The organism is Streptomyces sp. NPDC096046 (assembly GCF_040303285.1).
Classification (GTDB): Bacteria; Actinomycetota; Actinomycetes; order Streptomycetales; family Streptomycetaceae; genus Streptomyces.
In genome coordinates, this window is the sequence record NZ_JBEOSZ010000048.1 from 1 (window position 1) to 56,988 (window position 56,988).

Below are 56,988 nucleotides of genomic sequence, written 5' to 3' on the forward strand. Positions count from 1 at the left end.
CGTCCCTGGACGACGGGGCGGGCACGTCCTGGCGGACCGCCTCCACCGCCACCTCGTACGACACCGTGGCCGGACGGGTCACCCAGGTCGACGACTTCGGCGACAACACCGCCGCGGCGGACAACCGCTGCACCCGCACCACCTATGCCACCAACAGCACCGACAACATCCTGAACCTGCCCGCGCGGGTCGAGACCGTCGCGAAGTCCTGCGCCGACCCCGTCGACCGCTCCAAGGACGTCATCTCCGACGTCCGTTCCGCCTACGACGGCGGTGCCTACGGCGCGGCCCCGACCAAGGGCGACGCCACGGCCACGGCCCTGCTGAAGAAGAACGACGGCACCACGGCCACCTACCTGGAGTCCGGGGCGACCTTCGACTCCTACGGCCGGGTCCTCACCAGCACCGACCTGACCGCGAACGTCACGGTCACGGGCACGGCCGCACCAGTCCGCACCGCCCGCACGGACGGCCGTACCACCACCACCGCCCGCACGCCGACCACCGGCTTCGTCACGAAGACGACCACGACCACACCGCCGGCGAAAGCCGGGGACGCGACCACGGCACTGGTCAGCTCCGCCACCCACGACCTGAAGCGCGGGCTGCCACTGACCCAGACCGACGCCAACGGCAAGGTCACGACCTTCACCTACGACGCGCTCGGCCGCTCCTCGAAGGTGTGGCTCGCCGACCGGCAGACGACGCTGACGCCGACGTACGAGTTCGACTACCTGGTCACCGACGGCCAGCCGGTCGCCGTCGTCACCAAGGCGCTGGGCACCAACGGCAGCCAGGTCGCCGCGTACAGCCTGTACGACGGTTTCCTGCGCCAGCGCCAGACGCAGAAGCCGGGCCCGGACGGCGGGCGACTGCTTTCCGACGTCTTCTACAACGAACGCGGGCTGACCGCCAAGACCTTCGAGACCTACTACTCCACCGGCGCCCCCTCACGGACCCTGTTCAAGCCCGCGGACGCGCTCTCGGTCGAGACCCAGACCCGCACCACGTTCGACGGCATGGGCCGCCCGACCGTGAGCGAGCAGATCGCGGGCAACGGCGACGGCGGCACGGCGCTCGGCACGACCCGCACGATCTACGGCGGAGACCGCACGACGGTCGTGCCGCCGGAGGGCGGAAGCGCCACCACGACCGTCACCGACGCCCGGGGGCGGACCACGGAGCTGCGCCAGCACCACACCCGCTCCGAGCAGGCGGCGTTCGACACCACCCGCTACGGGTACACCCCGCGCGGCGAGCTGGAGACGCTGACCGACCCGGCCGGCAACGTCTGGCGATACACCTACGACCTGCTCGGCAACCTCAAGACGACCGTCGACCCGGACCGGGGCCCCAGCTCCAGCGAGTACGACGACCGCGGTCAGGTCCTGTCCATCTCCGACGACCGGTCCACCGACCTGTACTACGTCCGCGACGGGCTCGGTCGGCAGACCGAACTGCGTGAGAACAGCGCCACGGGCACGCTGCGCGCCAAGTGGGTCTACGACACCATCAGCGGCGCGAAGGGACACCTGGCCGAGTCCACCCGCTACGTCGGCTCCGAGGCGTACACCAACAAGGTCGTGGCCTACGACCGCCTGTACCGCGTGCTGCGTTCGACCGTGACGATCCCCGCGAGCGAAGGGGCGCTCGCCGGCACCTATCTGTCGGCCACTGCCTACAACGTGGACGGTTCGGTGCGCACGACCGGCTCCCCGGCCGCGGGCGCCCTGCCCGCCACCACGGTGGCGTTCACCTACGAGGACCAGACCCAGCGGCCGATCGCGCTCAGCGGCAGCCAGGGAATCGACGTCGCCACCAGCTACAGCCTCACCGGCAATCCGCTGCAGTTCGAGCTGTCCAACAACGGCGGCAAGAAGACCTGGGTCACCAACACCTACGAGTGGGGCACCGAGCGTCTGGCCACCTCCCGGGTGGACCGTCAGGACGTGGCGGGCGTCGACCGTCACAACACCTACGGCTACGACCAGATGGGCAACATCCTGTCTGTCTCGAACGTCTCCCGTTCCGGCACGGACACGCAGTGCTTCGACTACGACTACCTGCGCCGCATGACCACGGCCTGGACCCAGTCCACGACCACCTGTGCCACAGCACCGAGCGGACAGACGGTCGGCGGTCCCGCGCCGTACTGGCACTCCTACACCTACGACAAGGTGGGCAACCGGGAGACCGAGACCCTGCACGACGTCACCGGTGACACGGCGAAGAACACCGTACGCACCTACGACTACCCGGACCCGGGCAAGCCGCGTCCGCACGCCGTGAACACGGTGACCCAGACCGGGCCCGGCGGCACCGCGCAGGACTCCTACGGCTACGACGTCGTCGGCAACACCGACACCCGCACCCTCGCGGGCACCACCCAGGACCTGGACTGGGACGCCGAAGGCCACTTGGTCAAGGTGACCAAGCCGGTCGAGGGCAAACCCGACGACGTCACCGAGTACGTCTACGACGCGTCCGGCAACCGGCTCATCGCACGCACCTCGAAGGAGAACACGCTCTACCTCGGCGCCACCCGGATCACCGTGGCCAAGGGCGGCACCACCGCCGAGGCCACCCGAACCCTGGACCTCGGCAGCGGGCACCAGGCCGTGATCGACAACGACGGCTCGGTCTCGTTCACCATCGCCGACCACCTCGGCACGGGACAGCTGGCGGTCGACGCGGGAAGCCAGCAGCTGACGCAGCGTCGCATGCTGCCCTTCGGCGGAGTACGCGGCACCGAGCCGAGCACCTGGCCCGGTGTGCAGGGCTTCGTCGGCGGTGTCGACAACAGTGAGTCCACCGGGCTGACGCACCTGGGCGCACGGGAGTACGACCCAGCGACCGGCCGGTTCCTCTCGGTCGACCCGCTGCTCACCCCGGGCGATCCGCAGGCGCTGAACGCCTACGCCTACAGCAACAACAGCCCGCTCACGTTCAGCGACCCCGACGGCCTCCGCTGCATCCACGGTGCGCCCGGCGGCGGAGCGGACGGCATCTGCGCGGGCGTCGAAGGCGACACCGACGGCGTCATCAACGGCAGCTCCAACAACTGTCAGCGGACGCAGTCCTGCTACGACACCGCGGTCAAGATGTCGCAGGAGGCCAGGAGGAACGGCACCTACGGCAAGAAGCCGATCGTCATCGCGCCCAAGGGTGACTCGATCACCATCCAGGGCGTCTACATCCCGACCCAGGCGGAACTCGCCGAGCACTTCCCGTACTACCACGAGCGCCTGGACTACCAGCACAACCTCCAGAACTGGGCGCGAACCCGGTGCTCGAGTCTGAGCGTCGCGGGCTCGGAGTTCTGCTCCGCCGTCGGCAAGCTCGGCTGGTTCGGCGACCAGAACGGGCCGGGGATCCTGGAGGTCCTGGGCGTCGACGACTACGTCGGCTGCGCCCAGGGCTCCGGCAGCGCCTGCAAGGCCGCGGCGGTCGACTTCGGCATCGCGGTGGGCACCGGTCTGCTCGGCAAGGGCGCCAAGATCGTCTTCAAGGGCTTCAAGGCGGCCCTGAAGAAGACGGACAACGTTCCCATCCAGTGCCTCGTCGGAGGCGGTCGGCACAGCTTCACGCCCGGCACACACGTGCTGATGTCCGACGGTTCGAGCAAGCCCATCGAGGACGTCCGGCTCGGTGACAAGATCGTGGTCACCGACCCGGAGAGCGGTCTGACCACGACACGGACCGTCGTCGCCACCATCATCACCAAGGACGACAAGCACTTCGTCGACCTCACGGTTTCCCGCGAGGGCGCCCGGGACACGCAGTCACTGACGTCCACGACGACGCACCCGTTCTGGTCGCCCTCCGAGGGCACCTGGATCGACGCCGGCCACCTCACGCCGGGTATGACGCTGCGCACCGTCGACGGCGGCACGGTCCGGGTCGAGAAGACCCGCGAGTACCACAAGCTCCAGCGCACGCACGACCTCACCATCGACGACATCCACACGTACTACGTCGTCGCCGGTACGACCCCGCTCCTCGTGCACAACGACGATGGCGGGTTCGACTGGGAAAAGGGTCTGGAGGACATGCAGTGGGACTCGGGCGACCTGGACGACGACGGCTATCACGCGCCGCGCGGCAACCAGGCCGAGAACAAGGAGTTCAATGACGCTCTGAAGAAGATCGAAGGCGAAATGGGCCGCAAGGTCACCCCGGCGGAGCGCCGCATGCTGCACGACAGAGTCAGCGGCCAGGGGTACGGCTACCATCGCATCGTCGAGGAAGGCAGGGGATTGTTCGGTGGCTGCTGAGATACAGCTGGACGAGATCACCCGGATCCTGACGGGTACCGTCGTCCGCTCCGTCGGCAGAGCAGCGGACATGGGCGTCGTCGAGTTCGACGGCCTCCAGGGCGAGACGGTCATGATCCACATGCAGTGCCCGTTCCGGATCGTACGGAGCGGGAGGATCCTCGTGGGGTCCAAGGACATGCGGTACGCCCAGAAAGGGGCGGGCCCCCAGGCCTTCGACGAGTTCCGCATGATCTACGACGCCCAGGCCACCACGCTCAATCGAGTACTCGGACAGCTCCGCCCCCGCGTCGACGGTGTGACCGTCGGCGCGGCGGGTGAGCTCACCGTGAGCTGGGAGCAGGCGTTCCGGCTTGAGGTGTTCCCCGACTGCTCCGGAACGATAGAAGCCTGGCGGGCCTTCGTCCGTGGTGGTGCCCACCACGGATTCCCGCCGGAGACCGTCTGACACGGTCCGGCATCACCACTCGGCCCCCTGCTCCCCAGTACTCAGGAGCAGGGGGCCGCAGTGTATGCCTCACGCCCGAGCGGAAGCAGCGCCTGGCAATGAACTCGAATGAGCGGGAAGACCGGTGGATCCTGGGGCTGCGAGGCCTCCTGGTCACTGAGGTCCGGCAGACAGCGCATCCTCCGCGGCGCGTTCTGGCGTCGGCCGATGGCGCGGAGCTGAAATTCGACGCAATGGCGGAGCTGACGGACGGGCCGGCATCCGCTCCGGGTGCGTCGTATTCGATACCGGGCACCATCTGAACGTCCGCGGAGATGATCCCGAAGGGACCCGGGGCCGGAGAGCCGCGCGCCCGGAAGCCGGGGGCGGCACCCGACCGTACGCCCGCCCCGCATATGGTGATCCGGTGAACGGCCCCGAGGATGTCGAACGCCCGGACTCCCACCGGGTCTTCAACCGGAGCGGGCAGGCCCTGGTCGCGTCTCGGTGCGAGGGAGGGGTGACGAGGCGATCCGGGCCTCTCGGCAACCGCTCTTGCCCGACGGCGAGATGCCGCCACGAGGTCGGCTGACGGCCCCGGCACCGGCCCCGGCTCAGCCCAGCATCCGCCGCAGCGCGTCCCGCAGCGCCACCCGCTCACCCTCGGAAAGCCCGGCCAGGGGCTCCCGGGCGAACCGCAGTGACTCCCGCAGGCTCCGGGCCACCCGCCGTCCCTCCGGCGTGGCCGCCGCCACCTTCACCCGGCGGTCGGCGGGCGCCGGCTGCCGCTCGACCAGCCCCCGGGCCTCCAGCCGGTCGACGATGCCCGTCACATTGGACGGCTCGCACTTCAGCTGCTGGGCCAGCCTCCGCATGGGCAGCGGTTCGAGGCACAGCAGGCTGAGCAGCCGGGCCTGCGCGCCGGTCAGGGCGTGCTCGGCCGCCGCCGACTCGTAGTCCTCGTGGAACCGCGCCACGACCTCCCCGATCAGTTCGACGACCTCGACGGTCAGCGGATCCGGGCGGTTGGTCATGTTCTGGGGCGTCGGTGTGGTGGAGGCCATGCCGTCGAGGGTACCCGGTTATTTGACAACCTGAAATTTTCAGGAGCATGGTTGTTTCAGGTACTGAAACATTCATCGAGCCAGTGAGGTAAGGCGCATCATGACCGACACCCCCACCCTCCCCGCCGTCAGCCGCGAGTGGCACCTGGCGAGCCGTCCCGTCGGCTGGCCGAAGCCCGAGGACTTCGCCTTCGTCGAGGTGGAGGTCCCGCAGCCGGGCGAGGGGCAGGTCCTCGTCCGGAACAAGTACCTCTCCGTGGACCCGTACATGCGCGGCCGGATGAGCGACGCGAAGTCCTACGTGGCCCCGTTCGAGCTCGGCAAGGTCATGCAGGGCGGCGCGGTCGGCGAGGTCGTGGCCTCGAACGCCGAGGGGCTGTCCGTCGGGGATCACGTGCTGCACTTCTTCGGGTGGCGTGAGTACGCGGTGGTCAACGGGAAGAACGCCGTGAAGGTGGACCCGGAGGCCGCGCCGCTGTCGACGTACCTCGGTGTGCTGGGCATGACCGGCCTGACCGCCTACGCGGGCCTGCTGCGCACCGCCGCCTTCAAGGAGGGCGACACCGTCTTCGTGTCCGGTGCCGCCGGCGCCGTGGGCGGCCAGGTCGGGCAGATCGCCAAGCTGAAGGGCGCCTCGCGGGTCATCGGCTCCGCCGGGTCGGACGAGAAGGTCAAGCTCCTCATGGAGGAGTACGGCTTCGACGCCGCCTTCAACTACAAGGACGGGCCCGTCGGCAAGCAGCTGCGCGCCGCCGCCCCCGACGGGATCGACGTCTACTTCGACAACGTCGGCGGTGACCACCTGGAGGCGGCCATCGGCTCCCTCAACGAGGGCGGCCGGATCGCCGTCTGCGGCATGATCTCCGTCTACAACAACACCGAGCCCGCCCCGGGACCGAAGAACCTCGCCCGCCTGATCGCCACCCGCGGCCGTATCGAGGGCTTCCTGGTCGGGGACCACTACGACCTGCAGCCGCAGTTCGTGCAGGAGATCGCCCCCTGGGTCGCCTCCGGTGAGCTCAAGTACCGGGAGACCGTCGTCGAGGGCATCGAGAACAACCTGGAGGCGTTCCTGGGTGTTCTGCGCGGCGACAACACCGGGAAGATGATCGTCAAGCTCTGACGCCTCCCCTTGCGATTTCGGCATGCGGTAACTTGTTTCCGAATCCGGCCCGGGCCCGGGCGCGAGCCGCGGCGGACGAGCGAAGGAACACCACCGCATGCCGATCCAGCAGTCCGACGTCCTGTACACCGCCGTCGCCACCGCAGAGAACGGGCGCGACGGCCGGGTCGCCACCGACGACGGCACGCTCGACCTCGTCGTCAACCCGCCGAAGGAGATGGGCGGGAGCGGCGCCGGCACCAACCCGGAGCAGCTGTTCGCCGCCGGGTACAGCGCCTGCTTCCAGGGCGCTCTCGGAGTCGTCGCCCGCCAGGAGGGCGCCGACCTCACCGGTTCGACCTTCCCCAAGCTCTCGACTTCGTTCGAGCAGGGGAGACCCCTATCGCGAAGGTCGGCCTCGGCAGGAACGGGGACGGCTTCGGGATCATCGTCGAGATCTCGGCCGACATCCCCAGGGCCGACCGGGGCACCGCCCGGTCGCTGATCGAGAAGGCCCACGAGGTGTGCCCGTACTCGAAGGCGACGCGCGGCGACATCACCGTGACGCTGGTCTGACGACAGTCGTTGCACAGACGGAGGCCGCACCCTTGGACGTGGGGTGCGGCCTTCGCCCGTGCCGTGCCCTGCCCGGGTTCAGCGGGCGAGCGCCGCGGTGTGGACCGCCCGCACCAGGCGGTCGTTCTCCGGGGCTGCCCCGCCGGGGAAGGCGAACCGGCGGCGCGTGTAGCCGTAGGCGAGGCCGCTCCACGGGTCCGCGAACGCCTGGGAGCCGCCCGCGCCGCTGTGCCCTATCGTCCCGGCCCCGAGGAACGGGTGCCACGTGTCAGCCGTCATCTGGAAGCCCAGCCCGAACGACTTGTGCGCCCGGACCACCAGGTCGTAACCGGCCGAGTGGAACTGGCCGAACTCCGCCACGGTGTCCGGCTTCAGCAGCGCCGGCTGCTCGCCCACCTCGCTGATCGCCGCCGCGTACATCCCCGCCAGACCCCGCGCGGAGGCCACTCCGCCCACCGACGCCGGACCCTTCGCCCGGATCAGCGGCACGTTCGGAAGGGAGACCAGGTCGGTCGGCTCGGTCGCGTTGCGGTTGAACGCGATCGAGGCGAGCGCGTGCGGGCCCGTCGGCGTGGCATCGAGGAGGGCCTGCTGCCGCGGGGTCGGGTCCATCGGCTGGGTGCCGCGGAAGCGGGGCTCCTCGGACGCGGGCAGGCCCAGGTGGAAGTCCAGGCCGTACGGGCTCCTGATCCGCTCCTGGTAGACCTCCTGGAGCGTGCGGCCGGTCGCACGGCGCACGACCTCACCGGCCAGGGCCCCGGCGACCAGCGCGTGATAGCCGAACGCCGTGCCGGGGCGCCAGAACGGCCGCTGGTCGGCGAGACGCTCGGCCAGCTGGCGGTCGTCGGCCAGCTCCGCGAGGGTGAAGCCGCTGTCCGTGCCGACCACGCCCGCCCGGTGCGCCAGCAGATCCCGCAGGGTCAGGGCGCCCTTGCCCTCGGCCGCGAACTCCGGCCAGTAGTACGTCACCTTGCGGTCCAGTTCGAGCGTGCCGTCCTGGACGAGCAGAGCCACGACCAGACAGGCGGCGCCCTTGGTGGACGAGAACACACCGTAGAGGGCGTCCGCGCCGGTCCCCGCCCACAGATCGACGACCTTCCGGCCGTGGACGTAGGCGCACAGCTGCCCCTCGTAGTCGGCTCGCTCCCCGGCGACGAACGCGGCGAACTCCTCGCGCACCGCCTCGAAGCCGTCCGCCACGGTGCCGTGGATCTCCTGCGTCATCCGCTCTCCTCAACTGAACCGCTGTGTGCCACTGTGAACAATGCCCTCGCCACCTGCGGGAACTCCCCCTCGTAGTGGTTCGGTGGGGGTGACGATCGGCGCGGGTCCCGCAGGAACGGTTCTCAAGGTGCGCACGCGTACCTCCTCCGGGGGCTTCCTGAGATCGGTACGGCGAGGTGTACCGGTTCGACTCAACGGCAACAAGGGCGCCTTGGTGTCACCGGTGACCCGGACGCCTCCACCCGGCGCGCCCCCGCCCGGCCCGGCGACCCGTGACCGTGGTGTGACCGGAGCGCGTCGAGAGCACGACAGGGGCCCGGATAGGGTCGACCCATGCGCGATCTGGGGACGGGTTTCCGGTACTTGCTCAAAGGCCAGCGATGGGTGGCCCGGCACGGCAAGCAGTACGGCTTCGGGCTGCTCCCGGGCCTGATCACCCTCGTCCTGTACGCGGCGGCGCTGGTCGCGCTGGCCCAGTGGGGCGAGGACGCCGTCACCTGGGCGACGCCCTTCGCCGACGGCTGGTCCGGCCCTTGGCTCGGCCTCTTCCGCGGCTTCCTGACCGCCGTGCTGTTCGCCCTCGCCCTGCTCCTCGCCGTCGTGACGTTCACCGCGGTGACCCTGCTGATCGGGCAGCCCTTCTACGAGAACCTCTCCGAGAAGGTCGACCGTGACGTGTCGCCGGACGGGCACGCCCCCGAGTCGGGCCTGCCGCTCTGGCGCGAACTGTGGATCTCCGCCCGCGACAGCCTCCGGATCGTGGTGCGGGCCGCCCTGTGGGGTGTGCTGCTGTTCGCCTGCGGCTTCATCCCGGTGGCCGGGCAGACGGTCGTCCCGGTGCTCGGGCTCCTCGTCACCGGGTTCTTCCTCACCGAGGAACTGACCGCCGTCGCCCTCCAGCGCCGCGGCGTCGAACTGCGCACCCGCCTCGCCCTGCTGCGCTCCCGGAAGACCCTGGTCTGGGGCTTCGGCACACCGCTCGCGGTGTCCTTCCTGGTGCCGTTCGTCGCCGTGTTCCTGATGCCGGGCGCGGTCGCGGGCGCCACCCTCATGGCGCGTGACCTGCTGGGCGAGGAGATCGACGAGGGCGGCGCGGGCGGCCGGAAGGGCGACGGGGCCGTCACGCCCTTTCCGCAGCCACCCTCAGGATCGCCTTCACCTGGGCGATGATGTCCAGTCGGTTGCGCACGAACTCCGGGTCGGTGATCTGCGTGGTGTTCCCGGCGCCGAACTGCAGCACCGGTGTGTGCACATGCCCGCCCGGCAGGGTGTCGTGCAGCCCCAGCCGGTCCCGCAGCAGCGTCGCCCGGTAGGCGATCTCGTTGGAGAGGTAGTCCCCGCCACCGCCCGCGCGAGCGGTGGAGCCGGGCGTCGGCCCGTCGGGGCGTACGACGGGCTCGGTGCCGCCGGCCGGGATCTCGGTGACGCCGGTGTTGTCGTACACGGGGAAGCGGCCGGTGTGTGCGGCGACGATCTCCCGGTACGGCAGGGTGGTCGTCGTCCACTGCGGCTGCGAGGCCGGGTCGCTCACCGGAACGGTCTCGGTGCGGCCGATGCCGTCGTTGTCCCCGAAGCCGCCCCGCCAGGCCCCGTTGGTCCGCTCGATGTCGAACCTCCCGGCCCGGCCCTGGCTCACGGTCGTGAACAGGTCGGTCCCCGGCAGGTGGGGTCGCAGGGTCCGCTCCACGGTGCCGTCGGTGAAGTCCCGCCAGCGCACCGGGAAGACGGCCGTCTCGATCCGGGCCGGGCCGTCCGCCGTCTCGATCACCGTGCCGTCGAGGGCCAGCGCGGTGGCGCCGGACGGGTTGGAGATGCGGATGTCCCGGTCCAGCGTGAACGGGTCGAAGCCGGTGAGCAGGATCTGCTTCAGGCCCTTGCCGTGCGGACGGCCGATGGTTTCCTGGCCGCGCGAGGTGCGCTCCAGCCGGTCCAGCAGCGCGGCCCGCTGCCGGTCCGTCAGACCGAACTCGGGCTCCCAGGTGCGCACGTCACGCGTCATGCCGAGCCGCGCCCAGTACAGGGGCCGGTCGTCGTCGCGGCTGAGGTCCCCGGCGAGGGGGCCCCGACCCTGGGCCCGGTCGACCGCACGCTGCCACAGCCGCGTGCCCTCGCGCGTGACCGCCCGGCGGGCCTCCCCGTAGGAGCGGGCCGCGTCGAGGGCCCGGGCCAGTCGCGGTGCCACGGTGTCGAATCCGGAGCGGCGCAGGATCTCCCGGGGCACCGCTCGGTCGAGCCGCTGCTCCTCGACGGTGGGAGCGGGTGCCGCCCGGGCGGCGCTCGCGGCCGTCGGGGTGGTGAAGCCGGCCAGCAGGGCGAGGCCGAGGACGCCGAGACGAACGCGTATGGAATTCAAGGGTGTTCGGGCCTTCCGTCGCGGTGGGGGGGGGGGGTCGGTGCCGGACGGCCGCAGTATCGCGTGACGGGCGCGGTCCACGCCATGGGGCGGGTCGTGCGGGGCTCGTGTGGGTCACAGGCGGGGATCCTCGCCGTCGCCTCCCGCACCGCGTCCAGGAAGGCCGAGGCGGCGGGGGTCGCGGACCGGCCGCGCACGGTCGCCGCGTACATCGCCCGGTAGCTCAGTCGCCGCCCTCACCGAGCAGGGTCAGGAAGTCCCGGAACGCCGACGCCTTGTCGAGCGACTCCGTTTCCAGCAGCCACTGGTACGGCAGCCCGTCCGCCCCGCCCGCTGGCCGGCCGGTTTCGCGGCCGTCGGGGCCGCACCGGGCGACAGCGCCGAGGCCGTCGTCGAACTGCCGCGCCGCGCCTTCGAGATCTGGGACGATGCGACCGGATCGTGGTCGTTTGTGAAGGGTTCGTACGGGATCCAGGTCGGACGCTCGTTCGCCGACCGCAGGATCAGCGCGACGATTAACGTCTGATCCGGGACGAGTTCCCCGCCGAGCAGCCCCGGTCCGGGACCTGACCTCCGGACCGGGGCTCGCGGTCGGCCACCCGGCACCTCAGCGGGTGCCGAACCCGTACACCGTCTCCGAGCGGTACACCGCGCCCGGCCGCAGCACGGTCGTGGGGAAGTCCGGCCGGTTCGGCGAGTCGGGGAAGTGCTGAGTCTCCAGCGCGATGCCGTCGCCGGGCGCGAAGGGCGCGCCCAGGTGGTCGGCGGTGTACAGCTGGAGGCCGGGCTCGGTGGTCGCCACCGTCAGCACCCGCCCGGACACCGGGTCGTGCAGCTCGGCGACCGCCACCGGAGTGTCCGTCACGCCCTTGTCGAGCACGAAGTTGTGGTCGTAGCCGGAACCGGTCTTGCGGGCCTCGCGGAAGTCGAAACGCGTGCCGGTCACGTCGTCCGGCTCGCCGGCCGGGATCAGGTCCGCGTCGACGGGCGTGTACCGGGAGGCGGCCAGCCGCAGCTCGTGGCCGCCCGCGTCACCGGAACCCGACAGGTCGAAGTAGCTGTGGTTGGTCAGGTTCACCACGGTCGGCGCGTCCGTCACCGCCTCGTACGCGATCCGCAGCGCCCCGCCCTCGCCGAGGGTGTACGTCGCCGAGACCTCCAGCCGCCCCGGGAACCCCTCCTCGCCGTGCGGGCTGACCCGCGTCAGCCGCACGCCGTGCGCGACGGGCTCCGCCCGCCACCCCCGCTTGTCGAAGCCGTGCGCCCCACCGTGCAGCGAGTTCGGCCCGTTGTTCGGTACCAGTGCGTACGTCCGCCCGTCCAGGGTGAACCGGCCGCCGGCGATCCGGTTGGCGTAGCGCCCGACGAGGGCGCCGAGGTACGGCTCCGGGTGGGCGAGATACCCGTCGAGCTCCGGGAACCCCAGCACCACGTCCCCGGACCGGCCCTCCCGGTCCGGCACCTCCACGGACTGCACGATCCCGCCGTACGACAGGACCCGCACCCGCACGCCCGCCCGCTCCAGGGTCCAGCGGGTGCACCGGGGACCCGTCGGAAAGTGTTCCGAAGAGTTCCTTCATGTGCGGAACTCTAGGACAGAGTCCGGCTCAGGGGTTCTTCGCGGTGACCGTGCGGTACGCGATCTCCGCCAGCCGTGCCTGTCCGTTCACGCTGGGGTGGAAGTAGTCCCAGCGGCTCAACTGGGCCACGCCGAAGCGGTAGTCGTGCACCGCGCCCCCGTCGTAGCGGCACCGCTCGTCCTCGGCGCAGACCTCCTTGAGGACCTTGTTGTAGTCCTCCACCCGCTGGTGCACCGTGTTCCGCCGCAGGGTCGCCGCCGAGTCCAGGGCGTCCGGCTCGCCCAGCATCGACGGGCAGATGCCCAGCTTCCACACCTGCTTGCCCATCGGGCTGTCACGGCCCTCGGACCACAGCCGCTTCAGGTCGGGCACGCTCGCCACGAACACCTGCGCCTTGGGCAGCGCCTCGCGCAGACTGCGCAGGGAGTCCTCGAAGTCGGCGCGGAAGGCGGAGACCGGAGTCATCGCCGAGGGCGTGGCCCGGCAGGCGTCGTTCGCCCCGACCATCACCGTCACCAACTGTGGTTTCCGCCGCACCGCCTGCGCCATCTGCCCGGGCAGATCGGCCATCCGCGCCCCGGTCACGGCGTAGTTCCAGCTCCGCCGGGCGGCCCCGGTCCTCCCCAGCAGCCGCACCGCGAGCGAGTCGACCTCGGGGCTCGTCCCGGTCGCCCAGGACGCCTCCGGACAGTCCGACAGCACGTCACAGGCGTCGAACCCCCGCGTGATGGAGTCACCGACGGCGGCCAGGGAATCCGGACTTCGGTCCCACAGGGGCGTCGGCTTCGGCGACGGCTTCGCCGTCTCGGACGGGGCCGCGGCGTCACCGCCCACGGCATCACACCCGGCGGCGCCCAGCACGGCCGCCGCGACCACGGCCAGAACGCCCCGAGTGCGACGGCCTCGCTCCCGCATATCCGGTCCATCCCCTCGCCACGCCGTGCCTGTCCCTCCAACCCATCACAACGCATGAGGGTTCCCGGCCGAGCAGGTGCAACGGCTCACACCCGTACAAGCGTCCCCCTGGGTGAATGGCGGGCGTTTCCCGGCACCTGGACCGACCGTACGTCACACTCCTTGCGCCCCCGCACGGTAGCCTCGCCATCAACGTGACCCCCCGGTCACAGCCGTTCCGCCCGTTAGCACCATGTCCCGCTCTGCCCGGAGGTTCCGGTGACGACACGTGGAGTTCTGTACGTGCACTCCGCGCCGCGCGCGCTGTGCCCGCACGTCGAGTGGGCCGTCGCCGGGGTGCTCGGCACCCGCGTCAGCCTGGACTGGATCCGCCAGCCGGCCGCACCGGGCACCTGGCGCTCGGAGTTCTCCTGGCGGGGCCAGGCGGGTACGGCGTCCAAGCTGGCCTCGGCGCTCCGCGGCTGGCACCTGCTCCGCTTCGAGGTCACGGCGGAACCCTGCCCCGCGGCCGAGGGCGAGCGCTACAGCTGCACCCCCGACCTGGGCATCTACCACGCCGTCACCGGCATCCACGGCGACATCCTCATCCCCGAGGACCGGCTGCGCGCGGCGCTGCTGCGCAGCCAGCGCGGCGAGAGTGACCTGGAGGCCGAGCTGAGCAAACTCCTCGGCAAGCCCTGGGACGACGAACTGGAGCCGTTCCGCTACGCCGGGGAAGGCGCCCCGGTCCGCTGGTTGCACCAGGTGGTGTAAACGCCCTCAGGGGCGCGGGGCTGTTTCGACGTGAGGCTCCGCCGCGTGGGCGCGAACACCCCCACCGGCCCGCACCCGGCACACGACGTCACAGAAACGGCGATGGCCCGAACCCCCTCAGGGAGTTCGGGCCACTCCATGCTCGGGATCAAACCGTCCGGAACGCCAGCACCACGTTGTGCCCGCCGAAGCCGAACGAGTCGTTCAGCGCGGCGATGCGGCCCTCGACCGGCAGCTTGCGAGCCTCACCGCGGACGACGTCGGCGTTCGCCTCGGCCTCCGGGTCCAGGTTCTCGACGTTGATGGTCGGCGGGGCCACCCGGTGGTACAGCGCGAGCACGGTCGCCACCGTCTCGACACCACCGGCACCGCCCAGCAGATGACCGGTCATCGACTTCGTGGCGGACACCGCGAAGTGGTCGGCGTCGTCGCCGAACACCTTCCGCAGCGCCTTGAGCTCGGCGATGTCACCGGCCGGCGTGGACGTCGCGTGCGCGTTGACGTGCACGATCTCCGCCGGGTCCAGGTCGTTGCGCTCCAGCAGGTTCTGCAGGGCGTGCGAGATGCCCCGCCCCTCCGGCTCCGGCTGCACGATGTCGTGCGCGTCGGCGGAGATGCCCTGCCCGACCGCCTCGGCGTACACCCGGGCCCCGCGCTTGGCGGCGTGCTCGGCGGACTCCAGGACGACGACACCGGCGCCCTCACCGAGGACGAAGCCGTCACGGGCGGTGTCGTACGGACGCGACGCGCCCTGCGGGTCGTCGTTGTTCTTGGACATCGCCATCATGTTGCCGAACGCGGCGATGGGCAGCGGGTGGATCGCCGCCTCCGTGCCACCCGCGACGACGACGTCGGCGCGGCCGGTGCGGATCATCTCGATGGCGTAGCCGATGGCCTCGGCGCCCGAGGCGCAGGCGGAGACCGGGGTGTGCACGCCCGCCCGGGCGCCCACGGCCAGTCCCACGTTGGCCGACGGGCTGTTGGGCATCAGCATGGGCACGGTGTGCGGGGAGACGCGGCGGACGCCCTTCTCCTTCAGCACGTCGTACTGGTCGAGCAGGGTCGTCACGCCGCCGATGCCGGAGGCGATGACCGCGCCCAGCCGGTCGGGGTCGATGCCGGGGTCCTCGCCGGCCTTGGCTTCGAAGCCGGCGTCGGCCCAGGCCTCCTTGGCCGCCACCAGCGCGAACTGCGCCGAGCGGTCCAGTCGGCGGGCCTGTGGCCGCGGGATGACCTCGGTCGGCTCCACGGCGACCGGGGCCGCGATGCGGACCGCCTGGTCGGCGGCCCACTCCTGCTCCAGGGGCTTGACACCGGACTTGCCGGCGATCAGCCCTTCCCAGGTAGAGGCTGCGTCGCCACCCAGCGGTGTGGTTGCGCCGATACCGGTGACGACCACGGTGCGATTGGTCGAGCTCACGGGAATTCTTTCTCCAACGGATCCGAGGATTAAGCGGCGCCACCGCCGGGTGGCGGGGCAGTCAGCCAGTCGGTCTGATCGGCTGATCAGGCCTGGTGCTTGAGGATGTAATCGGTCGCGTCACCGACGGTCTTGAGGTTCTTGACGTCCTCGTCGGGGATCTTGACGTCGAAACGCTCTTCGGCGGCGACGACGACCTCGACCATGGACAGCGAGTCGACGTCCAGGTCGTCGGTGAAGGACTTGTCCAGCTGGACGTCCTCAACCGGGATGCCGGCGATCTCGTTCACGATCTCGGCGAGACCGGCGACGATCTCTTCCTGAGTGGCGGCCATGTCGGCGCTCCTTCGTAGATTTCCAGAGGGTGTGGCAGGTGTTTCCTCCCGTGCCGGATCGCAATGATCCGGCACGGAGTGCCTAGGGGAGGGTAACGACAGTCGCGGCGTACACGAGACCCGCCCCGAAGCCGATGACGAGCGCGGTGTCGCCGCTCTTCGCCTCTCCGGTCGCCAGGAGCCGCTCCATCGCGAGCGGGATCGAGGCGGCCGAGGTGTTGCCGGTGGTGCGGATGTCACGCGCGACCGTGACGTGCTCCGGCAGTTTCAGCGTCTTCACCATCGAGTCGATGATCCGCACGTTGGCCTGGTGAGGGATGAAGACGTCCAGGTCGTCCACGGTGAGCCCGGCCGCGTCCAGCGCCTGCTGGGCGACCTTCGCCATCTCGAACACGGCCCAGCGGAACACCGCCTGGCCTTCCTGGGTGATCGCGGGGAACTTCTCGACCGTCCCGTCGCGGTAGTCCGTCCACGGCACGGTCTGCTTGATGGTCTCGGACTTGTCGCCCTCGGAGCCCCATACGGTGGGGCCGATCGCGGGCTCCTGGGCCGGGCCGACCACGACCGCGCCGGCGCCGTCCCCGAACAGGAAGGCCGTCGCGCGGTCCTCCAGGTCCGTCAGGTCGCTCAGCCGCTCGACGCCGATCACCAGCACGTACTCCGCCGAACCCTCGACGACCATGCCCTTGGCGAGCGTGAGGCCGTAGCCGAAGCCCGCGCAGCCCGCCGAGATGTCGAACGCGGCGGCCTTGGCGGTGCCCAGCTTGTCGGCGATCTCGGTGGCGACCGCCGGGGTCTGCTTGAAGTGCGAGACGGTCGACACGATCACGCCGCCGATCTGGTCGGCGGAGATGCCCGCGTCCGCGATGGCCTTGCCGGACGCCTCCAGCGACATCGCGGCGACGGTCTCCTCGTCGGAGGCCCAGTGCCGCGTCTCGATACCGGAGCGCGAGCGGATCCACTCGTCGGACGACTCGATCGTCTCCAGGATCACCTCGTTCGGCACGACCCGGGTCGGGCGGTAGCCGCCGACACCGAGGATGCGCGCGTACGGGGCGCCCTTGCTGGGCTTGATCTTCGCCATGCTCTCGGGCTCCTTCTCAGGCACTCTGCTCGGCGATGAGCGCGCGGGCGGCGTCGAGGTCGGCGGGGGACTTCAGGGCCAGCGTCTTCACCCCGGGCAGGGCCCGCTTGGCGAGACCGGTGAGGGTGCCGCCGGGGCACACCTCGATCAGGGCGGTGACGCCGAGCTCCTTGAAGGTCTCCATGCACAGATCCCAGCGGACCGGGTTGGCGACCTGGCCGACCAGACGCTCCAGCACCTCGGCGCCGCCGGGGACGGCCTGCCCGTCCGCGTTGGAGAGGCAGGTGAGCTTCGGGTCACCGGGTGTCAGGGCTTCGGCGGCCTTGGCCAGCGTGTGGACCGCGGGGGCCATGTGGTGCGTGTGGAACGCGCCGGCGACCTTCAGCGCGACGACCTTGCGCACGCCCTCGGGCTTGTCCGCCTCCAGCGCGGCGAGCTGCTCCTTGGTGCCGGCCGCGACGATCTGGCCCGCGCCGTTCATGTTGGCGGGGGTCAGCCCCAGCTTCGTCAGATGCGGAACCGTCACATCCGGGTCGCCGCCGAGGAGAGCGGCCATGCCCGTCTCGGTCACGGCGGCGGCCTCCGCCATGGCGAGCCCGCGGGTGCGGACCAGGCGGAGCGCCTCCTCGTGGGACAGCACCCCGGCGAGCGAGGCGGCGGTGAACTCGCCGACGCTGTGCCCGGCGACGGCGCCGACCTTGCGCGGGAGGTCGGCCGGGTCCTCGAAAAGCAGGGACGCCGACACCAGTCCGGCCGCGACCAGCAGCGGCTGCGCCACCGCGGTGTCGCGGATCTCGTCCGCGTCTGCCTCGGTGCCGTAACGGATCAGGTCGAGTCCCGCGGCGTCCGACCAGGCCTCGAGGGCACCGCGAACACCGGGGAGGTCGAGCCATGCGGTCAGGAAGCCGGGCGTCTGAGCGCCCTGGCCGGGAGCGACGAGTACGAGCACTCTCACACTCTCTCTTGGGTACGGGCACGGCCGCCCGTGAGGACAAGGACGAAGAACACGAGGGGGTTTTGTCGAGCCTCGACAAAACCCTAGGGCTGGAGATCTCCATCGACCAGACGCCCCAGGATCAGCGCGATCCGCAGTGTGAACGCAGAGCGTACATCGGAGGGTGACCATCCGGTGACGTCAGTCACACGTCGAAGCCGGTAGCGGACGGTGTTGGGATGGACGAACAGCATCCGGGCGGCGCCCTCCAGACTGCTCGCCTGTTCGAGATAGACGCTGAGGGTCTCCAGGAGCGCGGCCCCGGCCTCCTCCAGCGGTCTGTAGATCTCCTCCACCAGTTGCTCACGGGCCGAGGGGTCACCGGCCATCGCCCGCTCGGGCAGCAGATCGTCCGCCAGGACCGGGCGCGGGGCGTCCTGCCAGGCCGAACAGGCTTTGAGGCCCGCCGCGGCGGCCTGCGCGGACCGGGTCGCGGCCAGCAGGTCCGGCACCACCGGGCCCGCCACGACCGGCCCGGCCGCGAAGGGGCCGATGAGCGACTTGGCGACGGCCAGCGGGTTGTCGCTGCCGCCCGCGATGACGACCAGCCGGTCGCCGAGCACCCCGGTGAGCACCTGGAGCTTGGCGTGGCGGGCCGCGCGCCGTATGGCCTCGACGGTCAGCTCGCTGTCCCCGTCGGGCGCCGTGCCGAGCACCACGCACACGTGCTCGGGGGAGTTCCACCCGAGGGCGGCGGCCCGCGACACGGCCCCCTCGTCGGCCTCGCCGCTGAGCACGGCGTTCACGACCAGGGACTCCAGCCGGGCGTCCCACGCACCGCGTGCCTCGGCGGCCTGCGCGTACACCTGGGCCGTGGCGAAGGCGATCTCGCGGGCGTACACGAGCAGTGCCTCGCGCAGCACCCGCTCGTCGCCGGGGGCCGCGACCTCGTCGATCGCGCTCTCCATGACCTCGATGGTGGTGCGCACCATCTCCACGGTCTGGCGCAGTGTGATCGCCCGGGTCAGCTCGCGCGGCGCGGTGCCGAACACGTCGGTGGAGATGGCCTGCGGGGCGTCCGGACGCCGGAACCACTCGGTGAACGCGGCGATGCCCGCCTGTGCGACCAGACCGATCCAGGAACGGTTCTCCGGGGGCATGGCCCGGTACCAGGGCAGCGTCTCGTCCATCCGCGCGATGGCCTGCGCGGCGAGCGATCCGGAGGACTTCTCCAGCCGCTTCAGCGTCGGGGCATGCGGATGGACGTCGTGGGCTGTGGCTTCGTTCTTGCCGGTTTCGGGTTCGGGCACGGGGACAAGACTGCCTTATCCGGACGGGAAGGTGGGCTGCCGGGTCTACCGTGGACTCCGTGATGGACATGCGGCGCGCGGGCGAGCGCTACCGGGGCGGCGACCGGGCGGCCGGAATCGAGTCGTGGCACGCCTTCTCCTTCGGCTCCCACTACGACCCGGACAACCTCCGCTTCGGCGCGGTGCTCGCGTGCAACGAGGAGCGGCTGGCGCCCGGCGCCGGGTTCGACGAACACCCCCACAGCCACACCGAGATCGTGACGTGGGTGGTGGAGGGCGAGCTGACCCATCGCGACTCCGCCGGGCACGAGTCGGTCGTACGGCACGGCGATGTGCAGCGGCTCAGCTCGGCGGGCGGGGTGCGTCATGTGGAGCGCAACGACGGCCCGGAGCCGCTGACCTTCCTTCAGATGTGGCTGGCCCCGCTCCGGCCCGGTGGCGACCCGTCCTACGAGGTGGTCCGCGGCATCGCGGACTCCACGCCCTACGCGCTCCCGGAGGCCGGCGCGATGCTGCACGTGCGGCGCCTCGGGCCCGGGGAGCGCACGGCGGTGCCCGACGGGCCGTACACGTACGTGCACGTCGTCCACGGTGACGTCCGCCTGGACGGCGAGGTACTGCACGCGGGCGACGCGGCCCGGATCACGGACGCCGAGGGCCTGGAGGCCGAGGGCGTGACCGCCGCGGAGCTGCTGATCTGGGAGATGGCCTGAGGGGGAGGCCCGCGCGTCTCCTAGAGTTCCGCGAGCACCGCGTCCGTGAAGGCGGGCCACGCCTCGATCGCCCACGGGCCGAACGCCCGGTCCGTCAGCGCCACACAGGCGGCGCCCGCGTCCGGGTCGACCCACAGGAACGTCCCCGACTGCCCGAAATGCCCGAACGTGTGCGGTGACGACGAGGACCCCGTCCAGTGCGGCGACTTGGAGTCGCGGATCTCGAACCCGAGCCCCCAGTCGTTGGGGTTCTGGTGGCCGTACCCCGGCAGGACGCCCTTCGTGCCCGGGAAGTGCACGGTCATCGCGTCGGCGACCGTACGCGGATCCAGCAGGCGCGGTGCCTGCACCTCGGCCGCGAACCGCAGCAGGTCCTCCACCGTCGACACCCCGTCCTTGGCCGGGGAGCCCTCCAGGGTCGTCGACGTCATGCCCAGCGGCTCCAGCACGGCCTGCCGCAGGTACTCGGCGAACGGGATGTCGGTGGCCTTCGTCACATGGTCGCCGAGCTGCTCGAAACCGGCGTTGGAGTACAGCCGGCGTTCCCCGGGCGGGGCCGTGACCTTGTGCTCGTCGAAGGCGAGGCCCGAGGTGTGCGCGAGCAGGTGCCTCACCGTCGACCCGGTGGGGCCCGCCGGGTCGTCGAACTCGACGGCCCCCTCCTCGTAGGCGACGAGCACCGCGTAGGCGGCGAGCGGCTTGGTCACCGACGCGAGCGGGAACCGCCGCCCGGCCGGGCCGTGCGTGCCGAGGACGGTGCCGTCCGCTCGTACGACACCCGCCGCAGCGGTGGGAACCGGCCAGTTCTCGATCAGCGCGAGGCTCTTCAGCGACATGCTTTCGAGCCTATGCGCTCAGAGCGTGGGTTCCCGCAAGGGGTCGGCCTTGGGCCGGAACCCGAGGCGGACGTACAGCGGTTCGGCCTCCGGCGGGGCGGTGAGCCGCACGCGCCGGGCACCGCGCCGGCGCACCACGCCGCGAAGTCCGGGTCCCTGCGCAGCCGCAGGACTTCCCCGGCATCCTCGGGCGGGGTGCGAGGCGCGACACTCCTGACTCCGTACGCCAACCAGCCGGGTCAAGAACCGTCCTGCCGATTTCTTACCGTCGGCGCTTGCTTGGAGTGCACTCCAAGGTTCTAGCGTTGGGGTCATGACGGTGATGGAGACCACGGGCACCAGGACCGACACCTGCGCCGGACCGCCGCAGCAGAACCGGCGCCCGGACGGCGAGGACCGCTACACGATCAGCGAGGTCGTCGCCCTGACCGGACTGACGGCACACACCCTGCGCTGGTACGAGCGCATCGGTCTGATGCCGCACATCGACCGCTCCCACACCGGCCAGCGCCGCTACACCAACCGCGACCTCGACTGGCTCGACCTCGTCGGGAAGCTCCGACTGACGGGCATGCCGGTGGCGGACATGGTCCGGTACGCGGAACTGGTGCGCGAGGGCGACCACACCTACGGCGAGCGCTTCGAGCTGCTGAAGACGACCCGCGAGGACGTCCTGGCCAGGATCGACGAACTCCGGGGCACGCTCGCCGTGCTCGACCGGAAGATCAGTTTCTACGCGGACGCCGGGCGTGCCCTGGCGTCGGAGAGGTCCCGATGACGGACGGCAAGATCACGACGACGAAGCTCGGCGACCACGGTCCCGAGGTGAGCGTCCAGGGCCTCGGCTGCATGGGCATGAGCTTCGGATACGGCCCCTCGGACGCGGACGCGTCCCGCGCCACCCTGGAGCGGGCACTCGAACTCGGCGTCACCCTCTACGACACGGCCGACGCGTACGGCGCCGGTGAGAACGAGCGGTTCCTGTCGCCGTTCTTCAGGGCCCACCGCGACGAGGTCGTCATCGCGACCAAGTTCGCCCTGTCCATACCGCCGGACGACCCGACGCGCCGCATCGTCCGCAACGACCCGCCCTACATCCGGCAGGCCGTCGAGGCGAGCCTGAAGCGCCTGGACGTCGAGGCCATCGACCTCTACTACATGCACCGGCGCGATGTGAACGTGCCGATCGAGGAGAGCGTCGGCACCATGGCCGACCTGGTCCGCGAGGGCAAGGTCAAGCACCTCGGCCTGAGCGAGGTCACGGCCGGCGAACTGCGTGCCGCCCACGCCGTCCACCCCATCGCCGCCGTGCAGTCGGAGTGGTCGCTGTTCAGCCGCGACATCGAGACGCACGTCGTCCCCGCAGCCCGCGAGCTGGGTGTGGCCCTCGTCGCGTACTCGCCCCTCGGCCGCGGCTTCCTCACCGGCTCCTTCACCGACGCCGACCAGGACCTGAGCGCCGATGACTTCCGCCGCCGCCAGCCCCGCTTCACGGGGGAGAACGCCACGGCGAACGCGACCCTGCTGGAGCTGATCCGCTCGGTGGCCAAGGCCCACGACGCGACCCTCGGTCAGATCGCCCTGGCCTGGACCCAGCAGCGGGCGACGATCCACGACCTCCCGGTCATCCCGATCCCGGGCACCCGCAAGCCCGGCAGGGTGGAGGAGAACACGGCGGCGACCGGGATCGTCCTGACCGACGAGCAACTGGAGCTGCTGGACGGCATAGCCGCCCAGGTGGCGGGCGACCGCTACGCGGACATGACGTTCACCTCGGCCGGCAGGGAGTAGGGGAACGCCCCCGGGGGCGCGCGCGGGGCCGTGTCGATGTGCGGCTCCGCCGCGTCGGCGCGATCCACCACGCACGCACCCGCGCCCGCCCACAGCGAGCTCCCGGCGGACGCTAGAGCTCCGCCAGCAACTCGGCCTTTTTGACCGAGAACTCCTCATCCGTCACCAGCCCGGCCTGATGCAACTCACCCAGGTGACGAATCCGCTCGGCGATGTCCGCGGGATCACGCCGCGGCGCGGCGGCGGACACCGCCGCCACCGGACTGGACGTCCGCACGGCGGCCAGCACCGCCGCGGCGAACGGCAGGGACTCGTGAACGGGCCCGTATCCCAGCCCGAACACCACCGCGGCCGGGTCCTGGTCGGCCTGTGCGGCGGACGCCGCCGCCTCGTCCCGCCGCAGCAGCCGCAGATGCCCCTCGAACACCTCCGGCGAGCGCCACTCCACCCCGTTCAGCTCGCCGACGGAGAAGCTCTGGTCGCCGGCCTTCCACTTCGCCGAGGACGCGCCTGTCCAGAACCACCGGAAGTTCACGGTCCGCCCGTCGAAGGACGCCTTGCCGTCGTACGCCTTGAACGACGAGGGCCCCTCGGGCGGCGGCACGAGGAACCGCTCGGACGGCCCGGACTCCGTGAGCAGGGTCCGCAGCTCGTCGGCGTAGTACTCCGCGAGGACCTCCCGGTCGGCGGGCAGCACCAGCCGGTAGGGATCGACGCTCTCCTTCAACTGCCCGGCGGCCGCCTCCATCAAGGGGTCCGCCCCGGGGCGCGGCTCGACGCGCAGCACGACCGTGCCGCGTCTCCCGCGCGTCAGCGTCACTCCGGCGATCGCCTCCAGGGGCACACGACGTTCCCCGAGGGATTGGAAGAGTTTGGGTGTTCGAATCCCCCGTTCGTAGCGGATGAGCACGGAGTCGGACTCGAACTCCCAGGCGGCATGAAATCCGGCCAGTACGTCACCCATGCGGCTCATCGTATGCGGCACGCGCTCCTCCGTCCCCCTCCCGAGCAGACCGCAATTCCTTCGCCTCTACGCGCGTCAGGCCGACGCCGTGCCGGACAAACCGGTACGGCAGACGCCGTCTTCGTGCGCGCAGTGCACCGAGCGGTATGCGCCGACGCCGATCTCTGCGAAATTGAACAGACTTGCCGTTCCGGGCTCGAAGTAGCCCGCGTGACCCTTCGCGCCCGCCGCCGACAGCACCCGCGCCCCGAACCCGGAGGACACCGGGTCGGCGCCGTGGCCCAGCCCGCCGACCTCCAGATAGGGCACGTCCTGGATCCAGTCGTCGGAGTCGCGCATCGCCCACACCCGGGCGGTGGTGTCCAGCTGCGCGGCCCTCTCGACGCGCATGCCGGGGCTGCCGGCCACCGCGATGTCGGACACCCGGCCAGGCAGCGCGGGGGCCGCGACCCCGCACACCACCGACCCGTAGCTGTGGCAGAACAGCGAGACCGGCGAACGGCCCGGCAGCGCCCGCACGAGGGCGTTCAGCCGCACGGCACCCTCCTTGGCGCGCATCGCCGTGGCCGAGTCGATGCCGAGTCCGCTGGGCGCCGTGTAGTCCGCCCAGGCGATGACGGCCGTGCGGGTCGAGGGGCCGGCCTTGCGTTCGGCCGCGTACAGGGACTTGGCCATGCCGACGGGCGCCGAGTACGGCCGGCCGGTGCGCTGGAAGGTGAGCAGGTCGGTGTCGACGCCGGGGACGACGACCGAGACCCGCTCCGCCCCGCGCAGGTTGCCGAAGACCTCCGCCACCCGGCCCGAACCCTCCGGGTCGAAGGCCAGGATGTGACGGCCCGGCTCCATGAGGTCCTCGAAGCGGTGCATCCTGCGCGCCGCCTCGTGCTGCCCGGCCGCGGTGAGGCGCTGGTCGTGCATGCGTTCGCGCTCGACCTCGCGTGCCTCGGCGAGCGCGAGGTGGTTGGCGCGGTAGCGCATCTCGACCGGCGCGCCGTTCATGTTGCCCACCGCGAGCGCGTACTCGCGGATCAGCGTCGAACGTTCCTGCTCGGTGAGCGAGGTGAAGAAGCGGGCCAGCTTCGCCGGCTCGGACCGCGGATCCGGCAGCCGGTGCCCGCCGATCCGGCCGTGCTCCCAGGCGGAGAGCGAGGCTTGGAGCGGCGTGGCGCCCCGCTGGTTGCGCAGGGCCGTCCAGCCGGTGGTCGTCAGCATCACGAACACGACGGCCAGAGCGAGCAGTGCGCGCCAGACGTTCAGTTGCGGGGAGGTGTCGAAGGAAGTCACTGAAAGGACACACTAGGAGAACGAGAGGGTCTCGCGTTGGCCAAGTGACTGGGATCACGTTTCGGTGGGTGTGTTAAGGGGACCGCTCCGCACGCCAGTTCCCGGCCAGTGCGGGACCCACCTGATCCAGGTAGGTCGTGGTGAGTTCGCGCATTCCGTCGAGGCTGAGGTCGTCCCCCGCGGACCACAGTCGCTCGGTGACACGAATCACGCCGCCGAAGAGGGCCACGACGATCCTAGGCCGGGGGTCCGCGTCCACGTCGAGCCCCTCGCGCTCGGCGATGATGCAGGCGAGCTGCTCCTCCAGCTCCGCCGACCGCCGCAGATGGGCGGCGAGCAGCGCGGGCGTCGACTCGATCACCCGGTAGACGCGCAGGTGGAGCTCGATCGGCACGAGCTCCTCGACGGCCTCGTTGATCGCGTCCCAGCTCTCCAGCACGGCCCGGCGCAGCGCCTCCAGCGGCACCTCGTCCGGCGGGCGCGTGCGCAGGGCCTCGACGACGAGCGTCTCGGCGAGACGCGGCACGAAGAACGCCGTCTCCTCCTTGCCGGCGAAGTAGCGGAAGAAGGTGCGCTGCGAGACGTCCACGGCGGCGGCGATGTCGTCGACGGTCGTCTCCTCGTACCCGCGCGTGGCGAACAGTTCCAGCGCGGCCCGCAGCAGTGCGTCCCGGGTGCGCCGCTTCTTTCGTTCGCGCAGGTTCAAGACAAGCCTCTCGTCTGAAGTGTTCGCCCAGTTCAGGCTATACGGGGATGTCGTGTCAGTGACCGACTAGTGAATCGGTTTGTCAATTGTCAGTGGCTGTCATTAGCCTCGCGGCATGACTAGTCAGACCACCATCGACACGACGGGGCCGGGGGGCGGGGAACCGGCGTCGCCGTCGGGCGCGGCGCCGGCCAAGGGGCTGCGAGGGCACCCCTGGCTCACCCTCATCACCGTCGCCGTGGGGGTCATGATGGTGGCCCTCGACGGCACCATCGTGGCCATAGCCAACCCGGCCATACAGAGGGACCTCGGCGCCACGTTCGCCGAGGTCCAGTGGATCACCAACGGGTACTTCCTCGCCCTCGCGGTCTCCCTGATCACCGCGGGCAAGCTCGGCGACCGCTTCGGGCACCGGCAGACCTTCCTCATCGGCGTCGTCGGCTTCGCCGCCGCCTCGGGCGCGATCGGCCTGTCCGACAGCATCGCCTTCGTCGTCGTCTTCCGCGTCCTTCAGGGCCTCTTCGGCGCGCTGCTGATGCCGGCCGCGCTCGGCCTGCTGCGCGCCACCTTCCCGGCCGAGAAGCTGAACATGGCCATCGGCATCTGGGGCATGGTCATCGGCGCGTCCACCGCGGGCGGCCCGATCCTCGGCGGTGTCCTCGTCGAGCACGTCAACTGGCAGTCGGTGTTCTTCATCAACGTGCCGGTCGGTGTCCTCGCCGTCGTCCTCGGTGTGCTCATCCTGCTCGACCACCGCGCCGAGAACGCCCCGCGCTCCTTCGACCTGCCGGGCATCGCCCTGCTGTCGACCGCCGTGTTCTGCCTGGTGTGGGCGCTCATCAAGGCCCCGCCGTCGGAGTGGGGCTGGGGTGACCCGAAGACGCTCGGCTTCCTCGGCGCCTCCGTGCTGTGCTTCGCGCTCTTCGCCTTCTGGGAGACGAAGGTGAAGGAGCCGCTGATCCCGCTCGCGCTGTTCCGCTCCGTGCCGCTGTCCGCCGGTGTCGTGCTGATGGTCCTGATGGCCATCGCCTTCATGGGCGGCCTGTTCTTCGTGACGTTCTACCTCCAGAACGTGCACGGCATGAGCCCGATCGACGCGGGCCTGCACCTGCTGCCGCTCACCGGCATGATGATCGTCGGCTCGCCGCTCGCGGGCGCGATGATCACCAAGTTCGGCCCCCGGGTCCCGCTCGCGGGCGGCATGGCGTTCACCGCGATCGCCATGTACGGGATGTCGACGCTGGGGACGGACACCGGCAGCGGCGTCATGTCGCTCTGGTTCGCCCTGCTGGGCCTCGGCCTCGCGCCGGTCATGGTCGGCGCGACCGAGGTCATCGTCGGCAACGCCCCGCTGGAGCTCTCGGGCGTCGCGGGCGGTCTGCAGCAGGCCGCCATGCAGATCGGCGGCAGCCTCGGCACGGCCGTGCTGGGTGCCGTCATGGCCTCCAAGGTCAACAGCGACCTCGCCGGCAACTGGGGGAAGGCGGGCCTTCCGCCGCTCACCCCGGAGCAGGAGCGCCAGGCCTCGGAGGCGGTCCAGGTCGGCGTTCCGCCGGTGGCCCCGGGCACACCGGACGCCATCGCCGCGAAGATCACGGGCGTCGCGCACGACACGTTCATCTCGGGCATGAGCGCGGCCTCGCTCGTCGCGGCCGGGGTCGCCGCGGTGGCGGTACTGGTCGCGTTCCTCACCAAGCGCGGTGCGAACGCGGAGGCCGGCGCGGGCGCGGCGCACATCTGACGCTCCCCGGCGATTCCGTTCGCCTATCAGGGTGAACGGAACCGCCGATCCCTCCCCTTCGGCAGGCGCGGCAGGTCACAGTGGGTCAAGTCCTCCGCAGGGCATGGAGGACGGACGCTGCGGCGCGCTGCTGGAGGGGGGCAGCGCGCAGGCAGCGGGATCGAAGCCCCCTGACGGGGTACGCGCGGGCCCTCCCGTCATTCCACCGGGGTGCCCTTGAGCGCCGCCACCTCCCCGCGCAGCGCCCGCACCTCCTCGGCCAGCTCCCGGATCGCCTCGGTCTGCCGCCGTTCCTCGGCGTCGTCCATCTCGAACCGCGCGATGAACCAGGCGGCGATGTTCGCCGTCACCACACCGAGCAGCGCGATCCCGGACAGCATCAGACCGACCGCCAGGATCCGCCCCAGCCCGGTGGTCGGTGCCATGTCCCCGTACCCCACGGTGGTCATCGTGGTGAACGCCCACCAGACCGCGTCCCCCAGGGTCTGGATGGAGGCACCGGGCTCGTCCCGTTCCACCTCCAGCACGGCCAGCGCACCGAACACGAGCAGTCCCAGGCACGACCCCGCGACGTACGTGGTGACCCGTACCTGCGACGCCAGCCGCGCCCGCTGCCCCGCGAGGAACAGCATCGACACCAGCTTCAGCAGCCGCAGCGGCTGCGCCAGCGGCAGCACCACGGCCAGCAACGCCAGCGGATTGCCGCGTACGAACCGCAGCCGGTCCTCGGCCAGCCACAGGCGGACCAGATAGTCCGCGGCGAAGGCGGCCCACACCACCCAGTTGGCGACATGGCACGCGGTGAGCACGTCCTGTGAAGCCGTCGGGGACACGATCGGGAAGGCGTAGGCGATCGCGAACAACACGGCCAGCACCAGCAGCGGGCCCTGAGTGCGCCGCTCCCAACGGGCCAGAGCGGTCGATGCGGTCATCGGGAGCGTCATGGAAGCATGGTAGGAAACGCGTGGGGCGGCACCGCTCAGGGTGCCGCCCCACGGGAACCGCCCGCGACCTCGACGTCCTACGCGTCGCCGCCCGCGGCCCCCGGGTCCGCCGCCGACACGTCGAGCAGCTGGTACCGGTCGATGGCCTGCTTGAGCACGGAGCGGTCGACCTTGCCCTCACGGGCCAGCTCCGTCAGCACCGCCACCACGATCGACTGCGCGTCGATGTGGAAGAACCGCCGGGCCGCGCCCCGCGTGTCCGCGAAGCCGAAGCCGTCCGCGCCGAGCGACTGGTACGTCTGGGGCACCCAGCGCGCGATCTGGTCCGGAACCGACCGCATCCAGTCGGAGACGGCCACGACCGGCCCCTGTGCCTCCGCCAGCTTGCGCGTGACGTACGGCACCCGCTGTTCCTCCTCGGGGTGCAGCAGGTTGTGCTGCTCGCAGTCCACGGCCTCGCGCCGCAGCTCGTTCCAGGAGGTCGCCGACCAGACGTCCGCCTTGACGTTCCAGTCCTCGGCCAGCAGCTTCTGCGCCTCGACGGCCCAGGGGAGCGCGACACCGGACGCCAGGATCTGCGCCGGGATCGAGCCGGCCGTGCCCTCGCTGAACCGGTAGAGGCCCTTGAGGATGCCGTCGACGTCGACGTTGTCCGGCTCGGCGGGGTGCTGGATCGGCTCGTTGTAGACGGTCAGGTAGTAGAAGACGTCCTCGCCGTGCGGGTGCTCCTCGGAGGAGCCGTACATCCGGCGCAGGCCGTCCTTCACGATGTGCGCGATCTCGAAGCCGAACGCGGGGTCGTAGGCCACGCAGCCCGGGTTCGTGGAGGCCAGCAGCTGTGAGTGGCCGTCCGCGTGCTGGAGCCCCTCACCGGTCAGGGTCGTACGGCCGGCGGTCGCGCCCAGGACGAAGCCGCGCGCCAGCTGGTCGGCCATCTGCCAGAACTGGTCGCCGGTGCGCTGGAAACCGAACATCGAGTAGAAGACGTACACCGGGATGAGCGGCTCGCCGTGCGTGGCGTACGCCGACCCGGCCGCGATCAGCGACGCCGTGCAGCCGGCCTCCGAGATGCCGTCGTGCAGCATCTGGCCGTTCGGCGCCTCCTTGTAGGCGAGCAGCAGATCGCGGTCCACCGACTCGTACTGCTGGCCGAGCGGGTTGTAGATCTTCGCACTCGGGAAGAACGAGTCCATGCCGAAGGTGCGGTACTCGTCCGGCGCGATCAGCACGAACCGCTTGCCGATCTCCTTGTCCCGCATGAGGTCCTTCAGGAGCCGGACGAAGGCCATCGTCGTCGCGATGGACTGCTGGCCCGAGCCCTTCTTCACGGTCGCGTACGTCTTCTCCTCGGGCAGCGCCAGTGGCTTGGAGCGGACCACACGCGTGGGCACGTAACCGCCGAGGCCCTTGCGGCGGTCGTGCATGTACTGGATCTCCTCCGAGTCCCGGCCCGGGTGGTAGTACGGCGGCACGCCGGACTCCAGCTCCTTGTCCGGGATCGGCAGGTGCAGGCGGTCGCGGAAGCGCTTGAGGTCGTCGACCGTCAGCTTCTTCATCTGGTGCGTGGCGTTGCGGCCCTCGAAGTTCGGGCCCAGCGTCCAGCCCTTGATCGTCTTGGCGAGGATCACCGTCGGCTGGCCCTTGTGCTCCACGGCCGCCTTGTACGCCGCGAAGATCTTGCGGTGGTCGTGGCCGCCGCGACCCAGGTGCAGGATCTGGTCGTCGGTCATGCCCTCGACCATCGCCCGCAGCCGGTGGTCGTCGCCGAAGAAGTGGTCGCGGATGTACGCGCCGGTCTCCGTGGCGTACGTCTGGAACTGTCCGTCCGGCGTGGTGTTCATCTTGTTGACCAGCACGCCGTCGCGGTCCTGGGCGAGCAGCGGGTCCCAGGTGCGGTCCCAGACCAGCTTGATCACGTTCCAGCCGGCACCGCGGAAGATCGACTCCAGCTCCTGGATGATCTTCCCGTTGCCACGCACCGGGCCGTCGAGGCGCTGGAGGTTGCAGTTGACGACGAACGTGAGGTTGTCCAGGCCCTCGCGGGCGGCGATGGAGAGCTGGCCCAGAGACTCCGGCTCGTCCATCTCGCCGTCGCCGAGGAACGCCCAGACATGTGACTTGGAGGTGTCGGCGATCCCGCGCGCCTCCATGTAGCGGTTCATGCGCGCCTGGTAGATCGCGCCGATCGGGCCCAGGCCCATCGACACCGTGGGGAACTCCCAGAAGTCCGGCATCGACCGCGGGTGAGGGTACGACGACAGCGCGTGCGGCGCCTTCGACTTCTCCTGGCGGAAGCCGTCCAGGTGCTGCTCGCCGAGCCGGTCCAGCAGGAAGGCGCGGGCGTAGATGCCCGGGGAGGCGTGACCCTGGAAGAAGACCTGGTCGCCGCCGTCGCCCTCGTCCTTGCCGCGGAAGAAGTGGTTGAAGCCGACGTCGTAGAGCGAGGCGGAGGACGCGAAGGTGGCGATGTGGCCGCCGACGCCGATGCCGGGACGCTGGGCCCGGGAGACCATCACCGCGGCGTTCCAGCGGGTGGCGTTGAGGACCTTGCGCTCGATCTCCTCGTTGCCCGGGAAGAACGGCTCGCTCTTGGTGGGAATGGTGTTGACGTAGTCCGTGCTGCGCATCTCCGGCACGGCCACGCGCTTCTCACGGGCCCGCTCGATCAGCCGCAGCATCAGGTAGCGGGCGCGCTCCCGGCCGCGCTCGTCGACGGCGGCGTCGAGGGAGTCGAGCCACTCCTGCGTCTCTTCGGGATCGAAGTCAGGAACCTGACTCGGAAGGCCGCCAATGATGATCGGGTTGCGATCGGATGCGGAAGCCACGCTGTTCCTTACCTGTCAGAGGGCCGTGCGAGGGCCGCTGTTTCGCTGTCGTCGCTGGGCGTCGTCGCTGGGGGGCCGCGCCGTTCCCCATCGTCCCCCTCGGGGCCGTGAATCGTCATCTCTACCGGACGGTAACCCGAGCGTGAGATCGACTCCGTCCCCGCTTCGTGACGTATGGGGCGAATACATTCGAGTCTCGTACCCACAGACGATTCCCAAACGCCCAAACAGGGCAGAAAGGTGTGGTGTACGTCACCTCGGACCATGATGGTGTGCCTGAAGTTGCGGCGACACGGCCAGGATCGTCACCGTTTCGGCGGTCTGAACGGCCGGGTACTTGCGCGATCGGTCCCGCCCGTGTGGACTACGGCCAATGCTTCGCGCACGCGCGTGGCTGAGATATTTCCAAAACATGATCAGGAGGCAACCCGTGAGCGCGACCGCGGACCACGCGGAGGAGCGGACGAACCCTGCCGCCAGGCTGGGGTTCCAGCCCGGGCAGGTGGTCCAGGAGATCGGCTACGACGACGACGTGGACCAGGAGCTCCGCAAGGCCATCGAGGGCATCATCGAGGCCGACCTGGTGGACGAGGACTATGACGACGTGGCCGATGCCGTTGTGCTGTGGTTCCGTGACGACGACGGCGACCTGACGGATGCGCTGGTGGATGCCACCACGTACATCGAAGAGGGCGGCGCGATCCTGCTCCTGACGCCGAAGACCGGCCGTTCGGGGTACGTGGAGCCGAGCGACATCTCGGAAGCCGCCACCACGGCGGGTCTGACGGCGTCCAAGAGCGTCAGCGTCGGCAAGGACTGGAGCGGCAGCCGGCTGGCGACGCCCAAGGCCGCCAAGTCCAAGCGTTAGTCGTACGGCGGGGCGGGCCGGCGCTGTCGGCCCGCCCTCCGGCCTGTGCCGGTGCCTGCGTAGGGTGGTCCCACCCGAGGAGACCAGGAAGGGACACCCGCAGCGATGGCGATCCAGGCCGGCGAGAAGGCCCCCGACTTCGAGCTCAAGGACAACCACGGCCGGTCCGTGCGGCTGTCCGACTTCCGGGGCCGCAAGAACGTCGTGCTGCTCTTCTACCCCTTCGCCTTCACCGGCGTGTGCACCGGCGAACTGCGCGAGCTGCGTGACAACCTGCCGCAGTTCTCCGACCGGGACACCGAGCTGCTCGCCGTCTCCAACGACTCCATCCACACCCTGCGCGTCTTCGGCGAGCAGGAGAGCCTGGAATACCCGCTGCTGTCGGATTTCTGGCCGCACGGCAACGTCTCGCGGGCCTACGGCGTCTTCGACGAGGGCAAGGGCTGCGCCGTGCGCGGCACCTTCGTCATCGACAAGGAGGGCGTCGTGCGGTGGACCGTCGTCAACGGCCTGCCGGACGCGCGCGAGCTGAACGACTACGTGAAGGCACTCGACTCCCTGTGACGCCGGTCGGGCGGCAAGCGCTCGACACCGCCGAATTGTCGGCCTCAGGGCCTGCGTGCGGCGGGAACCCGTCACTAGGATCGACTCGTTGATCCGACATCCGAGCACAACGGGGCATCCCGCCCCTGGACACCAATGGAGGACTCGTGGGAGTCAGCCTCAGCAAGGGCGGCAACGTATCGCTGAGCAAGGAGGCGCCGGGCCTGACCGCGGTCATCATCGGTCTGGGGTGGGACGTCCGCACCACGACCGGCACGGACTTCGACCTGGACGCCAGCGCGCTGCTGCTGAACAACTCCGGCAAGGTCGGCAACGACCAGCACTTCATCTTCTTCAACAACCTCAAGAGCCCGGACGGCTCCGTCGAGCACACCGGTGACAACATCACCGGTGAGGGCGAGGGCGACGACGAGCAGATCAAGATCGACCTCGCCGGCGTCCCGGCCGACATCGAGAAGATCGTCTTCCCGGTGTCCATCTATGACGCCGAGACCCGCCAGCAGTCCTTCGGCCAGGTGCGCAACGCGTTCATCCGCGTCGTGAACCAGGCCGGCGGCGCCGAGATCGCCCGGTACGACCTCAGCGAGGACGCCTCCACCGAGACCGCCATGGTCTTCGGCGAGCTCTACCGGCACGGCGCGGAGTGGAAGTTCCGCGCCATCGGCCAGGGCTACGCCTCGGGTCTGCGCGGCATCGCGCAGGACTTCGGTGTGAACGTCTGAAGCACCTGACGGGCCTTGACGACCGGGCCCCGAGGTCTTCTCGTCCGGCGCCGCACGGTTTACGTGCGGCGCCGGACGTGCAGGACCACCTCAGTAACACCACCGGGCCGGTGGCCCAAGGGGAGGGACAGCATCATGGGTGTCACGCTCGCCAAGGGGGGCAATGTCTCCCTGTCCAAGGCCGCACCCGACCTCACTCAGGTGATGGTCGGACTCGGCTGGGACGCGCGCTCCACCACCGGAGCGCCCTTCGACCTCGACGCAAGTGCCCTGATGTGCGACAGCGGGCGGGTGCTCGGGGACGAGTGGTTCGTCTTCTACAACCAGCTCAAGAGCCCGGACGGCTCGGTCGAGCACACCGGTGACAACCTCACCGGCGAGGGCGACGGCGACGACGAGTCGCTCCTGATCGACCTCTCCAAGGTCCCGCCGCAGTGCGACAAGATCGTGTTTCCGGTCTCCATCCACATGGCCGACGAGCGCGGACAGACCTTCGGCCAGGTCAGCAACGCCTTCATCCGCGTGGTGAACCAGGCCGACGGCCAGGAACTCGCCCGCTACGACCTCAGCGAGGACGCCTCCACGGAGACCGCGATGATCTTCGGCGAGCTCTACCGGTACCAGGGCGAGTGGAAGTTCAGGGCCGTGGGGCAGGGGTACGCGTCGGGCCTGCGGGGCATCGCGCTGGACTTCGGGGTCAACGTCTCATAACGCGCGTTATGAGCAAAACCCAGGGGCCAGTGGGGCGCGAAGGGGTCCCGACTAGACTTCGGCTTCAAAAGTTCGTAAAGCCGGGTACGGCGCGGGGGAGCCCCGTACACACACGATTGGGTAGCCAGTGGTTCTGAAAACCTTCGGGTGGTCGTTCGCGGTCACCGCGCTCGGCCTGGTCGCAGCGATCTTCTACGGAGGGTGGACCGCGTTCGGCGTCGTTGCGATCCTGTCCATCCTCGAGATCTCGCTGTCCTTCGACAACGCCGTGGTCAACGCCGGAATCCTGAAGAAGATGAGCGCCTTCTGGCAGAAGATCTTCCTCACGATCGGCATCCTGATCGCCGTCTTCGGTATGCGGCTCGTCTTCCCTGTCGTGATCGTCGCGGTCAGCGCCCAGCTCGGGCCGATCGAGGCCGTCGATCTCGCGCTCACCGACAAGGACCAGTACCAGCAGTACGTCACCGACGCCCACCCGGCGATCGCCGCGTTCGGTGGCATGTTCCTGTTGATGATCTTCCTCGACTTCATCTTCGAGGACCGGGACATCAAGTGGCTCGGCTGGCTGGAGCGCCCGCTGGCCAAGCTCGGCAAGGTCGACATGCTGTCGGTCTGCGTCGCGCTGATCGTCCTGCTGATCTCGGCCATGACCTTCGCGACCCAGGCCCACCAGCACGGCGGTACCCACGTCGACAAGGCGGAGACCGTTCTGCTCTCCGGCATCGGCGGTCTGATCACCTACATGATCGTGGGCGGCCTGTCCGGCTACTTCGAGGACAAGCTCGAAGAGGAGGAGGAGCGCGAGCACGAGGCCGAGGAGCAGGCCGCGCGCGAGGGCAAGCCCAAGTCCGCGATGGTCGTGGCGGGCAAGGCCGCGTTCTTCCTGTTCCTCTACCTCGAGGTCCTGGACGCGTCGTTCTCCTTCGACGGCGTGATCGGCGCCTTCGCCATCACCAACGACATCGTTCTGATGGCCCTCGGCCTCGGCATCGGCGCCATGTACGTCCGGTCGCTCACGGTCTACCTGGTCCGCCAGGGCACCCTCGACGACTACGTCTACCTGGAGCACGGCGCCCACTACGCCATCGGCGCGCTCGCCGCGATCCTGCTCATCACCATCCGCTACGAGATCAACGAGATCGTGACCGGCCTCATCGGCGTCGTCCTGATCGGCGCCTCCTTCTGGTCCTCCGTCCGCCGCAACCGCGCCATCGCGGCGGCCGAGGGAGACGCCGGCTCCGACTCGAAGACTGAGGTCTCGTCCGGGGTGTGACACCCCTCCGGGTGAGGAACGCTCTGTGCGGGGCGGCCACCGAGGCAAGTCCTCGGCGGCCGCCCCGTCGGTCGTCAAGGGCCGCGGGTACGGCGACGACCCGCGGTCTCCAAGTGAACATGGGGGCGGAATGGGCCTGTTCGACGGACTCCGGCGCGGTGACGCGCCGTTCGACTCGGGTGACGCGTCGACCAACGCGATCGAGCTGACCAAGCGGCGCGCGCAGATATCACTCAGCAAACAGGGCGCGGCCACCGGCCATCTGCGCGTCAACCTCAGCTGGCGGATGCGCACCTCCGACATCGGCGGCAACCAGCGCGAGAGCCTGCTGCGCCATCCCCTCCGGGCGCTCAAACCCCCCGAGGTCGTCGGCCACAGCCAGAGCATGGTCAACGTCGACCTCGACCTCGGCTGCCTCTACGAACTCCAGGACGGCAGCAAGGGCGTCGTCCAGCCCCTCGGCGGCTACTTCGGCGACGTCAACGCCGCGCCGTACGTCAAGCTCAGCGGCGACGACCGCTTCGGCTCCGCGTCCGGCGAGACGATGTACATCAACCTCGACCACCGCGACCAGATCAAGCGGCTGCTGGTGTTCGTCTACATCTACGACCAGACACCCGCCTTCGACCGCGCACAGGCCATCGTCACCCTCTACCCGAGCAACGGACCCCGCATCGAGATCCACCTCGACGAACGACAGCCGCAGGCCCGCTCCTGCGCCGTCGTCATGATCGAGAAGGTGAAGGACGAGATCGTCGTCCGCCGCGAGGCGAAGTTCGTCTACGGCTTCCAGGCCGAACTCGACCGGCTGTACGGGTGGGGGCTGCAGTGGGGCCGGGGCTACAAGACCAAGGTCGATCGCTGACCCCGAAGCCCCGGCCGACGCCGCAGGGCCCGCCCTCCGGGCGGACGACGCGACGTCGCGGACGGCGCCCCAGTGCCGCAGCAGGCAACGTTCGCCCCGTCGCGACGCCCGGCACGCACTCTCGCCGCACCGGGCGCGAGCCCAAGTACACCCAGTACGAGGGCTTGCACCCGGCACGCCGAGAGCACGCACCGGACGCCGCTCCTTGACGGGCAAACGTTGCCTGCCGCGGCACTAGCGTCCGGCGAACTGCGGGCCCTGCGGGGGCAGGGTGAAGTCCGGGTCGGGGGCCGCCGTGACCGGCGGCGGGTAGCCGTAGCCGGTCTGCGCCCCCGCCGCACCCGCCCCGGCAGGGGCCTGCGGGTAGCCGTACGCCGGCTGGGTCGCCGGTGGCTGCTGGGGATACCCGTAGGCGGGCTGCGCGGGCACTCCGGGGGACTGCTCCGGGGGCAGCGGCGGAGACGTCTCGGGGGGCTGCTGCGCGGGACCGGCGGTCGTCTGCTGCGCGGGCGTGTTCGTGGTGGGCGGCGCGGGGACCGTCGTGGTCGGCTCCGCGGCCGCCTCCGACTCGTCCACCGAGATGCCGAAGTCCGTCGCGAGCCCCTTCAGCCCGTTCGAATAGCCCTCGCCCAGCGCCCGGAACTTCCAGCCCTCGCCGCGCCGGTACAGCTCCCCGCAGATCAGCGCGGTCTCCTGGCCCGTCTCCGGCTTGACGTCGAAATACGCCAGCGCCTCGGCGTCGGAGCCCGCCGCGTCGTACAGCAGGATGCGCAGCGCCTCTACACGGTCGAACGTCACGCCGTCCGCCGATGCGACCAGCAGAATCCGGCTGACTTCCTGCTCGACACCGGTGAGTTCCGTCTGGATCGTGTCGGTCAGGCCCTCGGCGTCCCGCTTCTTGCCGAGCCGCCACACCTTCCCGGCCGGGTGCCGGGGCTGGTTGTAGAAGACGAAGTCCTCGTCGGAGCGCACACGACCGTCGGGGCCGAGGAGCAGCGCGGAGGCGTCGACGTCCGGAACCCCCTGCCCGGGTGTCCAGCGCAGCACGGCGCGCACCGTGGTGGCTTCCAGCGGGACGTTCGACCCCTTCAGCATCGCGTGCGTCATGCGGTCATCCTGCCCTCTCGGTCCTGCTCACGACAACGCGGGCGACGGTCGCGAGCGGCGCCGGCCGCCGTCGCGGACTACCGTGGTCATGGCCGGGTACTGGCTGTGATGGCCCGCGTTACCTGAAATTCATGCCTGACGGGAACCTCCGACATGGACTTCTACGTACTATTACCGGCCAGATGTCGTCGATTCGTAGGTCGCACCATCACCGCGGGGGAGTTCCATGCGTCACTTCGGGCACATCGCCCCTGAGGTGCGGAAGCGTCTCTTCTACCGCGAGCCGTGCCCGTTCACCGCGGACTCCCCGGCCCGGCTGCTCTCGGCCGCCCTGGGCGCCACGCTCTACAGCCCGGCCACCCGGCCGTGTCTGGCCGACGACATCCTCAAGCAGGCCGGTCGCGGTGTGGTCTCGATGGTGCTGTGCCTGGAGGACTCGATCGACGACGCGGACGTCGGCCCCGGCGAGGAGAACCTCGTCCGCCAGTTCGCGGCCCTCGGCGACCTCCCGGACGCCGACCTGCCGCTGCTGTTCATCCGGGTCCGCGCCCCCGGGCAGATACCCGACCTCGTACGGCGCTTCGGTCCCACCGCGCGGCTGCTGTCCGGGTTCGTCCTGCCCAAGTTCACCGAGGAACGCGGCACGCCTTTCCTCGAAGCCCTGGTCGCCGCCGAGGCCGAAAGCGGCCGTCGCCTTTTCGCCATGCCCGTGCTGGAGTCCCCGGAGCTGCTGTACCGGGAGTCCCGCGGGGAGACCCTGGAGGGCATCTCCCGGGCGATCGACAAGTACCGCGAGCGCGTGCTGGCCCTGCGCCTGGGAGTGACGGACTTCTGCTCCTCCTACGGACTGCGCAGAGGCCCCGACATGACGGCCTACGACGTGCAGATCGTCGCCTCCGTCATCGAGGACGTGGTGAACATGCTGGGCCGCGCCGACGGGACCGGCTTCACCGTGACCGGGCCGGTGTGGGAGTACTTCCGGGTCCAGGAGCGCATGTTCAAGCCGTTGCTGCGCCAGAGCCCCTTCCTGGAGGTGCAGGCCGCGGAACTGCGCGAGAAGCTGATCGAGCACGCCATGGACGGCCTGCTGAGGGAGATCTCCCTGGACCAGGCCAACGGCCTGCTGGGCAAGACCTGCATCCACCCCTCCCATGTCCTGCCGGTGCACGCCCTGTCGGTCGTCAGCCACGAGGAGTTCTCCGACGCCCAGGACATCCTGCGCCCCGAGCGCGGCGGCGGGGGTGTGATGAGGTCGGCCTACACGAACAAGATGAACGAGGTGAAGCCGCACCGGGCCTGGGCCGAGCGGACCCTGCTGCGGGCCGAGGTCTTCGGCGTGGCGAACCAGGACATCGGCTTCGTGGAACTGCTGGCGGCGGGACTGCCCGGCTGATCACGACGCAAGGGACGCACGGGGAAGAGAAGACCGAGAAGGCGGAGAAGGCGGGGAAGGCAGTGAACCAGGGGGAGCACCATGAGGTGCGCGACGAGGCCGACCGTGTCTGGTCCGGCAGCTGGGTCGCCGAGCGGCTCGGCGTCGAGCTCGTCGGCGACGACCGGCTGACCGGCCTGCTGGGGCTGGCGCTGCGCCGCAACCCCAAGCGGGCCCACCTGCTGGTGTCGAACGTGCTGGGCAAGCACGTGCCGCAGTCGCCGTCCGTCGTGTACGACCACGGGTTCGAGCTCGGCCGCCGGGTACGTGACCTGCTGGGCGCCGACGAGGCCCGCAGGGCCGTCGTCCTCGGCTACGCGGAGACCGCGACCGGCCTCGGCCACTCCGTGGCCGACGGGCTGGGCCCCGCACCCTACCTGCACTCCACCCGCCGCCCGGTCGACGGTCTCACCCCGGCCGGCGGCTTCGAGGAGTCCCACTCCCACGCGACCTCGCACCTGCTGCTGCCGGAGGACCCCACGCTGCTCACCGGCGACGGGCCGCTGGTCCTGGTCGACGACGAGTTCTCCACCGGCAACACGGTGCTGAACACCGTCCGGGATCTGCACGAGCGGTATCCGCGGCGGCGGTACGTCGTGGTGGCGCTGGTGGACATGCGGTCCGCGGCCGATGCCGGCCGGCTGGAGGAGTTCGCCCGCGAGATCGGCGCCCGCGTCGACCTGGTCACGGCGGCTTCGGGGACCGTACGGCTGCCCGAGGGGGTGCTGGAGAAGGGGCAGGAGCTGGTGGCCCGGTACGAGTCGCGGAGCGCGGCGCGGGACTCGTCGGCGGGTGCGGCACCGTCGTGTCCGGCCGCGCAGTCCCCGGCGCCCCTGGGGCAACACCCTCAAGGGGCGCGGGGGACCGCCCGGCCATCCCCCACCGGCCCGCCCCCGGGCGGCGACGGCACCGACCCCCACGTCGCCCGCGTGGACCTGCGCTGGCCCGCCGACCTGCCGGACGGCGGCCGGCACGGGTTCACCCCCGCGCATCGCGAGCGCCTTGAGGACGCCCTCCCCGCGATGGCCCGCCGCCTTGCGGACGCGCTGCCCGCCGACGCACGCCGCGTGCACGTCCTCGGCTTCGAGGAGCTGATGTACGCCCCCCTCCGGCTCGCCCGCGAACTGGAGCGGACCACCGACGTCGAGGTCCGCTACTCCACCACCACCCGCTCGCCCGTCCTCGCGGTCGACGACCCCGGCTACGCGATACGCACCCGCCTGGTCTTCCCCGCCCACGACAATCCCGCCGACGGCTCCGGCGAGCGATACGCGTACAACATCGCCGGCGCCGGCTTCGACGCCGTCGTCGCCGTCGTCGACTCGGCCGCCGACACCCCCCGGCTGCACGCGCCGGACGGCCTGCTGGCCCGGCTCGCCGCGCACACCCCGCAGGTCCTCCTCGCCGTCGTACCGTCGTACGCCCCCGAGGCCCCGCACGCCCCCGAAAGGCCCTCCATGCTGCCCGAGCCCCTCCGCGGCCCCGCCTTCTCCTCGTACGCCCCCGAGGAGGTCGGCTGGCTGCTCCAGGACCTCTCGGACGTGACGCTGGAGGCGCCGACCGAGGAGCGCGAGGAGGCGATCCAGAGCGGCGGTGCGCACTACGCGGAGTCACTGCCCGTGGAGTACCAGCCGAGCGAGCAGTACCAGGAGCTGTTCCACGCCGCCCTGGACACCTCGGCGGCCCGTATCGCCCAGGCGGTCGGCGTGGTCACGGAGACGGTCCTCGCCGAGCGGTCCCCGCGTCCGGTCCTGGTTTCCCTGGCCCGCGCGGGCACCCCCGTCGGCGTCCTCATGCGCCGCTGGGCCCAGCACCGGCACGGCCTCGACCTGCCGCACTACGCCGTGTCGATCGTCCGCGGCCGCGGCATCGACGCCAACGCGCTGCGCTGGCTCGCCGAGCACCACGACCCGCGGGACGTCGTCTTCGTCGACGGCTGGACCGGAAAGGGCGCCATCACCCGCGAACTCGCCCAGGCCCTGGAGGAGTTCGAGAAGACCGACGGCATCGGCGGCTTCAGCCCCGAGATCGCGGTCCTGGCCGACCCGGGCTCCTGCGTACGCACCTACGGCACCCGCGAGGACTTCCTCATCCCCTCGGCCTGCCTCAACTCCACCGTCTCCGGTCTGATCTCGCGGACCGTGCTGCGCGCGGACCTGGTGGGCCCGCACGACTTCCACGGCGCGAAGTTCTACCGCGAACTCGCCGGCACCGACGTCTCGGTGACCTTCCTGGACGCCGTGTCCGCCCGTTTCCCCGAGGTCACGGACGCGGCCTGCGCCCAGGCCAAGGACCTGCTCGCGACCGACCGCTCGCCCACCTGGGAGGGCTGGGCCGCGGTGGAGCGCATCAGCGAGGAGTACGGCATCCACGATGTGAACCTCGTCAAGCCCGGCGTCGGCGAGACCACCCGGGTCATGCTGCGCCGCGTGCCCTGGAAGGTCCTGGCGCGTGCCGGTGCGGGCAGCGACCTCGACCATGTGCGCCTGCTGGCCGAGCAGCGCGGCGTGCCCGTCGAGGAGGTCGACGCACTGCCCTACACCTGCGTCGGCCTGATCCACCCCAAGTACACCCGGGGCGCGACCGGCGCCGACGGCAAGGCGGTGACCCTCTGATGCCCGCACTCGTCGCGAGCGACCTCGACCGCACCCTGATCTACTCGTCCGCCGCTCTCGCGCTGACCATGCCGGACGCGCGGGCACCCCGGTTGCTCTGTGTGGAGGTGCACGAGAGCAAGCCGTTGTCGTACATGACGGAGACGGCGGCCCAGCTCCTCACCGACCTGGGCGACGCGGCCGTGTTCGTGCCGACGACGACCCGGACGCGCAAGCAGTACCAGCGCATCAACCTGCCGGGTCCCCAGCCCACGTACGCCATCTGCGCCAACGGCGGCCACCTCCTGGTGGACGGCGTCTCCGACCCCGACTGGCACGCCCGGGTCACCGCCCGGCTGGCCGACCAGTGCGCGCCCCTGGCGGAGGTGCAGGAACACCTGCTGCGGGCCGCCGACCCGGTGTGGGTGCGCAAGCACCGCGTCGCCGACGACCTGTTCGCCTACCTGGTCGTCGAGCGGGAGCTGCTCGACGAGGACTGGGTGAAGGAACTGGCGGTGTGGGCGGAGAACCGCGGCTGGACGGTGTCCCTCCAGGGCCGCAAGATCTACGCCGTTCCCAAGCCGCTCACCAAGAGCGCGGCGATGCGCGAGGTCGCCCGCCGGACCGGTGCCGAGCTCACCCTCGCCGCCGGCGACTCCCTGCTCGACGCCGACCTGCTCCTCGCGGCCGACCGGGGCTGGCGCCCCGGCCACGGTGAGCTGGCCGACACCGGCTGGACGGCTCCCGCGCTCAGAGCGCTTCCCGAGAGGGGCGTTCTGGCCGGGGAGCGGATCCTTCGGGAGCTTCTTGGGGCAGTGCGGGGCGCCTGAGCACCCGGGTGTCCTGGTCGTCGTAAGGGTGCGGCCTCGTCGTGGCCGATCGCGACCTGAGCACCCGGGTGTCCTGGTCGTCGTACGGGTGCGGCCTCGTCGTGGCCGATCGCGCGGTTGCCCGTGCCCCTTCGGGGCGCTTCGTCTCGGGGCGTCGCAGGAGCCGGACTCCGGCGAAGACCACCACCGCCAGCGCCGCCACGGCCAGGACCACCTTGGAGTAGGCCGAGACGATGCCGGACACCTGGTGCCAGTTGGCGCCGAGGAAGTAGCCCGCGAGCACGAACACCGTGTTCCAGATAGCGCTGCCCAAGGTGGTCAGTCCCAGGAACACCGGCAGACGCATGCGCTCCACGCCCGCCGGCACGGAGATCAGGCTGCGGAAGATCGGGATCATCCGGCCGAAGAACACGGCCTTGGTGCCGTGCTTCAGGAACCACGCTTCGGTCTTCTCGATGTCCGAGACCTTCACCAGCGGCAGCCGGGACGCGATCGCCACCGTCCGGTCACGGCCGAGCAGCGCACCGACCCCGTACAGGGCGAGCGCGCCGATCACCGAGCCCGCCGTCGTCCACAGCAGGACCGCGAGCAGGCTCATGCGGCCGCTGCTCGCGGCGAACCCGGCGAGGGGCAGGATCACCTCGCTGGGCAGCGGCGGGAACAGGTTCTCCAGGGCGATGGCGAGACCGGCACCCGGCGCGCCCAGCGCGTCCATCAGGTCGTTGACCCATTGCGGTCCGGCGTCCGCTGCGATGGCTGTCATACCACCACGCTAGGAAACCGAAGCTGAAGAACTGCTGAGGAAACCGGGGAGGGGCGTCAGCCGCAGCAGCCGCCACCGCAGCAGCCGCCACCGCCGCCGCCACCCGAGCCGGGTGCCGGGGCCGGGGCGGAGGCCGAGCCGCCGACCGCGACCGTGGAGAGAAGCTTCACCGTGTCGTCGTGACCGGAGGGGCAGGCCGCGGGGTCGGAGGACTCCGCCATGGGACGGCTGAGTTCGAAGGTGTCGCCGCAGGTCCGGCAGCGGTACTCGTAGCGAGGCATGGGGACAGGGTAATCCGCACCGACGGAAGTCACGCTCTTTGAGATCACTCTTGCCGTACCGGTGTGGAGGAACTGTAAAAGCCGCTGATAGCTTTTCGAATGCCGCGAGGAGCCGTACAAGCGGGGGATGGTGAGGACTCGCTGTCGTTGACCCAGGCAGCCGAGTCCTTCCGCGCGGAGCACCACCTGAGGGGGAGGGAGACGCAGTCGTGTCCAAGGCTGGGCAGGAACCGGACGAGACCATGCAGTTGAAGGTCCCGGGTTCGATGAACGCGGACCAGACCGTGCTGTTGCGCGTCGTCGAGGTGGCCGCGACCGACAAGGCGAACACATCGTCCGGTGCGGCCCCCGACGGGAGTGGTCCCGGCCGGTCGCGCCGTCGGCGCAGAGCCCCCCGGCCCCCCCTCCTGTCCCGTCTTCCCCCCGCACCGCCGGCGTTGGCGCGGCCGGCCACCCGCCTCGCCGCCGGCGCCCGCCGACTGAGGCCCCGTTACCCGCACGCCGACCGCACCGGCTGGCGCCGCTGGGCGCCCTCACTGCGGCAGTGGCTCGGTGCCGCGCTGACGTTCACCGGCCTGATGTTCGTCCTCCTGGGCTCCGCCTACGCCGCCACCGACATCCCCCAGAACCTCAACTCGTATGCCACACAGCAGGACAACGTCTACTTCTGGTCCGACGGGACGCCCATGGCCCGCACCGGCTGGGTGCGGCGGCAGGCGATGCCGCTGAAGGACATACCCGAGGACGTCCGCGACGCGGTGCTGGCGGCGGAGAACGCGAGCTTCTACAGCGACCCCGGCATATCCGTCACCGGCCTCACCCGCGCCCTGTGGCGCACGGTCGGCCGGGGAGACACCCAGGGCGGCTCCACCATCACCCAGCAGTACGTCAAGAACGTCTACCTCAGCCAGGACCGGTCCGTACGCCGCAAGTTCACCGAGGCCATGATCGCCCTCAAGCTCGACAACAGGATGAGCAAGGACGACATACTCGAGGGCTACCTCAACACGAGCTGGTTCGGCCGCGGCACCTACGGCATCCAGCGCGCCGCCCAGGCCTACTACGGCAAGGACGTCGGCGAACTCAACGTCAGCGAGGCCGCCTTCCTCTCCTCCCTCCTCAAGGGCGCGGGACTCTATGACCCGGCCCTGAGCCAGGCCAACCGCGCCCGTGCGGTGGAGCGCTGGACCTGGATCCTCGACCGCATGGTCGACATCGGCACCCTGTCGAAGGCCGAGCGGGCCCGGTACAAGGCGTTCCCCGAGCCGCTGGAGCGGGCGCCCGGGTTCGACACCGGCAAGCAGAGCGACTATCTCCTGGAACTGGCCGCCCAGTACGCCAAGAAGGCGGCGCACATCTCGGACAAGGAGTTCGACTTCGGCGGCTACCAGATCTACACGACCTTCGACCGCAAGCAGGAGAGCGCGCTCACCGACGCCGTGTCCAAGGCCCGCAAGCAGGCGCGGAAAGAGGACCCGGCCAAGGCGAAGTCCCTGCACTTCGGTGCCGCCTCGGTGGCCGCCGACGGCCGGATCCTCGCCATGCACGGCGGCCCCGATCACCGTACCCAGGGCTACAACGAGTCCAACGCGACCACCGTGCCCGCCGGTTCGGCCTTCCTGCCCTTCGTCTACGCCGCCGCCTTGGAGCACGGCGTGCACAAGACCCGGGAGGGCGCCGCGACCGAGGTCACCCCGCAGACGCTGTACGACGGGGACGACGGCATCGCCGTCAGGACCCCCGAGGGCCCCTACTGGGACCGCGGCGGCAAGCAGGTCACCTCCCACAACGACGGCAAGAAGTCCTACGGCCAGATCAGTCTGAGCCGGGCGCTCGCCCTGTCGGTGAACACGCCGTTCATGCAGCTCGGCATGGACACCGGCCTGGACAAGGTGCGGGAGACCGCCCAGCGGGCAGGCCTGCTCTCCTCCAGCTTCGGACCGCAGGTGCCCGCGATGTCGCTGGGCAGTGCCACACCCAGCGCCATCCGCATGGCCAGCGGATACGCCACGTTCGCCGCCGCCGGCACGCACGTCGAGCCGTACTCGGTGGCCCGGATCACCCGCAACGGCACCGAGGTCGCGCTGACGAAACCCGCGTCCCGCCGTGCGGTGAAGGCGAACGTGGCCGCGGCGGTCCAGTCCGCCCTCACGGACGCCTTCCGCACCGCCCGCCCGGGGGCGGCCACGACCACCGCGGTGGCCGGGAAGGCCGGCACCACGCAGAACGACACCGCCGCCTGGTACGTCGGCACGGCCAACTCCGTGTCGACGGCCGTGGTGGCCTACCGCATCGACCTCGCCAAGAGCCTCGAACCCCTGCCGTTGAAGGGGATCGCGGGTTCCCTCGACGACAGCGTCCCGTACCGCATCTGGTCCGGTGCCCGCGGCATCGGATGACCCCCGCGCCCGGCACCGACCCGTACCCCCACCCCCTCGGAGAATGAGTCGCGCATGAATCCGCCGTCCGGCCGCCGCCGCCGACCCCGCGCACCCCGCCGCACCGCGTCGCCGAGGGTGCTGACCCTGGCGGCCATCCTCGTCGTCGCGTCGCTGGTCGCGGGCTATCTGGCCCTGACCCCCTCGGACACCACCGCCCCGACCGCCTCCTCCCCGGGCCGCGCGAAGCCCTCGGCGAAGGCGGACCGGGAACCCGAGTGGGACGGCCGGACGAAGGTCCTGGGGGACGGCTCCACCTCCTACACCGGACCCCCGAAGGGGCAGTTGAAGCCGGTGCCGCTCAAACCGGGTGAGAAGCCCCCCCAGTTCGTCGTCTTCTCCTGGGACGGTGCGCTGCAGGGCGACGACGGGCTCTTCTCGCACTACCGGGAGCTGGCGAAGGAGTACGACGTCCACATGACCTTCTTCCTCACGGGCATCTACCTCCTGCCCAAGAGCAAGAAGGACCTCTACGCCCCGCCCCAGCACTCCAAGGGCTCGGCGGCGATCAGCTTCCCCACCGACGAGCACATCCGCACCACGCTGGAGCAGCTCGGCAAGGCGTGGCAGGACGGGAACGAGATCGGTACCCACTTCAACGGCCACTTCTGCGGCAAGAAGGGCGGCGGCGACTGGAGTGTCGCGGAGTGGAAGAGCGAGATCGACCAGTTCTACGACTTCGTCGAGAAGTGGAAGACCAACACCGGATTCAAGGACATCGACCCGCTGCCGTTCGACTTCAGGAAGGAGGTCACCGGCGGACGGGCGCCCTGCCTGGAGGGCCAGGAGAACCTGCTGAAGGCCGCCAAGAGCTACAAGTGGCGCTACGACGCCAGCTCCGCGGGCGACTTCCAGATATGGCCCCGCAAGAAGAACGGCATATGGGACTTCCCGCTGCAGATGCTCCCTTACGAGGGGGGCAAGTACCAGGGCCTGTCCATGGACTTCAACTTCCTCTACAACCAGTCCGAGGGTGAGACCGAAGGCGATCCGGCGAAGTACCCCGAGTGGGAGGAGCAGACCGTCGCCTCCTACATGTCCGGCTTCAACCGCGTGTACTACGGCAGCCGGGCCCCGCTGTTCATCGGCAACCACTTCGAGGACTGGAACGGCGGCATCTACATGCGGGCCGTCGACCGGGTCATCAAGGGCATGTGCACCAAGAAGGACGTCGAATGCGTGTCCTTCAGGGAACTGGCCGACTGGCTCGATGTGCAGGAGCCCGGGACCCTGCAACGACTGCGCGGCCTGGACCCGGCACAGTCGCCCGACTGGTCGACGGTCGTGAAGTGATCAGGTCCGAAAGTAACAGGCGCAACGCCCTTCACAGAGGCCGCACACTTCATGCAAAAATCTCCTACCCCGGTAACCCTTCGGCCGGGGCAAGAGGGGAAAAACGAGTGAAATCAAGGAAATTGAGCGGGACGCGCCGTCGCGTCACGATACTCGGGGCCGCGGCGACCTCGGTCGTCGCCGGAGTCGCCCTGCTGCCCAACTGGAGCGCGGGCGCGGCGGTCAGCGACGACCCGACGGTGGACGCGCGGACCAGGGCCACCTTCCAGCGGCTGGCGGACGCGGTCTTCACCGACCGCACCAACGCCCTGGTCGACGGCGGGCAGGCCGACGCGGACAAGCCGCTGACCGACGGCTTCTCCGACGACGTCGAGCTGTCCTCGGGCACGGCCCGTGCCGAGGACGCCACCCGGTCCGCGCTGGGGCAGCGCAAGCAGAAGCTGGCGAAGGCCGGCGAGAGGTACCGCGGCGCCCGCACCACCGTCACCCTGGACGCCACACGGGTGACCGGCCGCACGGCCAAGGCGGAGGTCACCGAGACCACGACCCTGACCTACGCCCGGGCCCGTGACGACGCGCCGAAGACCACCGGCTTCCAGGCCCGGCACGAGCTGACCTTCAAGGCCGACCGGCACGGCGACTGGCGACTGACGGGCATCCGCGACACCGACCAGGGCGGTCTCGCGGTGAACACGCTCTCCAAGCCCGCCCCCGTCAAGGCGGCCACCGCCGCCGACACCATGCCGAACGCCCCGCGCGCGGCGACCACCCGCAACCCGGCCGCCGCCCCGAAGACCGGCACGGCGTACGACTACAAGGCCATGGCGGCCTACGCCGAGAAGCACTGGAACGCCTACAACAAGGACTACCCGGACTTCGGCGGCCGCGGCGCAGGCGGCGACTGCACCAACTTCGTCAGCCAGTCCCTGAAGGCGGGCGGCTGGAAGCACGTCCCCGGCTATGTGTACGACTACACCAGGTGGTTCGGCAACGCCGACATCCAGTCGCACTCGTTCATCGGCGTCAACGAATGGTCCTGGTTCGCCCAGAACTCCAAGCGGACCAAGCCCCTCGCCAACGTCTTCCAGCTCGAGGTCGGTGACGTCCTCCAGCTGGACTTCGATCGGGACGGGTCCAAGGACCACACGATGATCGTCACGTACAAGAGCGGTGGTGTGCCGTACGTGACCTACCACTCCAACAACACCTTCCGCAGGTCGGTGGCGAGCCTCGTCGCGTCGTACCCGAACGCGTACTACTACGCCTACCGCACCTGAGACCGGACCGGGGCCGGGCTCAGTGCCCGGCCCCTCGCTCCTCGCGGATCCCGGAGACCACGCGGGCCACCGTCCGGCGGACCGCCTCCGTCTCCGTGAGGAAGTGCCAGTAGTCGGGGTGACGCTCCTCCAGGAGGGCGATGGCGCGGTCCAGGCGGGACACGGCGTCGTCCAGGGGGCGGGCGTGGCGCGGGTCGGGGGTGTTGCGGCCGGCCATGGCGAGACGCTGGGCGTCGCGGATGGCGAAGCGGGTGCGCTCGATCTCCTGCTGGGGGTCCTTCTGCACGGCGTTCAGCCGGTGCAGCCGGTCGCCGGCGGCCGAGACGGCCTCGTCGGTGCTGTTCAGCAGGGCCCGTACGGTCGACAGCAGGGCGGTGGCGTCGGCCCAGCGCTGCTCGCCGCGGGCGGTGTGCGCCTCGGCCAGCCTGGTCTCGGCCCGGCGGACGCTCTCCGCGGCGGAGTCGGGGACGTGCTGCAGGTCCTGCCAGCAGGCCGCGGTGAAGCGGCGGCGGAGTTCGCTCAGAGTCGGTTCGACCTGCTCGGAGCGGGTGGTGAGGGCCTGGGCGCGGGTGCGCAGGGAGACGAGCCGGCGGTCGATCTCGGCGGCACGGTCCGGCAGCCGCTCGGCCTCCACACGGACCGCCTCGGCCTCGCGGGTGACCCGCTCGGCCCGCTCCAGGGTCTGCGGCACGCCGTGCTGCCCGGCGCCCTGGTTCAGCTTGGTGAGCTCCGGGGAGAGGGCGGCGAGCCGGGCGGCGAGGTCGTCCGCCTTCAGGCCCGAGGCCCGGACGGCGTCGAGGGCGTTGGAGGCGGCGAGCAGGGCCTGCCGGGCGCGTTCGACCGCGGGGGCGAGGCGGGCCAATTGCGTCTCGGCCTTGCCGAGGAGGGTGCCGAGGCCGTCGGTGAAGCGGTCGAGCTCCTGCTTGACCCGGCCGAGTTCCTCCTTGGCGGCGGTCAGCTCGCCGCGGGCGCGGGAGGCGGCGGAGGCCTCCAGGTCGTCGCGGTCGAGATCGTGGGCGTCGACGGCGTCGATGTACCGGTGGCTGGCCTCGTCGATGCGCCGGCCGAGGGCGTCGAAGTCGGCGACGACGCGCCGGGCGGCGGGGGAGTCGTCGACGGCGGTGATCGTCTCGATCGAGATGCGCAGGTCGCGCTGGGCGGTGTCCAGCTCGTAGAAGGCCGCCGCGGCGGCGTCCTTCGCGGCCTGGGCCTCGGCCCGCTGGTTCTCGGCCCGGCCGCCGAACCAGCGCCGGGTGCCCCCGCCCGCGAAGGCGGCGGGCAGGGCCAGCGCGGCCAGCAGCGGCAGCATCGTCAGGGCGAGCGTGTCGCGGAGCGGGCCGGGAACGCGGCCGCGGCGGCGCGGACGATGCGCGCGCGACACCGACGGCGAGTACGGCTGCGCTGGTGTCGCCGTCACATCCCTCTCCCGTGCTGTGGTCCACCCTGCCCGGTGTCATTCTCCCACCGGTAGAGGACGAACACACGGCCCGGTCAGTTCGCCGTTCGCACCGTCACTTTCCCGTCGCCGGTGTGGGCGGAGACCACATGGGAGCTGCTCTCGTCGCGGGGCACGGACACATTGACGCCGCCGTCACCGGTCTCGGTGGTCACGCGGTACGCGGCCCGGGGCAGTGCGATGGTCACGGAGCCGTCGCCGCTGCGGGACTCCACCCGGTCCGGTACGACACCGAGTTCGAGGCGGACCGAGCCGTCGCCGGTGCGGGTGCGGACCTCGCGGGAGGAGACGTTCGCCCGGATGGACCCGTCACCGGTGCGCAGCTCCAGGGGGCCGGTGGTGTCGGTGACGCGGACGGAGCCGTCGCCGGTGCGGATGTCCAGGGGGTCGCGGAATCCCCGGGCGCGGACGCTGCCGTCGCCGTCCCGCACCTTCACGGTGATGCCGCGGGGCACCTCGATGCGGTGCTTGGCCGAGCAGTCGGCGACGACGCCGGAGCACTTCAGCCGCAGCACCAGGCGGTCGTCCCGCATGTCCCAGGTCACCTCGGGCTCCTCGCCGACGACGACCGACCCTTTGAACCAGCGGGTGACCTCGATCCTGCCCGCCGCGTTGTCGCCGTCGGCGACGATCTCCAGGGCCGAGTCGTCGGAGTCGACGGTGAGAGTGCGGCCCTGGAGGCCGAAGGACCGGTGGTCGGGGTCCGTGTCGTCCCCGGCGGACGCCCCGCAGGCGCTGAGACCGGCGACGAGCACGACGACGGCACCGGCGAGGGCGGTGGCGCGGGCGGTGGCGGTGAGTGCGGTCATGACGGTCTCCCCCTGGACGGACGGCGGGCGCTGCGGTGCGCTCTACGACCGTATGGATCCGGGGCCCGCCGGGGGATCCGGGCCACTCCCGGATCGGGGGTGGGGTTAACCTCAGGTGCGGGACCTCGGGGTGCGCCGCGATACGGGTTTGCGGGACCGTGCCCCCGGCGATGTAGGCTGTCGACTCGTCCTGGACGCGTGGTCCGGGAGCCGGGTGCGTAGCTCAGGGGTAGAGCGCCTGCCTTACAAGCAGGATGTCGGCGGTTCGAAACCGTCCGCGCCCACGGTACCGAGCAGCAGACGAGAGGCCCTCAGGACTTCCTGGGGGCCTTTCGCGTGATGGGGAAGAGGCTCGTAGGCGGCACCCCCCAGGACGCGTCGCAGTGGGCCACCGCTATCCCTGAGCTGCTCACCATCGAGCCCCCAAGGGCGGGCGGTGACGAGGCCCTGCGGTATGGCGGGGCTGGTGGGCAGACGGCCGGAGTGACCGAACATGCCTCTCCCTCGCGCCATGGTGGTGGTGCGTGTGAGACCCGCCCCGGCGCTGGACTACCCAGGGTTCGGGGCCGGGGCGGGAGCCCTCGGAGGCCCGTCAGGTTTCGCGGCGTATGTGACTACCGGCGGCGCAGCCGAAGGCTTCGTAGGTAGGTGCATGGCAGGCAGGCGTAAACCTCGACGTCGAGCCTGTAAGCGCGGACGCCGCCGCGGGATATGCCTGCGCTGATTCCGCCGTTCCTCAGCGAGGCGCCGCACCAACAGCAGGCCCATCCCTGGTACTGGTCGTACGTCAGCTCGGTCGGAGGCGGGAGGGATGCGGAGAGTGTCACGGCCCACCCACCGATGCGAGGCGCCGCAGGCCCGTCCGGTCCGCGCATTGCTGGTTTCGGAGGCACGCACCACACTTGGAGACGTGCAGTCTGTACACCTCGGCTGCCTTCTCGCGAACGCACTTGCCGCAACCGCGGGGGAAGATCAGTCCCCAGCCGGGGCTGGGACGCGGGCCGAGGTCGCGGGCGGTGCAGGGGACGAGCCCGGCGCCGCACCATACGCAGATTGTGCCTTCGGTCTGCCGCAGCGACAGGGAGGAAACGTTCGGCAGGGGCAGCATGGCGAGAGGTCCGCAGGTAGCGTCCACGGCCGGCCTCAGCTTGTCCGCCCGGCGTGCTGCGTGGGTGCCTTATGGCACCCGCAGGACACGATGTTCCACAGTCGGCCTACCCTCCGCTGGGCGCGGCCGACCGGTGACAGGGGGCGGCTGACGACACCCCAGTGCCAGGGCGCACGCTCCTCGAGACGGGCGATACTCACGGAGCCCTGCACCCTGACGGGTGGCTCGGTGCGGCTGCTCATTACGGCTCCCATCTTCTGTCCGGTGATTACCGACAGATGATGGGCCGCTACAGGGGACGGAAGGGATACAGCGTGTATCCCCTCAGACGGCACCGATCCAGTCGGCGAAGCTGGTCAGGGATTCGGCGTCTGCGCGCTTCAAGCGGCGCAGCGTCGCGGCTGCCTCGCGCGCCCAGGGGTGTTCGCGGGTGTGCTGGGGTGCGATGAAGCGGGCCACCTTCAGCGACTCGAAGGCATCGCCAGGGTGCCCGGCCCAGACCTGGGCGCGAGCCAGCTCGATCCAGAAACCGGACTGTCTCTCGGCCGGCATGTCGGTCGGGGGCGTCCACTCGTCCGCGACGTCCAAGGCTTGCTGGAGATGCTCTTGGCCCAGGCTGACTGCTACGGACACTTCGTGTGCACGCACGGTGTCCGGGCCGAACTGCGTGCCGTCGTAGGCGTCCTCCGGTACGGCCTCGGCGAGCCGGTGGGCTTCGGTCAGGTGGAGGGACGCGGCATCGGCGTCACGGGCCCGGGCGGCGATCACTGCGGCTCGCATGTGCAGTGCGCCGCGGGCAGCCGTCGTGTCCCGGCTCAGCGGGCTGGGGCCGGCGTCGATTGCCTGCTCCAAGGCGATGAGGCCCTGCGCATGGGCGCGAGCAGTGAAGAACGTCTCGGTGCGCACGTAGGCGGCGGTGGCCTGGGCGATGCGGTCGTCGGTCTGTTCGGCGGCCCAGCGCATCAGCTCGACCAGGCGGGCGGACAAGTCTTGGTGCCCGAACTTGTAGGCGACCGCGTCGGCCGAGCGTGCGGTGACGGCGAGGAGTTGGGCGGCGCGGATTCGGTCGGCGCCCGTGGTTTGATGCAGCACGGCGAGAGCATCGCCGAGGAGGTGCGGAGCTTGATCAGCGATCTGTGCGTACCGGGCGCCCAGGCGCCACTGCACCAGCTGGCCCACAGCAGCACCGAGTTCGGGCAGTGGACGGGGAGCGGTGCCGGTGGGGATGTCGTAGGCGCTGATGGCGGCGGAGATGGCGGGGATCGCGGCGTGGACGCGGCCGTCGGTGCGGGTACTGCCCGTGATGATGCGGCTCGGGTCGACGCTGAGGGCTGCCGCGATCGAGTCGAGTGTGTCGTCGCTGGGCGAGCGGGCGCCGCGTTCGATGGCCTTCACAGTGGCGAGGGAGACGAACGCTGCGCGGGCGAGTTCGACCTGTGTCATCCGCCGCACCCGTCGGATCGTGGCGATGCGCTGGCCTACCTCGCGTGTGCCGGGGCTGGGCATAGTGGCTCCGTTCGGTGCGTCCACTCCGAACGGTAGCCGCTGTGTCACGCCGCGAGTACTGGCTTCTCCGCCCGGCAACGGCGGAGGGGGACAAGCTACCGGTCCACGATCGCGGTCAGGTCCATGAGGCTGTCGATGCGCCAGTCTGCTGTGGCCATCACGTTCGGATCGTCGGCCCACAGGTGCCCCCACGGACCACGCCGCAGATGCGCCGTGCGCAGCCCGGCTGCCGCAGCGGGCATCACGTCGTTGGCGGGGTGGTCACCGACGTACACCGTCTCGGCGGGCGCCGCGTCGGCCACGTCCAGCACCCGACGGAAGAACTTCCTGGAGGGCTTGGCCACCCCCCACTCCCCAGAGGTCACCACCAGATCGGCAGGCAGGTCGAGGGCCCGCAGCAGTTCACCCGCGCGGGCGGTCTGATTTCCGGCGATGACGACCCGTGCCCCGAGCCGCCGCAACTCCGCCAGGGCAGGGCGGACGTCCTCGTACAGGTCGCTTTCGTCAAGGTGCTCACCGTGGCCGGCGGCGTCGCGGGTCCGGTACTCGGCAGCGACATCGATGCCGGGCCGGGCCAGGCGCAGGGCGTCGGCGTTGTCGCGGCCCTGGGCGACGACCGCGCCGACGAGCGCGGACAGGGTGTGCCGAGGGACGTCGAGCCAGTCGGCCCAGGATGCCCAGTACCGGTCATCGCGGGTGATGGTTTCGCCGACGTCGAAGATCACAGCGCGAATCATGTGAGCAGGGTAATCCGGGCACAACCACAGCGCCCCCTCCCGTCCGAAGACGAGATGGGGCGCGCGGAGCGGCTGAGTGACAGGGCTGGTGGTTCGGTCGGCCACGCGGGCGAGAACCAGGCCGGTCACCAGGTCAGATCAACAGCGCTCCTCGAAACAACCCCCAGGACATCGCCTTCGCGCAGGGCGTGATCGCGCACCACCGGCAGGCGCTGGAGATGGCGCGGGTGGGCTGTGGCCGGGCCTCCTCCGGGGCGGTCCGGGATCTCGCCGGGCGGATCGAGAAGGCGCGGATCCGCAGATCCGGACCATGACCGGCTGGCTGAGACCTGGGGCGCGGACGTTCCCGGGTCCACGGGCTGCGGCGGGGATCACTCCGGCTCGGGCCACTCCGGTAGGCCCGGCATGATCAGTGAGCAGGACAGGGCCGCGCTGGAGCGGCTGACGGGCAAGGCTTTCGAGGTCCAGTTCCTGACCCTGATGGTCGAGCACCACGAGGGGGCCGTGGAGATGGCCCGGACCGAGCAGGGCGAGGGCCGCTACGGCCCCGCCCGGGCCATGGCCGACGACATCGTCACCGCCAGGCAGGCCGAGATCCGTGAGATGAACGGCATGCGGGCGGCAAGGGCTGATCCCCTCGGGCGTCAGGAGGTTCCGCCGGTCTCCTCCGGCGGGGCCTCGTGCGCGTGCTTCAGCCCCGAGCGGGCCGCCACCCGCTCGGGGCCGGTGAGTTCGGACCAGTAGCGGTGGGTGCTGACGAACACCGCGAGTTCGTGCTCCCGTCGCCGGAGTTTCTCCACTTCGGCCTGTTCGTCGGCGGTCCAGCCGGGCGAGGCGGGGCGTTCCACCTTGCGCCAGCCGTTGTCGTCGCTGAAACCGTCCAGCGGCTCCACCGACCAGGGAAGCCGCTTCAGCAGGGCCGAGAGCTCGGCCCGGACCTGATGGAGTTCCTCCTGACCGGCCAGGAGGTCACTCGGAAAGTCATAGGTCGTAGCCACGACCCAATGATACGCCTGTTCGAATTTGGCAGGCGAGTTCCTTCCTGTGGTTCAGGCGGATGGGTATACCTCGTGTCCTGTGCCATCGAGGTCTCATCGGTACGGGGTGCGGGTGGTCAGGAGTAGCGTTGGGTCAGTTCGCGGAGGCGGATCCGGATCCGGACACGCGATCAGAGTCCGTCGCAGTCTGAGCGTCTCCGGCCTCCGGCACCGGCAAGACCATCGCCATCACTCAGCTCGGACGGGCCCGCGAACTCCTGGACGAGGCCCGGCATCGACGGTCATTCGGCCGGATCCGGGTCGTCCGGGGGGGTTTCACGCCAGCCGGAGCGGGATGCCGGAGTTGCCTCTTGTTACCCGGCACTTACCTGTGCCTATGGTATTGACCTCATGCAGCGGATCTTGACCAGTCCGTTGCTGTGTACGCCAGTCAAGAGGCGACCGGGGGACCGAGTTGCCACGGGGAGGGGTGCATTGTCATGCTGCGATGCTGGCCATCGGTGCCGTCTGTTCGCGCTTGTCTGCCTGCGCAGTCGTCGCTCTGTCGCGTCCTGCTTCCCTGACCGTCGGCGGTATCCAACCAGCGCTCTTCGCGGTGTTCTTGCTTCTCGGCAAGGGGCGAGAGCGTGGCGTCCGTGTTCCCTGCCTGTCCTGTCCCTCGCCGTAGCGCGCCCACTGAAGGAGAAGCCACCCCCTATGGCCGACGAGATGGTTCTGCGAGCGCAGACGTTCGTCAACAAGGTGTATGGCAGTCGTATCAGCGTGACCGTCGAGGAGGGGTAGAGCAGGCTGGCCGGTCATGTACGCCCTCACCCGAGCCGTCTAGTGGGAACTTGGGGATCAGCTCTTGTCGGACAACTTCGGCCCCACCACTCTGTCCACACTCCGGTCGAAGCAACTGAAGATCAACACGTCCACCGCGCCGTCCGCCGGCTTCATACGCATCGTCCAGTCCGCGCTGTACTGCTAGGGCTTTGACGGTGGCGGCATCGACGGCAAGTTCAGCGACCGCGTCGCCTCCTCCGTCACCCTGCTTCAAGCAGTACAGGGGCGTCGACCGGGTGTACCCCGGCAGCGACCTCACTCCGATTCAGGGTGGACCGCTGCTCCCAGCGAGGGTGCTGGGGCCGGTGTCGACTCGAAGCGTCGCCGGGCTGTCGATTGGCTTGCTCGCCAGCAGGTGTAGATGGTCGTGCTGCCACACTGGCGCGGTGAAACGAACGCTTCCCGCACTCCTGTTGGCCACAGTCGCTCTGATTTCGGGCTGCACAGAATCTTCGAGGAGCAGTGTCGACGGCCCCCCGACCATCAGCGCATCCCCAGCCGGCGCCGACAGCGACCTGGCAGCCCGCTACCGGAATGCCGGCGGACACCGGGATGTGTACGGCCTCAAGTACGCGAACCGCCAAGGCGTGCTGGAGCTGACGGTGTGGACCCGCAAGCGCTCCGGCTACGGGCCCGGTTTCGACGACTTCGACAAGACGTTGACGTCCTTCCTCACCGGGCAGGGCGTCAGCCTCGCTCAGGGATACGTGCTGAACGTGTACGGCCCTGAGGGGACCAGATTGCACCACTACGACACGACTATGGAGAAAACCTCTTGATACGCAGACCCCTTGTCTCCGCCCTCTTAGGGGTCCTTTCACTATGCCCGTCCGGGTCGCGCGGCCTGGCACCGCACCTCGCCGCGTTGCCGAAACGCCCAGGTAGCTCCGCTACATGGGCGCTCCGGCGCCTTGCGATGCACGGCACCAGACCACGCGACCTGATCGGACGCTCATAGTGAAAGGACCCCTTAGCCGCAGCCTCTGCTGGTGCTCTCCTGTTGGGCGCGGGCACGATGGTGCACGCAGCAGAGGAACCCACCGCGGAACCGACGGCCACGGCATCCCAGGATCCCACTGCGGATCCGACGCCGCCGGTGAACCCGGTGATCGCCGAGTACGACGGGCGGGAGATCAACCTCGCCGAGTCGTGGGAGGGCGCCAACATCTGCACCGAGCTTCCCAACGGGGAATTCCATTGCTACGACACGAACGAGGAATCCCTCGCGGACCCGCAGCTGCCGGAACTGGTCCGTGAGGAATCTGTGAAGGCCGCCAAGCTTCGAGCTTCTGACCCACGCGACAAGTGCGCCGCCGACTACTGGTGCCTGTACCAGGACGCCAACTACAACGGAAGGCGCCTTCAGTTCTCCAGCA

49 protein-coding genes, 1 tRNA gene and 4 pseudogenes (1 of these 54 only partly in view) are annotated in these 56,988 nt (G+C 70.4%); 29 read left to right on the top strand and 25 right to left on the bottom strand.

Annotated features, from left to right (window positions below; all coding sequences use genetic code 11):
• On the top strand, positions 1-4,274 hold a 4,274-nt coding region (locus ABTX62_RS30665; protein ID WP_352119227.1), incomplete at its 5' end, for a polymorphic toxin-type HINT domain-containing protein.
• Positions 4,264-4,722 carry a hypothetical protein gene (locus ABTX62_RS30670; RefSeq protein WP_352119228.1) on the top strand — a complete coding sequence of 153 codons (459 nt, stop codon included), beginning with the start codon at positions 4,264-4,266 and terminating at the stop codon, positions 4,720-4,722. The genes ABTX62_RS30665 and ABTX62_RS30670, both read left to right, overlap by 11 nt.
• A 593-nt stretch (positions 4,723-5,315) precedes the next feature.
• Here the strand turns inward: ABTX62_RS30670 and ABTX62_RS30675 are convergent.
• Positions 5,316-5,765 (bottom strand): MarR family winged helix-turn-helix transcriptional regulator, encoded by a 450-nt coding sequence (locus ABTX62_RS30675; protein ID WP_283970000.1) that lies wholly within the window; start codon positions 5,763-5,765, stop codon positions 5,316-5,318.
• 100 nt (positions 5,766-5,865) lie between these two features.
• Here ABTX62_RS30675 and ABTX62_RS30680 point away from each other — a divergent pair, with 100 nt between their 5' ends.
• Positions 5,866-6,888, top strand: a complete 1,023-nt coding sequence (locus tag ABTX62_RS30680; protein WP_352119229.1) for an NADP-dependent oxidoreductase — start codon at positions 5,866-5,868, stop codon at positions 6,886-6,888.
• A 97-nt stretch (positions 6,889-6,985) separates the two neighbouring features.
• Positions 6,986-7,443: pseudogene (locus ABTX62_RS30685) on the top strand (organic hydroperoxide resistance protein).
• 78 nt (positions 7,444-7,521) lie between these two features.
• On the opposite strand, the gene ABTX62_RS30690 reads toward ABTX62_RS30685, so the two are convergent.
• Positions 7,522-8,667 (bottom strand): serine hydrolase domain-containing protein, encoded by a 1,146-nt coding sequence (locus ABTX62_RS30690; protein WP_352119230.1) that lies wholly within the window; start codon positions 8,665-8,667, stop codon positions 7,522-7,524.
• Positions 8,668-9,000: 333 nt separating this feature from the next.
• On the opposite strand from ABTX62_RS30690, the gene ABTX62_RS30695 reads away from it, so the two are divergent.
• On the top strand, positions 9,001-9,837 hold the full coding sequence (locus ABTX62_RS30695) for an EI24 domain-containing protein (RefSeq protein WP_352119231.1): 837 nt from the start codon (positions 9,001-9,003) through the stop codon (positions 9,835-9,837).
• Here the strand turns inward: ABTX62_RS30695 and ABTX62_RS30700 are convergent.
• Positions 9,788-11,020 (bottom strand): pyroglutamyl-peptidase I, encoded by a 1,233-nt coding sequence (locus ABTX62_RS30700; protein ID WP_352119232.1) that lies wholly within the window; start codon positions 11,018-11,020, stop codon positions 9,788-9,790. The two genes, ABTX62_RS30695 and ABTX62_RS30700, sit on opposite strands and share 50 nt — an antisense overlap.
• A 223-nt stretch (positions 11,021-11,243) precedes the next feature.
• Positions 11,244-11,342 (bottom strand): annotated as a pseudogene (locus tag ABTX62_RS30705) (TetR family transcriptional regulator); the annotation flags it as partial.
• Between ABTX62_RS30705 and ABTX62_RS30710 the strand changes: the two are divergent.
• Positions 11,337-11,546: pseudogene (locus tag ABTX62_RS30710) on the top strand (fibronectin type III-like domain-contianing protein); the annotation flags it as partial. The pseudogenes ABTX62_RS30705 and ABTX62_RS30710 sit on opposite strands and share 6 nt — an antisense overlap.
• 81 nt (positions 11,547-11,627) lie before the next feature.
• On the opposite strand, the pseudogene ABTX62_RS30715 reads toward ABTX62_RS30710, so the two are convergent.
• A pseudogene (locus ABTX62_RS30715) lies at positions 11,628-12,600 on the bottom strand (aldose epimerase family protein).
• 27 nt (positions 12,601-12,627) lie between these two features.
• A complete protein-coding gene (locus ABTX62_RS30720; RefSeq protein WP_352119233.1) occupies positions 12,628-13,515 on the bottom strand; it encodes an SGNH/GDSL hydrolase family protein in 888 nt (295 codons plus the stop codon).
• Positions 13,516-13,773: 258 nt separating this feature from the next.
• Between ABTX62_RS30720 and ABTX62_RS30725 the strand changes: the two genes are divergently transcribed.
• Positions 13,774-14,268, top strand: a complete 495-nt coding sequence (locus tag ABTX62_RS30725) for a DUF3145 domain-containing protein (RefSeq protein WP_352119234.1) — start codon at positions 13,774-13,776, stop codon at positions 14,266-14,268.
• A gap of 148 nt (positions 14,269-14,416) precedes the next feature.
• On the opposite strand, the gene fabF is transcribed toward ABTX62_RS30725, so the two are convergent.
• The 5 genes from fabF to fasR all read right to left on the bottom strand — a co-directional run bounded on the left by fabF (position 14,417) and on the right by fasR (position 19,351).
• Positions 14,417-15,688 carry a beta-ketoacyl-ACP synthase II gene (gene fabF / locus ABTX62_RS30730; protein WP_283969989.1) on the bottom strand — a complete coding sequence of 424 codons (1,272 nt, stop codon included), beginning with the start codon at positions 15,686-15,688 and terminating at the stop codon, positions 14,417-14,419.
• Between the two features lie 86 nt (positions 15,689-15,774).
• Positions 15,775-16,023, bottom strand: coding sequence for an acyl carrier protein (locus ABTX62_RS30735; protein WP_030341284.1), 249 nt, complete (start codon positions 16,021-16,023; stop codon positions 15,775-15,777).
• Between the two features lie 82 nt (positions 16,024-16,105).
• A complete protein-coding gene (locus tag ABTX62_RS30740; RefSeq protein ID WP_352119235.1) occupies positions 16,106-17,107 on the bottom strand; it encodes a ketoacyl-ACP synthase III in 1,002 nt (333 codons plus the stop codon).
• 16 nt (positions 17,108-17,123) lie between these two features.
• Positions 17,124-18,056 carry an ACP S-malonyltransferase gene (locus ABTX62_RS30745; RefSeq protein ID WP_352119236.1) on the bottom strand — a complete coding sequence of 311 codons (933 nt, stop codon included), beginning with the start codon at positions 18,054-18,056 and terminating at the stop codon, positions 17,124-17,126.
• Between the two features lie 89 nt (positions 18,057-18,145).
• Positions 18,146-19,351 carry a fatty acid biosynthesis transcriptional regulator FasR gene (gene fasR / locus ABTX62_RS30750; RefSeq protein ID WP_352119237.1) on the bottom strand — a complete coding sequence of 402 codons (1,206 nt, stop codon included), beginning with the start codon at positions 19,349-19,351 and terminating at the stop codon, positions 18,146-18,148.
• 59 nt (positions 19,352-19,410) lie between these two features.
• Between fasR and ABTX62_RS30755 the strand changes: the two genes are divergently transcribed.
• A complete protein-coding gene (locus ABTX62_RS30755; RefSeq protein ID WP_352119238.1) occupies positions 19,411-20,064 on the top strand; it encodes a pirin family protein in 654 nt (217 codons plus the stop codon).
• Between the two features lie 20 nt (positions 20,065-20,084).
• Here the strand turns inward: ABTX62_RS30755 and ABTX62_RS30760 are convergent, their stop codons facing one another.
• On the bottom strand, positions 20,085-20,900 hold the full coding sequence (locus ABTX62_RS30760) for a serine hydrolase domain-containing protein (RefSeq protein ID WP_352119239.1): 816 nt from the start codon (positions 20,898-20,900) through the stop codon (positions 20,085-20,087).
• 313 nt (positions 20,901-21,213) lie between these two features.
• Here ABTX62_RS30760 and ABTX62_RS30770 point away from each other — a divergent pair, with 313 nt between their 5' ends.
• Together ABTX62_RS30770 and ABTX62_RS30775 are read left to right on the top strand one after the other, a co-directional pair.
• The gene (locus ABTX62_RS30770; RefSeq protein ID WP_020271715.1) at positions 21,214-21,678 is read left to right on the top strand and encodes a MerR family transcriptional regulator; all 465 of its coding nucleotides are present in this window, start codon (positions 21,214-21,216) and stop codon (positions 21,676-21,678) included.
• On the top strand, positions 21,675-22,691 hold the full coding sequence (locus ABTX62_RS30775) for an aldo/keto reductase (RefSeq protein WP_352119240.1): 1,017 nt from the start codon (positions 21,675-21,677) through the stop codon (positions 22,689-22,691). Before ABTX62_RS30770 ends, ABTX62_RS30775 begins: the two co-directional genes overlap by 4 nt.
• 112 nt (positions 22,692-22,803) lie before the next feature.
• On the opposite strand, the gene ABTX62_RS30780 is transcribed toward ABTX62_RS30775, so the two are convergent.
• From ABTX62_RS30780 to ABTX62_RS30790, 3 genes are all read right to left on the bottom strand, one after another.
• A complete protein-coding gene (locus ABTX62_RS30780; protein WP_352119268.1) occupies positions 22,804-23,664 on the bottom strand; it encodes a DUF4429 domain-containing protein in 861 nt (286 codons plus the stop codon).
• Between the two features lie 66 nt (positions 23,665-23,730).
• The gene (locus ABTX62_RS30785) at positions 23,731-24,939 is read right to left on the bottom strand and encodes an alpha/beta hydrolase (protein ID WP_352119241.1); all 1,209 of its coding nucleotides are present in this window, start codon (positions 24,937-24,939) and stop codon (positions 23,731-23,733) included.
• A 73-nt stretch (positions 24,940-25,012) separates the two neighbouring features.
• Positions 25,013-25,645 carry a TetR family transcriptional regulator gene (locus ABTX62_RS30790; protein ID WP_352119242.1) on the bottom strand — a complete coding sequence of 211 codons (633 nt, stop codon included), beginning with the start codon at positions 25,643-25,645 and terminating at the stop codon, positions 25,013-25,015.
• A 115-nt stretch (positions 25,646-25,760) separates the two neighbouring features.
• On the opposite strand from ABTX62_RS30790, the gene ABTX62_RS30795 reads away from it, so the two are divergent.
• Entirely contained in the window at positions 25,761-27,386 is a 1,626-nt protein-coding gene (locus tag ABTX62_RS30795; RefSeq protein WP_352119243.1) for an MFS transporter, read from the top strand.
• A 197-nt stretch (positions 27,387-27,583) separates the two neighbouring features.
• Here ABTX62_RS30795 and ABTX62_RS30800 read toward each other — a convergent pair whose 3' ends face one another.
• Both ABTX62_RS30800 and aceE read right to left on the bottom strand, forming a co-directional pair.
• A complete protein-coding gene (locus tag ABTX62_RS30800; protein ID WP_502998040.1) occupies positions 27,584-28,330 on the bottom strand; it encodes a potassium channel family protein in 747 nt (248 codons plus the stop codon).
• Positions 28,331-28,407: 77 nt separating this feature from the next.
• On the bottom strand, positions 28,408-31,155 hold the full coding sequence (gene aceE / locus ABTX62_RS30805; protein ID WP_352119244.1) for a pyruvate dehydrogenase (acetyl-transferring), homodimeric type: 2,748 nt from the start codon (positions 31,153-31,155) through the stop codon (positions 28,408-28,410).
• 430 nt (positions 31,156-31,585) lie between these two features.
• Between aceE and ABTX62_RS30810 the strand changes: the two genes are divergently transcribed.
• The 6 genes from ABTX62_RS30810 (at position 31,586) to ABTX62_RS30835 (ending at position 36,158) form a co-directional block, all read left to right on the top strand.
• Positions 31,586-32,023, top strand: a complete 438-nt coding sequence (locus ABTX62_RS30810; protein WP_062926619.1) for a DUF3052 domain-containing protein — start codon at positions 31,586-31,588, stop codon at positions 32,021-32,023.
• A 105-nt stretch (positions 32,024-32,128) separates the two neighbouring features.
• Entirely contained in the window at positions 32,129-32,587 is a 459-nt protein-coding gene (locus tag ABTX62_RS30815; RefSeq protein WP_352119245.1) for a peroxiredoxin, read from the top strand.
• Positions 32,588-32,733: 146 nt separating this feature from the next.
• Positions 32,734-33,309, top strand: a complete 576-nt coding sequence (locus ABTX62_RS30820) for a TerD family protein (protein ID WP_283969976.1) — start codon at positions 32,734-32,736, stop codon at positions 33,307-33,309.
• Between the two features lie 135 nt (positions 33,310-33,444).
• Positions 33,445-34,020, top strand: coding sequence for a TerD family protein (locus ABTX62_RS30825; protein ID WP_283969975.1), 576 nt, complete (start codon positions 33,445-33,447; stop codon positions 34,018-34,020).
• A 127-nt stretch (positions 34,021-34,147) separates the two neighbouring features.
• The gene (locus ABTX62_RS30830) at positions 34,148-35,293 is read left to right on the top strand and encodes a DUF475 domain-containing protein (RefSeq protein ID WP_352119246.1); all 1,146 of its coding nucleotides are present in this window, start codon (positions 34,148-34,150) and stop codon (positions 35,291-35,293) included.
• 130 nt (positions 35,294-35,423) lie between these two features.
• Entirely contained in the window at positions 35,424-36,158 is a 735-nt protein-coding gene (locus ABTX62_RS30835) for a TerD family protein (RefSeq protein ID WP_352119247.1), read from the top strand.
• A 234-nt stretch (positions 36,159-36,392) separates the two neighbouring features.
• On the opposite strand, the gene ABTX62_RS30840 is transcribed toward ABTX62_RS30835, so the two are convergent.
• Positions 36,393-37,265, bottom strand: coding sequence for a TerD family protein (locus ABTX62_RS30840; protein WP_352119248.1), 873 nt, complete (start codon positions 37,263-37,265; stop codon positions 36,393-36,395).
• 226 nt (positions 37,266-37,491) lie between these two features.
• Between ABTX62_RS30840 and ABTX62_RS30845 the strand changes: the two genes are divergently transcribed.
• The 3 genes from ABTX62_RS30845 to ABTX62_RS30855 all read left to right on the top strand — a co-directional run bounded on the left by ABTX62_RS30845 (position 37,492) and on the right by ABTX62_RS30855 (position 42,121).
• Positions 37,492-38,658, top strand: coding sequence for an HpcH/HpaI aldolase/citrate lyase family protein (locus tag ABTX62_RS30845; protein ID WP_352119249.1), 1,167 nt, complete (start codon positions 37,492-37,494; stop codon positions 38,656-38,658).
• Positions 38,659-38,744: 86 nt separating this feature from the next.
• Entirely contained in the window at positions 38,745-41,312 is a 2,568-nt protein-coding gene (locus ABTX62_RS30850) for a phosphoribosyltransferase (protein WP_352119250.1), read from the top strand.
• Positions 41,312-42,121: an HAD family hydrolase gene (locus ABTX62_RS30855; protein ID WP_352119251.1), complete on the top strand. Its 810-nt coding sequence runs from the start codon at positions 41,312-41,314 to the stop codon at positions 42,119-42,121. Before ABTX62_RS30850 ends, ABTX62_RS30855 begins: the two co-directional genes overlap by 1 nt.
• Here ABTX62_RS30855 and ABTX62_RS30860 read toward each other — a convergent pair.
• The gene (locus ABTX62_RS30860; protein WP_352119252.1) at positions 42,042-42,884 is read right to left on the bottom strand and encodes a DedA family protein; all 843 of its coding nucleotides are present in this window, start codon (positions 42,882-42,884) and stop codon (positions 42,042-42,044) included. The genes ABTX62_RS30855 and ABTX62_RS30860 overlap by 80 nt on opposite strands.
• Before the next feature lie 56 nt (positions 42,885-42,940).
• Positions 42,941-43,165, bottom strand: coding sequence for an FmdB family zinc ribbon protein (locus ABTX62_RS30865; protein WP_352119253.1), 225 nt, complete (start codon positions 43,163-43,165; stop codon positions 42,941-42,943).
• 242 nt (positions 43,166-43,407) lie between these two features.
• Here ABTX62_RS30865 and ABTX62_RS30870 point away from each other — a divergent pair, with 242 nt between their 5' ends.
• From ABTX62_RS30870 to ABTX62_RS30880, 3 genes are all read left to right on the top strand, one after another.
• Entirely contained in the window at positions 43,408-45,564 is a 2,157-nt protein-coding gene (locus ABTX62_RS30870) for a transglycosylase domain-containing protein (protein ID WP_502998041.1), read from the top strand.
• A gap of 54 nt (positions 45,565-45,618) precedes the next feature.
• Positions 45,619-46,896, top strand: coding sequence for a polysaccharide deacetylase family protein (locus ABTX62_RS30875; protein WP_352119255.1), 1,278 nt, complete (start codon positions 45,619-45,621; stop codon positions 46,894-46,896).
• A 122-nt stretch (positions 46,897-47,018) separates the two neighbouring features.
• Positions 47,019-48,173 (top strand): amidase domain-containing protein, encoded by a 1,155-nt coding sequence (locus ABTX62_RS30880; RefSeq protein WP_352119256.1) that lies wholly within the window; start codon positions 47,019-47,021, stop codon positions 48,171-48,173.
• A gap of 19 nt (positions 48,174-48,192) precedes the next feature.
• Here ABTX62_RS30880 and ABTX62_RS30885 read toward each other — a convergent pair whose 3' ends face one another.
• Together ABTX62_RS30885 and ABTX62_RS30890 are read right to left on the bottom strand one after the other, a co-directional pair.
• Positions 48,193-49,590 carry a hypothetical protein gene (locus tag ABTX62_RS30885; protein ID WP_352119257.1) on the bottom strand — a complete coding sequence of 466 codons (1,398 nt, stop codon included), beginning with the start codon at positions 49,588-49,590 and terminating at the stop codon, positions 48,193-48,195.
• A gap of 74 nt (positions 49,591-49,664) precedes the next feature.
• On the bottom strand, positions 49,665-50,438 hold the full coding sequence (locus ABTX62_RS30890; RefSeq protein ID WP_352119258.1) for a DUF4097 family beta strand repeat-containing protein: 774 nt from the start codon (positions 50,436-50,438) through the stop codon (positions 49,665-49,667).
• 212 nt (positions 50,439-50,650) lie between these two features.
• On the opposite strand from ABTX62_RS30890, the gene ABTX62_RS30895 reads away from it, so the two are divergent.
• Positions 50,651-50,722, top strand: a tRNA-Val gene (locus tag ABTX62_RS30895).
• Positions 50,723-51,870: 1,148 nt separating this feature from the next.
• On the opposite strand, the gene ABTX62_RS30900 is transcribed toward ABTX62_RS30895, so the two are convergent.
• Positions 51,871-53,052: a helix-turn-helix domain-containing protein gene (locus ABTX62_RS30900; RefSeq protein ID WP_352119259.1), complete on the bottom strand. Its 1,182-nt coding sequence runs from the start codon at positions 53,050-53,052 to the stop codon at positions 51,871-51,873.
• Positions 53,053-53,147: 95 nt separating this feature from the next.
• Positions 53,148-53,789: an HAD family hydrolase gene (locus tag ABTX62_RS30905; RefSeq protein WP_352119260.1), complete on the bottom strand. Its 642-nt coding sequence runs from the start codon at positions 53,787-53,789 to the stop codon at positions 53,148-53,150.
• Positions 53,790-54,007: 218 nt separating this feature from the next.
• On the opposite strand from ABTX62_RS30905, the gene ABTX62_RS30910 reads away from it, so the two are divergent.
• Together ABTX62_RS30910 and ABTX62_RS30915 are read left to right on the top strand one after the other, a co-directional pair.
• A complete protein-coding gene (locus tag ABTX62_RS30910) occupies positions 54,008-54,103 on the top strand; it encodes a hypothetical protein (protein WP_352119270.1) in 96 nt (31 codons plus the stop codon).
• Positions 54,104-54,107: 4 nt separating this feature from the next.
• Complete coding sequence (locus ABTX62_RS30915) at positions 54,108-54,533, top strand: DUF305 domain-containing protein (protein WP_352119271.1); 426 nt, start codon at positions 54,108-54,110, stop codon at positions 54,531-54,533.
• Here the strand turns inward: ABTX62_RS30915 and ABTX62_RS30920 are convergent.
• Complete coding sequence (locus ABTX62_RS30920; protein WP_352119261.1) at positions 54,434-54,787, bottom strand: DUF8825 domain-containing protein; 354 nt, start codon at positions 54,785-54,787, stop codon at positions 54,434-54,436. The two genes, ABTX62_RS30915 and ABTX62_RS30920, sit on opposite strands and share 100 nt — an antisense overlap.
• Before the next feature lie 847 nt (positions 54,788-55,634).
• Here ABTX62_RS30920 and ABTX62_RS30925 point away from each other — a divergent pair.
• From ABTX62_RS30925 to ABTX62_RS30935, 3 genes are all read left to right on the top strand, one after another.
• Positions 55,635-55,757 carry a hypothetical protein gene (locus ABTX62_RS30925; RefSeq protein WP_352119262.1) on the top strand — a complete coding sequence of 41 codons (123 nt, stop codon included), beginning with the start codon at positions 55,635-55,637 and terminating at the stop codon, positions 55,755-55,757.
• 241 nt (positions 55,758-55,998) lie between these two features.
• Positions 55,999-56,391 carry a hypothetical protein gene (locus ABTX62_RS30930; protein ID WP_352119263.1) on the top strand — a complete coding sequence of 131 codons (393 nt, stop codon included), beginning with the start codon at positions 55,999-56,001 and terminating at the stop codon, positions 56,389-56,391.
• Between the two features lie 236 nt (positions 56,392-56,627).
• Positions 56,628-56,988, top strand: the 5' portion of a protein-coding gene (locus ABTX62_RS30935) for a peptidase inhibitor family I36 protein (protein ID WP_352119264.1). Its footprint extends 86 nt past the window's final position; the window shows 361 of its 447 coding nt (coding positions 1-361); its start codon is at positions 56,628-56,630; its stop codon lies beyond the right edge, outside the window.

Excerpts from the sequence above, each read along its gene's own strand:
- ABTX62_RS30675 (WP_283970000.1), bottom strand. The coding sequence starts at position 5,765 with ATGGCCTCCACCACACCGACGCCCCAGAACATGACCAACCGCCCGGAT.
- ABTX62_RS30680 (WP_352119229.1), top strand. The coding sequence starts at position 5,866 with ATGACCGACACCCCCACCCTCCCCGCCGTCAGCCGCGAGTGGCACCTG.
- ABTX62_RS30690 (WP_352119230.1), bottom strand. The coding sequence starts at position 8,667 with ATGACGCAGGAGATCCACGGCACCGTGGCGGACGGCTTCGAGGCGGTG.
- ABTX62_RS30695 (WP_352119231.1), top strand. The coding sequence starts at position 9,001 with ATGCGCGATCTGGGGACGGGTTTCCGGTACTTGCTCAAAGGCCAGCGA.
- ABTX62_RS30720 (WP_352119233.1), bottom strand. The coding sequence starts at position 13,515 with ATGCGGGAGCGAGGCCGTCGCACTCGGGGCGTTCTGGCCGTGGTCGCG.
- ABTX62_RS30735 (WP_030341284.1), bottom strand. The coding sequence starts at position 16,023 with ATGGCCGCCACTCAGGAAGAGATCGTCGCCGGTCTCGCCGAGATCGTG.
- ABTX62_RS30740 (WP_352119235.1), bottom strand. The coding sequence starts at position 17,107 with ATGGCGAAGATCAAGCCCAGCAAGGGCGCCCCGTACGCGCGCATCCTC.
- ABTX62_RS30760 (WP_352119239.1), bottom strand. The coding sequence starts at position 20,900 with ATGTCGCTGAAGAGCCTCGCGCTGATCGAGAACTGGCCGGTTCCCACC.
- ABTX62_RS30770 (WP_020271715.1), top strand. The coding sequence starts at position 21,214 with ATGACGGTGATGGAGACCACGGGCACCAGGACCGACACCTGCGCCGGA.
- ABTX62_RS30775 (WP_352119240.1), top strand. The coding sequence starts at position 21,675 with ATGACGGACGGCAAGATCACGACGACGAAGCTCGGCGACCACGGTCCC.
- ABTX62_RS30780 (WP_352119268.1), bottom strand. The coding sequence starts at position 23,664 with ATGAGCCGCATGGGTGACGTACTGGCCGGATTTCATGCCGCCTGGGAG.
- ABTX62_RS30795 (WP_352119243.1), top strand. The coding sequence starts at position 25,761 with ATGACTAGTCAGACCACCATCGACACGACGGGGCCGGGGGGCGGGGAA.
- ABTX62_RS30800 (WP_502998040.1), bottom strand. The coding sequence starts at position 28,330 with ATGACGCTCCCGATGACCGCATCGACCGCTCTGGCCCGTTGGGAGCGG.
- ABTX62_RS30815 (WP_352119245.1), top strand. The coding sequence starts at position 32,129 with ATGGCGATCCAGGCCGGCGAGAAGGCCCCCGACTTCGAGCTCAAGGAC.
- ABTX62_RS30825 (WP_283969975.1), top strand. The coding sequence starts at position 33,445 with ATGGGTGTCACGCTCGCCAAGGGGGGCAATGTCTCCCTGTCCAAGGCC.
- ABTX62_RS30835 (WP_352119247.1), top strand. The coding sequence starts at position 35,424 with ATGGGCCTGTTCGACGGACTCCGGCGCGGTGACGCGCCGTTCGACTCG.
- ABTX62_RS30840 (WP_352119248.1), bottom strand. The coding sequence starts at position 37,265 with ATGACGCACGCGATGCTGAAGGGGTCGAACGTCCCGCTGGAAGCCACC.
- ABTX62_RS30845 (WP_352119249.1), top strand. The coding sequence starts at position 37,492 with ATGCGTCACTTCGGGCACATCGCCCCTGAGGTGCGGAAGCGTCTCTTC.
- ABTX62_RS30855 (WP_352119251.1), top strand. The coding sequence starts at position 41,312 with ATGCCCGCACTCGTCGCGAGCGACCTCGACCGCACCCTGATCTACTCG.
- ABTX62_RS30860 (WP_352119252.1), bottom strand. The coding sequence starts at position 42,884 with ATGACAGCCATCGCAGCGGACGCCGGACCGCAATGGGTCAACGACCTG.
- ABTX62_RS30865 (WP_352119253.1), bottom strand. The coding sequence starts at position 43,165 with ATGCCTCGCTACGAGTACCGCTGCCGGACCTGCGGCGACACCTTCGAA.
- ABTX62_RS30870 (WP_502998041.1), top strand. The coding sequence starts at position 43,408 with ATGCAGTTGAAGGTCCCGGGTTCGATGAACGCGGACCAGACCGTGCTG.
- ABTX62_RS30875 (WP_352119255.1), top strand. The coding sequence starts at position 45,619 with ATGAATCCGCCGTCCGGCCGCCGCCGCCGACCCCGCGCACCCCGCCGC.
- ABTX62_RS30890 (WP_352119258.1), bottom strand. The coding sequence starts at position 50,438 with ATGACCGCACTCACCGCCACCGCCCGCGCCACCGCCCTCGCCGGTGCC.
- ABTX62_RS30900 (WP_352119259.1), bottom strand. The coding sequence starts at position 53,052 with ATGCCCAGCCCCGGCACACGCGAGGTAGGCCAGCGCATCGCCACGATC.
- ABTX62_RS30905 (WP_352119260.1), bottom strand. The coding sequence starts at position 53,789 with ATGATTCGCGCTGTGATCTTCGACGTCGGCGAAACCATCACCCGCGAT.
- ABTX62_RS30910 (WP_352119270.1), top strand. The coding sequence starts at position 54,008 with ATGGCGCGGGTGGGCTGTGGCCGGGCCTCCTCCGGGGCGGTCCGGGAT.